This window comes from Streptomyces sp. cg40, assembly GCF_050320165.1.
In the GTDB taxonomy this organism is placed as follows: Bacteria; Actinomycetota; Actinomycetes; order Streptomycetales; family Streptomycetaceae; genus Streptomyces; species Streptomyces hokutonensis.
On sequence record NZ_CP190128.1, the window covers coordinates 4290544 to 4347077 of the forward strand.

A 56534-nucleotide genomic window follows, 5' to 3' on the forward strand; every position below is an offset into this window, starting at 1 on the left:
AGGTCTGGGATCTGCTGATGCTGTGGCTGGCGATGCTGCACGGCGCCAACGGCCTGCGCACGGTCATCAACGACTACGCGGAGCGCGCGAACACCCGGCTGTGGCTCAAGGGCCTGCTCTACACCGCCACGGTGTTCACCATCCTGCTGGGCACGCTGGTGATCTTCACCTTCGACCCGAACATCCGCTAGGCCACCGGGCTGAGGGACTGAGGAATTCTGATGAAGATCCACAAATACGACACCGTCATCGTCGGCGCGGGCGGCGCCGGTATGCGCGCCGCGATCGAGTCGACGAAGCGCAGCCGCACCGCGGTCCTGACGAAGCTCTACCCCACCCGCTCCCACACGGGCGCCGCGCAGGGCGGTATGGCCGCCGCGCTCGCCAACGTGGAGGAGGACAACTGGGAGTGGCACACCTTCGACACGATCAAGGGCGGTGACTACCTGGTCGACCAGGACGCCGCCGAGATCCTGGCGAAGGAGGCCATCGACTCGGTCCTCGACCTGGAGAAGATGGGCCTGCCGTTCAACCGCACGCCGGACGGCACGATCGACCAGCGCCGCTTCGGCGGTCACAGCCGCAACCACGGCGAGGCCCCGGTCCGCCGGTCCTGCTACGCGGCCGACCGCACGGGCCACATGATCCTCCAGACGCTGTACCAGAACTGCGTGAAGGAGGGCGTGGAGTTCTTCAACGAGTTCTACGTCCTCGACCAGCTGATCGCCGACGTCGACGGCGTGAAGACCTCGGTCGGCGTGGTCGCGTACGAGCTGGCGACCGGCGAGATCCACGTCTTCCAGGCGAAGGCCGTGATCTACGCGTCCGGCGGCTGCGGCAAGTTCTTCAAGGTGACGTCGAACGCGCACACGCTGACGGGCGACGGCCAGGCCGCCGTGTACCGCCGGGGTCTGCCGCTGGAGGACATGGAGTTCTTCCAGTTCCACCCGACCGGCATCTGGCGCATGGGCATCCTGCTGACGGAGGGCGCCCGCGGTGAGGGCGGCATCCTCCGCAACAAGGACGGCGAGCGCTTCATGGAGAAGTACGCGCCGGTGATGAAGGACCTGGCGAGCCGGGACGTGGTCTCCCGCTCCATCTACACGGAGATCCGGGAGGGCCGCGGCTGCGGCCCCGAGGGCGACCACGTGTACCTCGACCTGACGCACCTCCCGCCGGAGCAGCTGGACGCGAAGCTGCCCGACATCACGGAGTTCGCGCGCACGTACCTCGGTATCGAGCCGTACACGGACCCGATCCCGATCCAGCCCACCGCGCACTACGCGATGGGCGGCATCCCGACGAACGTCGAGGGTGAGGTCCTCACGGACAACACCACGGTGGTCCCGGGCCTGTACGCGGCCGGCGAGGTCGCCTGCGTGTCCGTCCACGGCGCCAACCGCCTCGGCACCAACTCGCTCCTGGACATCAACGTGTTCGGGCGCCGGGCGGGCATCGCGGCGGCGGAGTACAGCCAGAAGGCGTCCTACGTCGAGCTGCCGGAGAACCCCGCGCAGCAGGTCATCGACCAGGTCGAGCACCTCCGTGCCTCCACCGGCACCGAGCGCGTGGCGGTCATCCGCCGCGAGCTCCAGGAGACCATGGACGCGAACGTCATGGTGTTCCGCACCGAGCAGACCATCAAGACGGCGGTCGAGAAGATCGCGGAGCTGCGCGAGCGCTACCGGAACGTCTCGATCCAGGACAAGGGCCGCAGGTTCAACACGGATCTCCTCGAGGCCATCGAACTCGGCAACCTCCTGGACCTCGCCGAGGTCATGGCGGTCTCCGCCCTCGCCCGCAAGGAGTCCCGCGGCGGTCACTACCGCGAGGACTACCCCAACCGCGACGACGTCAACTTCATGCGCCACACCATGGCGTACCGCGAGGTCGGCGACGACGGCACCGAGTCCATCCGTCTCGACTACAAGCCGGTCGTCCAGACCCGCTACCAGCCGATGGAGCGTAAGTACTGATGGCAACCCCTGTTCTGGACAAGGAAGAAGCGGCCGGCCAGCCCGAGCCCGGCTTCGCCGACTCCCCCTACATCACGGTCACCTTCCGGGTCCGCCGCTTCAACTCCGAGGTCTCGGCGGAAGCGGTCTGGGAAGACTTCCAGCTGGAGATCGACCCCAAGGAGCGCGTCCTCGACGGTCTCCACAAGATCAAGTGGGACATCGACGGCACGCTGACGTTCCGCCGCTCGTGCGCGCACGGCATCTGCGGTTCGGACGCGATGCGGATCAACGGCAAGAACCGTCTCGCCTGCAAGACCCTGATCAAGGACCTCAACCCCGAGAAGCCGATCACGGTCGAGCCGATCAAGGGTCTGACGGTCCTGAAGGACCTGGTCGTCGACATGGACCCGTTCTTCCAGGCGTACCGCGACGTCATGCCCTTCCTGATCACGAAGGACACGAACGAGCCGACCCGGGAACGCCTCCAGTCGGCGGAGGACCGCGAGCGCTTCGACGACACCACGAAGTGCATCCTCTGCGCGGCCTGCACGTCGTCCTGCCCGGTCTTCTGGAACGACGGCCAGTACTTCGGCCCGGCCGCCATCGTCAACGCCCACCGCTTCATCTTCGACAGCCGTGACGAGGCGGGCGAGCAGCGCCTGGAGATCCTCAACGACCGCGACGGCGTGTGGCGTTGCCGCACCACCTTCAACTGCACGGACGCCTGCCCCCGAGGCATCGAGGTCACGAAGGCAATCCAGGAAGTGAAGCGGGCACTGATCACTCGGCGCTTCTGAGGTTCCTTCCGCTACGGCCATGAGGGCCCCGTTCCCAGGTGGGAACGGGGCCCTCGGTCGTACCCGTCCCCAGGGCCCCTGGGAACGGCCGGGTCAAGGGTCTTCCCCAGCCCCCTCCCTGGCGACGCCGTCCCCGGCGCGCTGCCAACGTTGCGGTTCCAGGCCCTGGTTCGGGGGTCTGGAACAGGTCGCGTCGGCTCACTGCCGGGAGGGGCTGGTCTCATGCAGCCGTACGAAGAGGAATACGGAAGGCGTTACCGGGAGGAGGAGGAAGAGGAGTTCGGTGCCGAGGGACGCCGCGAGGAGCGGGTGGCCGAGTCGCTGGAGAGCCCCTTCGACGAGGAGGAGGAAGTCCAGCTGGCCACCGAGCTGTTGGGGGTCACCTCCGAGGAGGAGCTGGAGGAGTTCCTGGGCAAATGGCTGAGGGCGGCCGCGCGGAAGGCCAACGGCTTCCTGGGGTCCGCGGCCGGCAAGGCGGTCGGCGGCATCCTCAAGAACGTCGCCAAGCAGGCGCTGCCCGCCATCGGGGGCGCCCTCGGGACGGCGATCGGCGGCCCCGGCATCGGCACCGCGATCGGTGCCAAGGCGGGCGACTGGGCGAGCAATCTGTTCGAGGTCGAGGGCGAGGGCATCGACCACGAGGAGTACGAGTTCGAGACCGCCCGGCGCTTCGTCGCGCTGAGCGGTGCCGCCGCGCGGAACGCCGCGTTCGGCTCGCGCCGGATCGCTCCGCGGGCCCTGGCCCAGCGGGCCGTCCACTCGGCGGCCCGCCGCTACGCCCCGGGAGTGGCCCGGCGCTTCAGGACCTTCGCCGTGCCGGCGGACTGGTTCTGGCCGGGATCACCCGTATCCGGGCTCGTCGAGGAGCCGGCCTCGGCTCCGGCCGCCCCCGCCGCCAAGGAGGAGTGGGGCGCGTCCCCGGAGCTGGAGGAGTGGCGGCACGGCGAGGAGCGCCGCGAGGAACAGCGCGGGGCGTGGGGCAACCGCGAGGAACGGCGCGAGGAGCGGCGCGAGTTCGGTGAGGAGCGGCGCGAGGCCAGGCGCGAGTTCGGTGAGGAGCGCGGCTGGGAGCACGCCGAGGAGGAAGAGGAGGAGGAGTGGGGCCGCGCAGAGGAAGAGCGGCGCGCCCGGGAGGAGGGCTGGGGGCACGAGGAGCGGACGCACCACAACGGCCACCACGAAAGCCATCACAACCGCCATCACAACGGCCACCGTGAGGGCCATCACGAGGGCCATCACGAGGGCCACCACGAGGGCCACCACAACGGCCGTGCCCGGTCGGGGCGTTGGGTCCGCCAGGGTCGCAAGATCGTCATCATGGGGGCCTGACCGTCATGGACCTGCGGCCGGCAGCCACCGCGCTGCTCGAAGGCGAGGCCCGCGCTCTGCTGACCCGTCTGAACCGGGTCAGGCCGTTCGCGCTGCACGAGACCATGGTGCCTGCCGCCGCACCGTCCGCCGCCGCCCAGAGCGCGATCGAGCGCTTCCTCATGGAGGGGCGGAGCAGGCTCCGGCATCGGGTCGGCGCGTATCTGGAGTGGCTGGAGGGGCCGGGCGGCGACCGGGACCCCGAGTGGCAGCAGCACCAATTCTCGTTGCTGCGCTGGGAGTTCAACTCCGTACTGAGCCACTTCGACGTCTTCTCGGAAGCCGTCACCCAGCGCAGCGAGCACGACGTCGGGGTGCAGCTCGCCGGGCTGGACGTCGCGGCGGTCGACGCGCTCGTCACGCCGGGCACCCCGCTCGCCGACCCGCCGCCCATCATCTGCTACCTCGCCCGCGGTCCGGGCGGCGCGATCCGCCGGGTGCACACCCGCATCCCCGGCGGCGGGCGCAGCCCGGTCTCGCTGATCCGGATCCCCCGCGAACGCATGGTCGGGTACGGCATCGGCTCGTCCCTGGTCCACGAGGTCGGCCACCAGGCGGTCGCCCAGCTCGGGCTCCTCGGCTCGCTGCGGCCCGTCCTCTACGACATCGAGCGGCACGCGCGTACGGCGGCCGAGCGGTCGGCGTTCCGCTACTGGGGGCTGACCCTCTCCGAGGTGCTCGCGGATCTCTTCGCCGTGGGGAAGCTCGGCATCGGCGGCACCCTGGGATTGATGGCCGTGGTGAGCCTGCCGCGCCGGCTGGTGCTCGCGCCGGCTCTCGACGACCCGCATCCGTTCCCGTACATCAGGGTCCGGCTCAGCTGCGCCATGGGCGACGCCCTGTACCCGCATCCGCAGTGGCGGCAGCTGAGCGCGCTGTGGGCCGCGCTCTACCCGCCGCACCGCGCCCCGCGGGAACTGCGCGAGGTGACCGAGATCCTCGAACGGTCCATGCCCCGCTTCGTCCGCCTGCTGGTGGGCCACCGCCCGCCCTCACTGAGCGGCGCCCGGCTGGCCGACCTGATGCCCCGCTCCAGCCGTACGCCCGCGCTGCTGCTGTCCCACTACCGGCGCTGGACACGACAGCCCGAGCTGCTGCGCACGGCCCGGCCCACGCTGGTCCTCGCGGTCCTCGGCCAGGCCAGGGCCGCATCCCTGATCACACCGGAGGAGGAGAGCCGCCTGCTGGGGGAGCTGATCACCCACTGGGCACTCTCCAACACCCTTGAGGCCCTGGACGGGGCCGCGGAACACCGACACCCCATAGCCGCACACACCGCGGAGCTCTCCGCGTACGACAGCCGTTGAGGAGGCCGTCATGGCCACGATCGAAGTACGGCCCCACAACATCCAACAGGGCGGACGTGTCTCACTGTTCGCCGCACCGGACCAGCCGGCCCCGCCCGGGACCACCATCACCTGGCAAGTCCTCGGCTTCGGCGATCTGCCGAGCGACCCGCAGGATCCCGCCCGCGCCGTCTGGGACGTCCCCGACGACCAACGGCCCGGCGGGTACACCGCCCGGGTGACGTTCCACCTCCCGAACGCGGCGAACGACGTGGCCGATGCCGATCTCACCGTGCAGGTGCGGCCGATCGCCGCCGGCGACAGCATCAACGTCCAGCTGCGCAGGGCGGGTTCGGACCCGACCGACGACCAGGCCCTGTGGACGGCGATCCGCCGCTCCACCGACCGGATCTCGTTCAACGAGTACAGCGCCTTCATCGATCCGATCATGTCCGGCAGCGGCCTGCCCGACCCCAGCGAGCCGCGCAAGAAGATCGGGCCGCGCGCCCTGGCGTACCCGGGCGTGGACGCGTACCGGCTGCTGAAGGTCGCCACCGAGGTGTTCCTCATCGTGCGGTGCGGGGTCCGCGTCGACAGCGCCGACCTGACGTCCCCCTTCGACGGCGTCGACCTGGAGGAGGAGCGGCGCCGCTACGGCGAGTCGGGCGACGTGGACGGCGACGCCTTCGCGCGGGCCATCCAGCAGCGCTGGCTGCGCTACATCTCGGCGCACTCGCCGGGTGAACGCCGCCCGGACGAACAGGACTTGGCGCTGCTCCCCTACCTCGGGGTGATCCGGCTGAAGCTGGGCGAGCTGGCGATCACGGAGGCGGACCAGTTCGGTGTGGAGGCCTTCGGCATCCTGCGCGACAAGCTGACCTTCCCCTGCTTCCTCGAACTGATCTGGTCGTACTGGCACGAGGAGGGCATGCTCGTCCGCTCGGCCGACGCGATCTCCGCGCGTTTCCAGAACGTGCACGGCCCCGGCGACTACGACCCGCTGGCCCATGTCGACATCGATCCGCTGCGCGCCCTCAGCCAGTTGATGTGGGGCTATGTGCAGGACGAGCAGAACCGGCTGTCGCCGCTGCGCCGGGCCTACGAGTACGACCACCAGTACGGGGTGACCCAACTGGCGCCGGGCGCACCGCCGATCAGGCCGGTGGACAGCCGGCCGCGGTTCCTGGAGGCCTTCCACACCCTGCTGAGCCTGACGTCCGTGTTCTTCCGCGAGGACGACGACACCACGATCATCGCGGACGGCTTCCCGGTCCTCAACGCGCTCAAGGACGTCCATCTGCTGCTGACCGAGGGACAGCACAACCAGTACGGCGACCTGTCCTGGACCGCGCGCCAGGAGATGCTGATGGAGGAGTGGCTGCTGGCCCGCCCGGAGATGCGCGAGTTCCTGCCCGGCCGCACGATGGTCGCCTATCCCGAGCAGTGGATGGACCGCGTCGACACCATGAAGCGGCTCCAGGGCTGGACCCCGGACACCGTCATCCACTTCCGCGACCTCGGCCGGTTCGGCGAGCAACTGCTCCTGTCGATCCGCTACGGCAACTGGAACGCGGTCAACGACCGTACCCAGGCGGCGAACTGGGCCCGCTACTGGCGCTCGGAGATCCAGGGCTACCTGCACTCGTACCGCTCGGTGACCGGCGTGGACCTCGGTCTGGAGCGCACGGACGGGCGCGTCGACGCCACGATGCCCGCCGTACACCTGCGCCGCAGGCTGCTGGAGCAGCAGGGCCGGCACGCCGTCGGCGCGGGCTCCGACCAGCGGGGCGGGCGGCAGTTGGGGCGGCCCGAGCCGAGGGAGGCCCTGGGCCGCGCCGAGCCCCGGGCCCAACTGCCCCGGGCCGCCGCCGCACCGAGGGAACTGCCCCGCGGCAGGCAGCCCGAGCGACGGCCCGCCGGGCTCCCGCCGGGGCGTTCCGCTGCGGCCCGGCGTGGCCGTCCGGAAGGGGAGTGAGGTCATGCCGACGACCTCGACCGCCGTCCGGAACGGGACGGAGCGCCCGCCCGCCGGGGACCCCGCGATCAACTGTCAACTCCCGCACCACGGCCCCGGTTTCCGGGCGACGGGCCGGTCCACGCACCGGTTCGGGCGGCCGGAGGCCGTCCGCGCCCTGGTGGCCGTCGCCGCCGCCTGGCACCGGGCCCACCCCCAGGGGCCCGTGCTCGACATCCGGGATCTCGGCCGCCGCGGCGGCGGCCCGCTGCCCGGGCGCACCTCGCACCGGCTCGGCCTCGAAGCGGACCTCTACCCGGTGAAGTCCGGCCGCCGTCAGGGCCCGACGCACTGGCGTCACGCCTCCTACTCACGGTCGCTCACCCAGGAACTCGTCGGCCTGCTGCGGAACAACGGCGTGCTGCCGGTCGAGGCGATCTTCTTCAACGACCCCGAGGTGCACGGCGTACAGCTCCTGGAGAACCACGACAACCATCTGCACGTGCGCTTCGCGCCGCCGTCGCGGCCGGCACCGAAGTCGGCGGCCGGCCACGGTAGTTACGCCCCTGACCTGGAGGTCACCGCACCCCCGCGGCTCGGTGTCCTGACCGCCCGGGGCAAGCCGCCCTACCAGTTCACCACCGAGGACGCCGAGTGGACCGCCCGCTTCGTCATCGGGGAGTCCGGCGGCCGGGACGACGCCGACAGTCACGCGGTCATCTGGGCGATGTTCAACCGGTACGCGCTGCTCACCCGCCCCTACTACCGGACGTTCAACGCCTTTCTGCGGGCCTATTCGACCCCGCTGCAACCGGTGCTGAAGAGCTGGGGCGCGAGCAGGCGGAACATGGACCGCGCCGGCTTCGTCCGCACCGGCGGCACCTTCGGACCGCCCGCCCCGCCCGGCATCCCGCGCGGTCAGCGCCGTGCCTACCTGGACCTCCAGCAACGGCCGTGGGCCCAACTGCCGTCCGCCGCAAGGACGGTGGCCCTGCGGGCTCTCGGCGGGGCGATCGCGAACCCGATCGGCAATGCCACGGAGTTCGGTTCGACGTACGTCTACTTCCATGACGCGAACCGCAGGTATCCGAACCCCGACGAGTGGCGGCGCTTCACCGAGCAGTACGCCGCGAGGATGGGGTGGAAGTGGATCGGGCCGGTGCCGGGCCTGGATCAGAACTCGAACACGTTCTTCGTCCAGCGCAGGCTGGCCGCGCTGCCCGTCCCGGCCGTACGCGTCCTTGCGGGGTGAGCCGCGGACTCCGGCCCGCCGGACCGCTCAACGGCACACGCGTTGAACCGTCATGACAGGGCGAGCACCATGGCCCGGAACACCGACGCAACTACGGGGGTAGACGTCGACATGCCGGTGAACACACTGCTGCACCATGCCCACCCAGCGGGCGAGGCCCGGGAACCGTCGTTCCACGGCCGGGAGCCGCAACTCGGGGAAATGGAGAACAGGTTGCGCGAGGCCCGCGCCGGGGCCTCGCGTCTGATCGTCGTCGAGGGACCGCCCGGCATCGGGAAGACCGCCCTGGTCCGCCGCTTCCTGCGCACGGCGGAGCGGGTACGCGTGCTGGAGGCCAGCGGCGCCGAGAACGAGACGGCCCTGGCCTACGGCGTCCTCGCCCAACTCCTCAGTCAGACCTCGGCGGTTGAGGAGGCGCCTGGGCCGCGGGACGAGCCCGGCGCGGTCGGCGCGCGGCTGCTCGACCTCGCCCGCCGGATCCCGGCGGACACCGTCGTCGTACTCGTCATCGACGACGCCCACTGGGCGGACGCGCCGTCGCTGGACGCGCTCACCTTCGTCCTGCGCCGGCTGCTGGCCGAGCCGGTCCTCACCGTGCTGGCCGTCCACGCGCCGGCCGATGCCCAACTCCCCAAGGGGCTGGGGAGGTTGCTGGCGGACGACCAGACCCTGCGCCTCGCGCTCGACGGCCTGACCGCCGAGCAGACCGGGGCGCTGTGCGACCGGCTGCTGCCCGCGGGCCTGCCGCCGCACGCCGTCGGCAGGCTGCACGCCCACACCCGCGGCAATCCGCTGCATCTACGCGCGCTGATCCGGGAGGTGGAGCCGGAGGTCCTGGCCGCTGCCGACTCCCCGCTGCCCGCGCCGCGTTCGTACCAGTTGCTGGTCCGGGACCGCCTCGCCCGCTGCGACGCTCCGGCGCGGGACCTGGTGGCCGCGGCCAGTGTGCTCGGGCCGCGCGCGCCGCTGCACCGGGTGGCGCAGCTGGCCGGGCTTGAGAACCCGCTGCCCGCCGTCGAACAGGCCGTCGGGCAGGGGCTGTTGGCGGAGTGTCCGGCGGGCGGCCCGCCCGAGCTGGCCTTTCCGGACCCGCTGGTCCAGGCCGCCGTCTACCACCAGTTGGGGCCGGCCCGGCGGGCCGCGCTGCACACCGGGGCGGTGCGGGCCAGCAGGGACGCCGCCAGCCGTACCTGGCACCAGCTGCTCGCGGGCCGCAGTCCGGACCCGGCGCTCGTCGCCGACCTCGCGACGGGTGCCCGCCGGCAGGCCGCCGCCGGTCACTGGTCGCGGGCCGCGTCGATGGCCGCGCACGCCTCCCGGCTGGCGAGCACCCGGCCGGAACGGGAGCGGCTGACCGTGGAGGCGGCGGACGCGCTGCTCTGCGACGGGCGGGTGGAGGAGGCCGCCGACCTGGTGCGCGCGCTGCCGGGCGACAGCACGCGGGCCGCCCATCGCTACGCGCACGGCCAACTCGCGTTCGCCCGGGGCGAGACGCCCAGCGCCCGGCTGCTCCTGGACGACGCGTGGCGGCACTGCGACCCCGCCCTGGACCCGGCGCTGGCCCGGCGCATCGCGGAACGGCTCTCCCTCGTCGGCCTCGTCCAGGGCGAGGCGGCGGCGGCCGTACGGTGGGCGCAGCGGGCCGGGGCGCTGCCGCCCGTGCCGTTCACGGGCGGCATGCTGCGGTACGCCCAACTGGCCGCCCTCGGCCTGACAGATGCCGTAGAAGAGGGCGTCGAACGGGCGGCCGGGCTGCCGGAGTCGGTGCTCGTCCAGTCCGGCGACGTGGACCTGCTGCTCGGCCGCAGCGCGCTCAGGCTCGGCTTCGACGACCTGGAGGGCAGTCGGGCGGACCTGCGCTCGGCCGCGCCCCTGTGCCGCAGCGGTCCCGCGCCGCTGCGCGCGACGGCCCAGCTCCTCCTGGGCGAGACCGAACTCCGCCTGGGGAACTGGGACTTGGCCCTGCGCGAACTCGAATCGGCGGCGCAGACCGCCGTCACCCGCGGTCTCGCCTGGCTGGAGCCGGTCGCCTGCGCGGACGCGGCGGGGGCGCTCGCGCTGCGGGGGCGGACCGAGCGCGCCGCCGAGTACCTCGCGAAGGCCATGGGCAGCGGCGGCTACGGCCACGGCGCCGCGGGCTTCGCCCATGTGGCAAGGGCGCGGGCCCAGTTGGCTGCGGCCAGGGGAGCACACGACGAGGTGGCGGGCGCGCTGCTGCCCCTGCTGGAGCGGGAGCCGGTGGCGCGGACGCTCGTGGCGCCGTGGCGCGATCTGCTGGTGGACGCGCTCACCGCGCTCGGCGAGCACCGGCAGGCCGAGCGGATCCTGGACGGCCTCGACGCGCCCTCCGCCCACCGGGGCCGGCACTCCCGGCTGGCGGCCGCGGCCCGCGCGCGCGGCACCCTGCTGGCGGCGCGCCGGTCGCCGGGTGCGGCGGAGCTGTCGTTCCGCACGGCGCTGGGCCACGCCGAACAGGTGCCGGACCCCTTCGGCCGGGCCCGCGTCCAGCTCGCCTACGGCGCGTTCCTGCGCCGCACGGGCAGGCGGACCGACGCGACCGGCCAACTGCGGCGGGCACTACGCACGTTCACGGACCTGGGCGCCGCCCCGAGCGCGGCCCTCTGCGAACGCGAACTGGCCGCCAGCGGCGGCGCGACCGCGTCCGACTCCCCCCTCACCCCACAGGAACTGGTGATCGCCCGCCTGGCCACGTCCGGCCTGACCAACCGCCAGATCGCCCGCCAACTCGTCCTCAGCGTCAAGACGGTCGAGTTCCACCTCAGCCACGCCTACACCAAGCTGGGCATCACGTCCCGCATGGGGCTGCCGGCCAAGCTGTCGGCTGTTCCCGCCACTCACCCCGATGCGTGACGCGGCAGAGCGGGGCACACCTGGGCCGCCAGGCCGACGACGACGCGCTCGATCATCGCCTTTCTTCCACAGCCCGGTTCGGGTTCGCGACGGATCGGTCAGCGACGGTCGAGCGCGTGGGCGAGTTCGTCGGCGGCCTCGCGCACCCGGGCCGAGCAGGCGGCGGCGTCCGGATCGTCGGCCCAGCGCCCGAGCGCGGTCCGGAAGACGGCGACGCCGACATGGGCCAGCAGGCCTGCCGTCGCCGGGGCGGCCCCGCGCTGCCGGAGTGCCGCGTCCAGGGCATCGGAGACGGCGGCGAACTTGGTGCGGCCGCGCTCCTGGAGTTCCGTGCTGCCGTCGACGATCGCCTGTCGCTGCGCGGCGTGCGGGGCGGTACGGGCCGCCACCACGTCGCCGACCCGCTCCAGGGCGTCGAGCAGGGCTTCGAACGGCGTGAGCTCGGCATCGGCCTTCAGCACGGCGTCGGCGAGCGCGGAAGGAAGCTGATCCGAGCCGGCGAAGAGCACGTCGCGCTTGTCGGCGAAGTAGCGGGAGAACGTGCGACGCGTCAGCCCGGCGCGCTCGGTGATCTGCGCGACGGTGACGTTCTCGTATCCGTGCTGCAGAAACAGCGCCAGCGCGGCCTTGCGCAGCCGGTCCTCCGCTCCCTGCTCCCAACGTGGCATGGCCGGGATTCTAACAGTGATGACTCACCGAGACATCAAGTGCTACGTTGATGTCCCAGTGAGTCATCAACCTCATCGGCTCGGGAATCCAGGAGGAGCACCATGACACTGACCGGTCAGCGCATCGTCGTCATCGGCGGCAGTTCCGGCATGGGACTGGCCACGGCCCACGCGGCCGCGGCAGCCGGCGCCGTGGTCACCATCGCCTCTAGCAGCAAGGAGCGCATCGACGCCGCGCTCGCCGAACTGCCGGACTCGTGCGACGCCGCCGCGCTCGACGTGCGCGACGAGGCGGCCGTCTCCGGCCTGTTCGCCCGCGTCGGCGAACTCGACCACGTGGTGTTCACGGCCGGCGACCGGGCCGATCGCCGCACGCTCGAAGAACTCCCGCTCGACGAGGCCCGCCGCATCTTCGACGTGCGGTTCTGGGGCGCGGTCGCCGTCGCCAAGCACGCGGCCCCGCGCATTCGCCCCGGCGGCTCGATCACCCTCACCTCGGGGACGGTCGGCGTCCGCCCGGTCCAGGGCGCCGCCCTCGCCGCCGCCGGATCCGCGGCCACCGAGGGCCTCGTCCGCGGCCTGGCCGTCGACCTCGCCCCCGTCCGCGTCAACGCCGTCCGCTCCGGCGCCGTCCGCACCCCGCTGTGGGACGCCGTTCCCGAACCCCAGCGCGCCGCGGTACTCGACGACTTCGCGCGGCGCGCCCTCACCAAAACGGTCGGCAAGCCGCAGCAGATCGCCACGGCTCACCTCTACCTGATGGAGAACCGGTTCACCACCGGCACCGTGCTCACCGTCGACGGCGGCCTGATACTGACCGGAAACTGACGGACAGTCAGCGGGACCCCGGACGCCGATCGATCGCCGTCAGGTCGATCTCGATGTCGAAGGGCACGGAGAGCTTGAGCCGGTCATGGAAGATGCCGGCGAGGGCGTAGGACTTGGTGGCGGGGTCGAGTTCGTAGGCGTAGACGACGGGGAGGCCCTTGTCCTCGTCCTGCTCGACCCGCCAGTAGTGGCGCACGCCTGCCGCCGCGTACTTGCGGGGCTTGGTCTCCCGGTCCCGCTCCACGGAATCGGCCGACACGACCTCGACGGCCAGGAGCACGTCCTCGGGCTTGTGCCAGGTCTGGTCGGGACCGAGATCCACTTCCGCGCGGAACACGAGAATGTCGGGCTCGGGTCGGTTCCTGCGATCCAGTTTGACGGTGAATTCCCGGTCGACATCCAGGTCGCCCGGCACCTGTTCCAACAAGCTGTGCTCAAGCAGGCGCATGCATCGCATGTGAAAACGCGTCCGCGGACGCGTGAAGACGAGACTCCCGTCGATCAGCTCCGTGTGCGGCGGGAGGCCCGGAATCCGCTCGAGGTCGTCCGCGGTCCAGCCCTCGGCGGGCGGGATCGGCCAGTGGTACGCCGGCTCGTCGTCCAGCCCGTCCTCGGATCCGGCGCTCATCAGTGCTCCCATGCGGCGGAGTCTCACGTGTCGACTCGGGCCACCCGGGCGGGATCAGGAGTGCTTCACCTCAACGAGTGATCACATGGTCAGCCTGCGGTCGCCTCCCGATGGCACCCGACTCCACCCACCTAATCTGACGGCATGTCAGATGAAGAGTCGTACGAACTGCTCGGCTTCGACAATCTCCTCCTCCCCGTAGGGGATCTCGCAGAGGCGGTCCCCTTCTACGAGCGTGCCGGATTCACGGTCGGGTTCCGGCTCGACGAGGCCGGGATCGCGATCCTGAAGGTCGGCGGGGAGACACCGGGGGTGCTGCTGCGGGTGGAGGACGGACTGGGGCACAGGCCACCGCCCTGGCCCGCGCCCCGCGTATGGCTGGAGGTCCCGGACGCACGGAGGGCCGCACAGCACCTCACCGGCGCCGGCGTCGCACTGCTCGACGCGCCCTTCTCCGTGGCCACGGGGTGGACCGTCGAGATCGCCGACCCCTGGGGCAACGTCATCGGGTTCACGGACTACACGAAGCGGCCGGAGCTGGCGCGGCGGGTGTGACGCAGCTCCCAGCGCAAGTGAGTTGAACGCGTTCAAAAACATCCCTACAGTCTCTCCTGTCAGCGTTTTTGAACGCGTTCAAGGAGGGGGAGGCGCATGGACCGCACGGTCGTCGCCTACGTCATCTATCTGATCGTCAGCATCGGACTCACCGTCTGGGTGGCACGCACGCTCAGCCGCAACGGGCGGATCTTCCTCTCCGACGTCCTACGGGGGAACGAAAAACTCGCGGAGGCCGTGAACCACCTCCTCGTAGTGGGCTTCTACCTGGTGAACCTCGGGTTCGTCGCCCTCTACCTCAGCGGCGACGGCACGATCGAGGACACCCGGGGCATCTTCGAGGCCCTGTCGACCAAGGTGGGCGTGGTGCTGCTGGTGCTCGGGGTGATGCACCTGGGCAACGTGTACGTGCTCAACAAGATCCGGCGGCGCGGGGTCATGGAGCGGGAGCAGGTGCCGCCCGTCGCGCCGCAGGGGTGGGTTCCGCCGACGGCCGGGGCGTGACGGGGGTGGCCCCGGCCCTCGGCGGGACCCAGGACCGGGACGCCTCACACGTCCCGGTCCACGGGCTCACCGTCCTCTACGACGCCGACTGCTCCCTGTGCACCTTCCTGCGCGACTGGCTCGTACGGCAGTCGCAACTGGTGCCCCTGGAGCTGGTACCGGCGTCCTCCGAAGAGGCGCGGCGGCGCTTCCCCGGGCTCGACCACCGGGCCACCCTCGACGAGATCACCGTCGTCGGCGACTCCGGGCAGGTCTACCAGGGTGCCGCCGCCTGGATCGTCACCCTGTGGGCGCTGCGCGAACAGCGGCCCCTGGCGCACCGGTTGAGCACCCCTGCCGGCGCCCGGCTCGCCAAGGGGGCCGTGCTGGCCGCCGCGAAGTGGCGCGGGGCGCAGTGGGGCCCCGGGCGGTGGGGCGGTGGCGTGTACCGGCAGAGCGACGGGTGGACGTACGACCCGAGCCGCGGGTGGTCGTACACCGGGCCGGGCTGCGTCGGCGGTTCCTGCCCCACTGGATAGGCTCTGTCCCCGTGCCCGCGAACAACGACGGCCCCGACGACGGCGCCACCCCCAGCAAGTCCGAGCAGACCCGCGCGCTCATCCTGGAGACGGCCATGCGGCTGTTCCAGGAGCACGGCTACGACAAGACGACGATGCGGGCCATCGCCAAGGAAGCGGGCGTCTCCGTAGGCAACGCCTACTACTACTTCGCCGGCAAGGAGCACCTGATCCAGGGCTTCTACGACCGGATCGCCGAGGAGCACCGGCTCGCGGTCCGCGAGGTGCTGGACCGGGAGACCGATCTGGAGGCACGGCTCGCGGGCGTGCTCCGGGTGTGGCTCGACATCGCGACGCCCTACCACGAGTTCGCGGTGCAGTTCTTCAAGAACGCCGCCGACCCGGACAGTCCGCTCAGCCCGTTCTCCCCGGAGAGCGAGCACGCGCGCGTGCAGGCCATCGACGTCCACAAGGAGGTGCTGTTCGGCGCGAAGACCAAGGTGGCGCCGGAACTGCGGGACGTGCTCCCTGAGTTGATGTGGCTCTCGCAGATGGGCCTGGTGCTGTACTGGGTGTTCGACCGGACCGAGGGGCGCGAGCGCAGCTACCGGCTCGCCGAGCGCGGCGCCCGGCTCACCGCGCGCGGTGTGTCCTTGGCCCGCTTCCGGGTGCTGCGGCCGCTCGTCCTGGAGGTGCACGAGCTGTTCACGGACTTCCTGCCGGGCATGACCCACGCGCTGCCGGACCCGGCGAAGAAGAAGCAGGGAGAGAAGCGCGGGGCGTCCGCCGCCGGTCCCGCCGACGACGAACGCCCCTGAGTGCTCCGGTCAGTTGACGGCGTCGACCTCGCCCTCGGCCAGTTCGACGTCGTAGACCAGCGGATCGTCCGTCACGGTCACCTGCCGGGCGGTCGAGCCGTACGACGGTGCCGTCGTCGCCAGGAGGTAGGTCCCCGGGCCCGGCACCGAGACGATGTACGAGCCGTCCGCCAGGGACTCGACGCGGTCCAGTTCGCGTCCACCGGTCGTCCGCAGCGTGACGGCGGCGCCCTCCACGGGCTCCCCGTCGGTCGTCCGGACGAAGCCGTGGACGGCCGAGGACGGGCCGTCGGGGACGGTCGGCGCGGGCTCCTCGGCGGGTTCCACCGCGAGGTGCGGAAGGCTCTTGTCGAGCCAGGCCGGGAGCCACCAGTTGGAGTTGCCGAGCAGGTGCATCGCGGCCGGGACCAGGGCCGTACGCAGGATGAAGGCGTCGAGGGCGACCGCGGCGGCCAGGCCGACGCCCGCCGTCGCCGCGCCCGTGTTGCCGCTCAGGACGAAGGCCAGGAAGACACAGACCATGATGAGGGCGGCGGAGTTGATGACGCGGCTGGTCTCCGCGAGGCCGACGCGGACCGCGCGGGCGTTGTCCTTGGTGTGGACCCACTCCTCGTGCATACGGCTCACCAGGAACACCTGGTAGTCCATGGAGAGGCCGAACAGCAGGGACAGCATGATGACCGGCAGGAAGGCGTTGATCGGGCCCTCCTTGCCGAGCCCGAGCATGTCCAGGCCCCAGCCCCACTGGAAGATCGCCACCAGGACACCGAAGGAGGCCGCCGCCGCGATGAGGTTCATCAGGGCGGCCGTCAGCGGGACCACGAGCGAGCGGAACGCGAGCAGGAGCAGCAGGAAGCTCAGGCCGATGATCGTCGCGACGAAGAGCGGGAGCCGGTCGCCGGTGACGGACGCGAAGTCCTTGGAGATCGCCGTCACCCCGCCGACGTGACCGGTCGCGCCGGCCTCGGGGATCACCTTGTCCCGCAGGGTGTCGATCAGGTCGTCGGTCTCCACGGACTGCGGTGAGGTCTTCGGGACGACCTGGATGACCGTCACCCCGCCCGTGGGCGGCAGCGCGGCGACCCGGGCCACGTCCTTCGTGGCCTCGATGTCCTTGACCAGGGTGGCGGTATCACCGCTCGAAGTGACCACCTGGAGGGGGCCGTTGAAGCCGGGGCCGAAACCGTCGGCCAGGAGGTCGTAGGCCTTCCTGGTGGTCGTCGAGGCGTTGTCGTTGCCCTGGTCGGTGGCGCCGAGGCGCAGCGACAGCACGGGGAGGGCGAGGACGGCCATGACGACGAGGGCGAAGGCGGCGATCCGGCGCGGGCGCTTCTGCACGGCGGCCGACCAGCGGACCGCGAGGTTGTCGGTGCGCTCCGGCTCCGGCCCGCTCTCCAGCTTGCGGCGCTGCTTGCGGCTGAGCACGCGCGGGCCCAGGAAGCCGAGCAGCGCGGGCAGCAGGGTCGTGGCCGCGAGGACGCTGAGGACGACCGTGAGCGAGGTGCCGATGACGACGCCGTCCAGGAAGCGCAGCTGCGTCACCAGCATGCCGGCGAGCGCGATGCACACCGTGCCGCCCGCGAACAGCACCGCGCGGCCCGAGGTGTTGAGGGCGACGACCGCCGACTCCTCGGGATCCATGCCCCGTTGGAGGCCGCGCCGGTGCCGGGTGACGATGAAGAGGGCGTAGTCGATGCCGACGCCGAGGCCGATCAGGGTGGCCAGCAGGGGCGCCAGGTCGGGGATGTCGGTGGTGTGGCTGAGGAGCTGGGTGGAGAACAGGCCGGTGCCGACGCCGAAGATCGCGATGCCGATCGGCAGCAGGGCGGCGTAGAACGAGCCGAAGGCCAGGAACAGGACGATCGCCGCCGCGAGGATGCCGACACCCTCGGCTATGCCGCCCGGCGGTTCCTCGACCCGCTGGACGGCCTGGCCGCCCAGCTCGACGTGGAGGCCGTCGCGCCGCGCGGCCTGCGCGGTGTCGACGACCTTCTGGACGAGGTCCTTGGGGACCGCGTTCGCCTGCTCGGCGAAGGTGATCTGCGCGTAGGCGATCGTCCCGTCGGAGCTGATCTGGGCCGCGCCCCGGGCGCCGGAGTAGGGGCCGGTGACCTCGCCGACGCCCTTCATGCCCGCGATCCTGTCCAGGGCGGGTTGGATGCGGGTCTGTACGGACCGGTCCTTGACCGAGCCCGAGTCGACCTTCCACACCACCGTGTCGGTGTCGCCCGAGCTGTTCGGGAACGCCTTCTGCATCAGGTCGTACGCGCTCTTGGAGTCCGTGTCCGGGAGGGAGAAGACGTTCGCGTAGTCCGTCCCCGCCGTCGTCGCCGAGAAGCCCAGGCCGAACAGTGCCCCCACCCACAGCAACAGGACCACCAGCCGGTGCCGATAGCACCACCGTGCCAATGTCGCCACGCTCAACACTCCTTATGCAAAACCGAGTTGACTCGGTCGATCGGTCGGATGGTCCCCCAGGTCCTGGGCTACACAATTGGCGGTGGCACGCGCGCGTGGACACGTCCTGGCCATGACTCTCAAGGAACTCCAAAGACCGGACGGCCCCGATGTCAGTGGTGCCGCCGATACTGGGGGCATGACGGCTCCAGGAACCGTGCTGGTGGTGGAGGACGAACCGAGCATCGCCGACGTCCTCGCCATCGCGCTGCGCTACCACCGCTTCGAGGTCATGACCGCGGGCACCGTCCGCGAGGCGCTCGCGCTGGCCGAGCGCACCCGCCCGGACTGCGCGCTGCTCGACGTGATGCTCCCGGACGGCGACGGCCGCGCGCTGGGCCAGGAACTGCGCGCCCGCAGGCCCGACCTGGCGCTCGTCTTCCTCACCGCGCGGGACGCGCCGGCCGAGATCGTCGGCGCCCTCGGCTTCGGCGACGACTACATCACCAAGCCCTTCGACATCGACGTGGTCGTCGCCCGCATCACCGCCGTCCTGCGCCGCACCCGCCCCGCCGACGTCCTCCCCCAGCGCCCGCCGCTGCGCTACGGCGACCTGGAGCTGGACGAGACGACGTACTCGGTGCACCGCGCGGACCGCTCGGTCGAGCTGACCCCCACCGAGTACGCCCTGCTGCGCTTCCTGGTGCGCAACGGCGGCCGGATCGTGCCCAAGGAGCAACTGCTGCGCCATGTCTGGCAGTACGAGCACACCCCGCCGGAGTCGACCGTCGTCGAGACCTACATCAGCTATCTGCGGCGCAAGCTGGACACCCTGGGAGCGCCGGTCATCACCACCCGGCGGGGCGTCGGATACGGGCTCGCATGAGGATCCGGCTGCCGAACTGCGAGCGCGGCGCCCACTCGCTGCGCGCCAAGCTGACCCTGGCCAACCTCGCGCTGCTCTCCCTGGGCATCGTCATGGCCACCGCCGTCAGCCTGATGGGCATGCGGCACTACCTGCTCGCCCAGGTCGACGCGGAGCTCACCAAGTCCCGTGACTCGCTGAGCAGTTCGCAGCTCACCATGCGGCAGATCAACGTACTGAGCTCACTGGCCGGCATCGGCGACCGGCTGGTGCCCCAGCAGCAGCCCGGCTCCCCGAAGCCGGACACGGTGTTCGCGGCGGTCGACCGCCGGGGCAAGGTCCTCACCATCGCCGGGTACGCCCCTACGGCCGCCCAGCGGGCCCTCGCCGACGCCTTCGGGGACCCCGCCAATCTCACCAAGGACCGCACACCGCGCGACATCTCGCTGCGCGGCGACTCCTACCGGGCGACCGGGACCCGGCTCACCGACGGCACGTACATCCTGATCGCCGCCTCCACCGGCGGCCTCCACCACGGCATGGCCAAGGCCCTCAAGCTGGACCTCACCTTCGGCAGCCTGCTGCTGGTGCTGCTCGCCACGCTCACCATGGTCAGCGTGCGGCGGCGGCTGCGGCCCCTGGAGGACATGGTGGAGACCTCGACGGCGATCGCCGAGGGCGACCTGACCCGGCGCGTGCCCTCCAGCCACCACCCGACCCAGGAGGTCGAGCAGCTGCGGCTCGCCCTCAACTCCATGCTCCACCAGGTGGAGTCGGCGTACCGCACGCGCGAGCGCACGGCCGCCCAGCTCCGCCGCTTCGTCGCCGACGCCTCGCACGAGCTGCGCACCCCGCTGTCGGCGATACGCGGTTACCTCCAGCTCTACGACAAGGGCATGCTGACCGAGCCCGACGAGCGCAGACGCGCCTGGGACCGGATGAACGCGGAGGCCGACCGCATGGGCCGCCTCGTCGACGAACTCCTCACCCTGGCCCGCCTGGACCAGAGTCCCGAACTGCGCTTCAGGAACGTCGACCTGAGCCGCCTGGTGCGCGACGCCGCCGAGGACCTGCGGGTGCAGCAGCCGGAGCGGCCGGTCACGGTCGGCGCCGACGGCTCCCTGCTGGTGCGCGCCGACGAGTCGGGCCTGCGCCAGATACTCGGCAACCTGGTGACCAACGTCCGCACCCACACGCCCGCCGACGTGCCCGTACGGCTCGGTCTGGAGCGCGAGGACGGAGTCGTCCGGCTGTGTGTCGCGGACGAGGGCCCGGGGCTGGAACAGGACGACGCGGCGCGGATGTTCGACCGCTTCTTCCGGGCGGGCGGCGGTGCGGGCAGCGGCCTCGGGCTGGCGATCGTGCAGGGCGTCGTCCAGGCGCACGGCGGGGACGTCGCGGTGCGGACGGCCCCGGGCGAGGGACTCGCGGTGACGGTGACCCTGCCGACGCGGGCACCGGTGCCGTCGTAGGACACCGGAGACGTCAGGGAGTGTCGTGGGCCTGCACGAGGGCCCACACCGTCTTGCCGTGCGCGCCGCGGCTCCACACGCCCCAGGCCGCCGCGATGCCCTCCACGAGGTGCAGGCCGCGGCCCGCCTCCGCCGCGTCCGTGACGACCCGCAGCCGCGGTTCGACCCGGCCCTCGTCCGACACCTCGATGAGGCAGGAGCCGTCCGCGAGGGCCGTCACCGCGACCTCGAACTCCCGCTCCAGGAGCGGCCCGTGGCGTACGACGTTGGTGGCCAGCTCGGACACCAGGAGCACCGCGTCCAGGAGCGCGGGATCGTCACCGGCGTGCCCCCAGTCGGCCAGATGGTCCCGGACCCGGCGCCGGGCGAGCCCCACCGAGGCCGGGTGCCGGGGCAGCCGGAACGAGTTGCGTCTGACCACGTCGGCTCCTCACCCCGCGCACGCCTTCGTCACATGGTGCTGCGTGCGAGGGCCGCCCGGTGTCACTCGGGCGAAGCCGGGCCGGGCGGGTGGGCTCAGATCCAGTCCAGCGCCCACAGCCGGAACACGCCGGTGCCGTCCGTGAGATAGGAGATGCCGCCGATGTCCTCGCTGCTCACGACGTACTCCTTGCGCTGCCACAGCGGGATCAGCGGCACGTCCTCGGCGACGTCCGTCTGGACGTCGCGGAAGTCGTCGTCGACGCGGCTGCGGTCGGCGAACTTCTGGCTGTTGAGGATGAGCTGGTCGACGAGCTTGTTGCTGTAGCCGGTGTTCATGGTGGAGCCGGTGCCGACGAGCGAGGAGCCGAAGGTGTCCGGGTCGGGGTAGTCGGCGACCCAGCCGACCGCCCACGCGTCCAGCTTGCCGGTGGCCCAGCGCTTCTGGAAGTCGGTCCACTCGTAGCCCTTGACGTCCACCTTGAACAGGCCGCCCGCCTCCAGCTGCTTCTTCAGCTCGGCGGCCTCCTCGGCGCCGGAGCCGTGCCCGATGCCGTAGCCGTAGGTGAAGCGCACCGGGACGGAGACGCCCGCCTCTTCGAGGAGTGCCTTCGCCTTGCTGACGCTCTCGGTGGGGTAGGCGTCGAAGAAGGACGTCGTGTGGCCGACGATGCCGGCCGGGATCAGCGAGTACAGCGGGTCGACCGTGCCGTCGTACACCGTGGCGGCCAGCTCGTCGCGGTTGACCAGCCAGGCCATCGCCCGCCGGACGAGGACGTCGTGCAGGGGCGTGCCCTTACGGGTGTTGAGATACAGGTTGCGGGTCTCGGAGCTGTCGGCCTCCGACACCCGCTGGTTCGGGTCGCTGGCGGAGAGCCCGGAGAGCATCTTCGGCGGCAGCTGCCGGGTGGCGACCTGGACCTGCTTCGCCTTGTACGCCTTCTGCAGCGCGTCCGAGTCGGCGTAGTACCGCAGCTCGATCGGGCTCCCCGTGCTCTTGACCGCACCCTTGTAGTGGCTGTTGGGCTTCAGGACGGCCTGCTTGCCCTTCGTATACGACGACAGGGTGTACGGCCCGGTGCCGTCGGCCTGGAACCCGTTGCGCGGGGCGTCCTTCGGGTACTTGCTGCTGTCGACGATCGCACCGGCGCCGGTGGCCACCTTGAACGGGAACGTGGCGTCCGGCGACGACAGATGGAAGGTGACGGTCATCCCGGAGGCGGTGACCGAGCCGAGCGTGGAGAGCAGGGACGACGGGCCGACGTCCGAGTTGATCTTCTTGACCCGGTCGAAGGAGTACTTCACGTCCGCGGCGGTCATCGTGCGCCCGCTGGGGAAGGTGAGTCCGTCGCGCACCACACAGCGGTACGTCGTCAGCCCGGCGCCCACGAAACCGCAGCTCTTGGCCGCGTCCGGGACGGGCTTCGTGCCGCCCGAGTCGAACGTCATCAGCGACTGGAAGACATTGCTGTACAACGCCCAGGAACCCGCGTCGTACGCGGCGGCCGGGTCGAGCGAGGTGACGGCGTCCGTCGTCCCCACCGTGATCGTCCTGTTCTTGTTCCCGTCCGACGGCAGCAACTGCCAGCCGCCCACTCCCACGGCCGCCAGAACCAGCAGAGTCGCGAGAATCCGTATGCGAACCGACCGCATCGGTGTGCCCTCCCCAGAACCCTCCCGGGTTCCTGCGCATATGCCACTCCCCTAGTGGCGCGGATCACCTAACCACAGGAGTTTCATCCGGGGGAAGAGGGTTCTGGCGAGATGAGAAAGAACTTACCGACGGGTGTTAATCGCCCGTTTCACGGGCGCTTCCCAGCCAGTCCGCAGACCTGCCCCGACACAACAACCAGGCCTGCCGCAAAGCCACTTCACCCCGCTGGGCTACCCTCACGCTTCGCCTCCGCCCGCTACGGCACGGACGAAGTGACAGCCGCCGGGATCGTGGCCGCCGTGAAGGCTTCCTTCTGTTCGTAGCCGACCGACTCCGCGGCCCTGGCCCGCCGACTAGGCCTGCTTCGACGCCAGTTCGACGATCGTGATGTCGGACGGGGCTCCCACCCTGGTGGGCGGCCCCCAGGCGCCCGCGCCCCGGCTGACGTACAACTCGGTGTCCCCGTAGCGCTCCAGGCCCGCGACCGTCGGATTGGCCGCCGCCGCGATGAAGTTGCCGGGCCAGAGCTGACCGCCGTGCGTGTGCCCGGAGAGCTGGAGGTCGACGTCGTGCTTCACGGCCTCGTGGATCTGCACGGGCTGGTGCGCGAGCAGCACGCACGCGCGCGTGGCGTCACGATCCCCGAGCGCCTTCCCGAAGTCGGGCCCCTGGCGCTCGCTCTCGCCCTGGATGTCGTTGACCCCGGCGAGGTCGAAGCCGGGGAGTTCGGTACGGGCGTTCTCCAGGGTGTGGATGCCGAGCCTGCGGACCTCTTCCAGCCACTGTTCGGCGCCGGAGAAGTACTCGTGGTTTCCCGTGACGAAGAACGACCCGTGCCGCGCCGTCAGTTGAGCGAGCGGAGCCGCCGCGGGCCCCAGGTTCTTGACGCTCCCGTCCACCAGGTCGCCCACCACCGCGATCAGATCGGGCTGCGTCGAGTTGATCGTGTCGACGACCTTCTGCGCGAACCCTCGCCCCAGGACCGGCCCCAGGTGGATGTCACTGACGACCGCGATCCTGAACCCGTGCACGGACCGCGGCAGTTTGGCCAGCGGCACGGTCACCCGCTTCACACCCGGCCCGCGCAGCACGCCGTAGGTGCCGTATCCGACGGTCCCCACGGCGGCAGCGGCAGCCGCGCCCCCGACGACCCGGGAGACGAAGAGACGGCGGGAGGGGGCAGCGAGGGGCTGCGGTGAGGGTTCCTCGTCTACGGCTTCTACGACCGTCCCGGCCCGCCCGCGCCGTTCGAGGAACCGGCGCAGCAGCGGCCGTAAGACCTCTCCCGCGAGGACGGCCAGCAGCAGGTAGATCGCCAGGGCCATCCACAGGAAGCCGGGCCAGCCCAGGACGCGCTGGAGCCAGAAGGGGGCGCCGCCGCGCTCGGCGGCGAGGGCCGCGATCATCAGGACCGGGCCGGTGATCAGTAGGACCGTGCCGGTGACGCGGGCGGGGCCCCACGCGCGCGTGGTGTCGCGGACCAGGCGGCGCCAGACGTACCAGTGCGCGCCGCCCAGGACGGCTGCCGCGACCAGGGCGACGAGCGCGATGACGGCGATGGCCACTTCTTTATGACGTCTCGCGCAGTGCGCGCAGTCCACGCAACCCGAGGCCCCCGATGACCGTCCCCAATACGAAGGACACGACGGCCAGGGTGAGGTGCACCCAGAAGTACGCCGTCGGGCGGCCGTCGTCGAAGGCCAGTCCGCTGCCGTCCGCGACGAGATTCTTGACGAAAGTGATCCAGATGACCCAGCTCCACACCCCGAAGGCGAGCAGGAACCAGGAGACGGGGCGGCTGAGCTTCATGAGTCCAGTATCGCCGTCGTCCTCCGGGGCCGGTGGCCGGGGTGGGGCCGGTGACGGGACTTCGGGTCCCGGGGCATGTACGTTCACGTGCGTGCCCGCTCCACTGAAGACCGTCAGGCGATCCCTGCTGGTCCTTTCCGCCGCCCTGTCGTCCCTCGCGCTCACCGCGCCGCTCGCCCTCGCGGCTCCGAGTCCGACCCCGAGTTCGTCGGCGAGTCCGAGTGCCGGTCCTACGGCCACTCCCCCGGCGAACATGTCGTCGGTGGGCGGTGCCCGGCTCGCGCAGGCGGGGACGCAGGTCAATCTGGCGGCCGGTGTCCCGGTGGCGCCGAAGGACCTGACCGCGCGGTCGTGGATCGTGTCCGACGCCGAGACCGGTGATGTGCTGGCCGCGCACAACGCGCACTGGCGGCTGCCTCCGGCGAGCACCCTGAAGATGCTGTTCGCGGACACCGTGCTGCCGAAGTTCCCGAAGACGACCGAGCACAAGGTGGTCGCGTCCGACCTGGCCGGCATGGGCGCCGGTTCCAGCCTGGTCGGGATAAAGGAGGGCGAGAGCTACACGGTCCACGACCTGTGGCTCGGTGTCTTCCTGCGCTCCGGCAACGACGCCGTGCACGTCCTGTCCCACATGAACGGCGGTGTCGCGCAGACCGTCGCCGACATGAACGCGCACGCCCAGGACCTCCAGGCGCTGGACACGCATGTGGTGACGCCGGACGGCTACGACGAGGCGGGGCAGGTCTCGTCGGCGTACGACCTGACGCTGTTCGCGCGCTCCGGGCTCCAGAAGAAGGACTTCCGCGAGTACTGCTCGACGGTGAGCGCGAAGTTCCCGGGCGAGACCACGAAGGTGAAGGGCAAGTCGGTCCGCGGGACCTTCGACATCCGCAACACCAACCGGCTGCTGAGCGGCGACTCGGACGTCTCGGTGTACCCGGGCATCGCGGGCGTCAAGAACGGAAACACCACCAACGCGGGCGCCACCTTCACCGGGGTCGCCGAACGCGGCGGCAAGGTGCTGCTGGTGACGGTCATGAACCCGGAGAAGGACGAGCACAACGAGGTCTACAAGGAGGCCGCGAAGATCCTCGACTGGGGCTTCCAGGCGGCCGGCAAGGTGCAGCCGGTGGGTGAGCTGGTCGCGCCGAAGAACGCGGCGCAGGCGAGCGCCCAGCCGGGTGCCACGGCCAGCGGAGAGGCGGGCGGCGACACGGCGGGCACGAAGCCGGCCGCGTCCTCCACGCCCGTGGCCGCCGAGGAGGACGGTTCGAGCGGGGTGGGGATCGCGCTCGCGATCGTCGGCGGGCTGCTGGTGCTGCTGGCCGGTGGTGTCTTCCTGGTCAACCGGCGCTGGCCGCTGCCGGATCTGGTCCGTCGTCGCCCGCGTCCCTGACCTTGGGGTTCTCGGTGTCGTCGGCCGGGTCGTAGTCGTCGTCCTCGTCCGGTCTGCTCGGGGTCGCCGTCCAGGCGGCGCAGAACAGGACGAGTTTCGAGGTGAAGTTCATCCACAGCAGGAGCGCCACAGGGACGCCGAACGCGCCGTACATGCTCTTCGCGGCCACGCCCTGGATGTAGCCGCTGAGCAGCAGCTTCAGCAGTTCGAAGCCGATCGCGCCGATCAGCGCGGCCACGGTGAGGCGGCGGCGCGGGGGCTCGACGCCGGGCAGCAGGGTCAGGACGTACAGCAGGAGCAGGAAGTCGGCGAGTACGGCGACGGCGAACGCGGCGATCCGCAGCAGGATCCCGCCCCAGCCGCCCTGGGCGATGCCCAGTTGGTCGTTGATCCAGTCGACCAGCGCCGAGGCGACGGTGGAGACGGCGATCGTCGCGAGGACGGCGCCGCCCAGACCGATCAGCACCCCGGTGTCGATGAGTTTGCGCAGCAGCGGGTTCTCGTCGCGGTCGGGAAGCTCCCACACCGCGCGCAGGCACTCCCGCATCGAGCCGACCCAGCCGATGCCGGTGAACAGCAGGACGGCACCGGCGATCAGCCCGACGGTGCCCGCGTTGTTCACCAGGGAGCCGATGTTGAGCTGGTCGGAGATGCCGGGGACCTGCTCGGCGATCTTGTCCTGGAGTTCGTGCTGCTGGTCGGTGCTGAGGGTGGCGGCGGCGATCGCGGCGGCCACGGTCAGCAGCGGGAACAGCGCGATGAAGCTGATGAAGGTCATGGCGGCGGCGAGCTGCGACCACTTCACCCGGTCGAGGCGCTCGTACGACCGCCACGCGTGCGTGGCGGTCAGGCGCGCCACCAGCGGCCCGACGACGGGGAGCTTCTTCAGCCAGTCCATGATCCGATTCTGCCCCCGTCCACTGACACCGATGTGCGGGTACCCCGCAAACACGCGCGCGTGGCGCCCCATTGAACGGCATCCGATTAATCGCCCATTTCAGGGAGGGCGCCGACGCCGCACGACCAACCGCCCATAACCGGGCGATACGGTCACGGCTATGCGTCCTCCACAGTCCCTCCTCGTGCTCGGCGGTACGTCCCGGATCGCACTGGCCACCGCCCGCAGACTCATCGCCCGCCGCACCCGCACGGTGTGGCTCGCGGGCCGCCCCTCGCCCGCCCTGGAGAGTGCCGCTTCCCAACTGCGCGCCCTGGGGGCCGAGGTGCACACCGTCGCCTTCGACGCGCTCGACCCCGACTCCCACGAGACCGTGCTCGGCAAGGTCTTCGCGGAGGGCGACATCGACCTGGTGCTGCTCGCCTTCGGCACGCTCGGCGACCAGGCCCGCGACGAACGCGATCCGGCCGCCGCGGTGCGAGTCGCGCACACCAACTACACCGGCGCCGTCTCGTCCGGCCTGATCAGCGCCCGCGCCCTCCAGGCCCAGGGGCACGGCTCGCTGGTGGTGCTCTCCTCGGTGGCAGGCGAACGGGCCCGCCGCTCGAACTTCATCTACGGCTCCGCCAAGGCCGGCCTCGACACCTTCGCGCAGGGCCTGGGCGACGCGCTGCACGGCACGGGCGTGCACGTCATGGTCGTACGCCCCGGTCTCGTACGCTCACGGACGATGACCGACCCGAGGGCGGCCTCGCTCACGACCACCCCCGAAGCCGTCGCCACAGCCATCGAACTCGGCCTGCGCCGAGGCTCGGAGACGGTGTGGGTGCCGGGAACGCTGCGCGTGGTGACGTCGGCGCTGCGGCATCTGCCGCGGGGGCTGTTCAGACGACTGGCGGTCTGATGTCACTCGTCTGATGTCACTCAGTGGCTGGGGATCGTTCCACGATCCGTGTGGGCCGCCTGGGGCGGTACGACGGCACCTCCGAAGGTGAACTCGCGGAGCTTGCGCCAGACGTCGTCCGCGCCCTGTTCGTAGAGCGCGAAGCCGGTGCAGGGCCACTCCGCGCGGTAGTCGGCGAGCGCTTCGAAGGCGCGGTCCATCGACTCGTCGTCGATGCCGTGGGCCACGGTGACGTGCGGGTGGTACGGGAAGTGCAGCTCGCGCGCCATCGGCCCGGAGGCGGCGCGGATCTGCTTCTGCAGCCAGGTGCAGGCGGAGCCGCCCTCGACCACCTGGACGTAGACGACCGGGGACAGCGGCCGGAACGTACCGGTGCCGGACAGCCGCATCGGGAAGGGGCGCCCGGCGGCGGCCACCGAGACGAGATGGTTCTCGACCTCGGCGAGCTGTGAGGCGTCCACCTCGGTGGGCGGCAACAGCGTGACGTGCGTGGGGATGCCGTGCGCAGCGGCGTCGCCGAAGCCCGCGCGCCGCTCCTGGAGCAGGCTGCCGTGAGGCTCCGGGACCGCGATCGACACACCGATCGTTACGGTCCCCACGTCGTCTCCTGTCGTCCTGTCGGTGGTCGTGATGGTGCTGTCCGGTGGTCCCGATATCGAGCGGGGCGGCCACGCGCGCGGCCACCCGGCTATCGACTGTACGGCCACACCTGAGTTGTGGGCAGGCGCAACCGTAGTGATGTGCAGCGCTCTGTCCAGTGGTACGCGGTCGGTGCTCGGGTGCGGTCGTGCGCCTCAGTGCTTGGCGGGCAGGAAACCGACCCGGTCGTACGCCTGGGCGAGGGTCTCGGCGGCGACGGCCCGCGCCTTCTCCGCGCCCTTCGCCAGGATCGCGTCGAGCGTCTCCGGGTCGTCCAGATACTGCTGCGTGCGCTCCCGGAACGGCGTCACGAACTCGACCATGACCTCGGCGAGGTCCGTCTTGAGCGCGCCGTACATCTTGCCCTCGTACTCCTGCTCCAGCTCGGCGATCGACCTGCCGGTGAGGGTCGACTGGATGGTGAGGAGGTTGCTGACGCCCGGCTTGTTCTCGGCGTCGTAGCGGATCACGGTCTCCGTGTCGGTGACCGCGCTCTTGACCTTCTTCGCGGTCGCCTTCGGGTCGTCGAGGAGGTTGATCAGGCCCTTCGGGGTGGACGCCGACTTGCTCATCTTGATCGACGGGTCCTGGAGGTCGTAGATCTTCGCCGTCTCCTTCAGGATGTACGGCTTCGGGATCGTGAAGGTCTCGCCGAAGCGGCCGTTGAAGCGCTCGGCGAGGTCGCGGGTGAGCTCGACGTGCTGGCGCTGGTCCTCGCCGACCGGGACCTCGTTCGCCTGGTAGAGCAGGATGTCCGCGACCTGGAGGATCGGGTACGTGAACAGGCCGACGGACGCGCGGTCCGAGCCCTGCTTGGCTGACTTGTCCTTGAACTGCGTCATGCGGGCGGCCTCGCCGAAGCCGGTCAGGCAGTTCATGACCCAGGCGAGCTGGGCGTGCTCGGGGACATGGCTCTGGACGAAGAGCGTGCACCGGTCCGGGTCCAGGCCGGCGGCCAGCAGCTGGGCCGTGGCCAGCCGGGTGTTGGCGCGCAGGTCCGCCGGGTCCTGCGGGACCGTGATCGCGTGCAGGTCCACGACCATGTAGAACGCGTCGTGGGACTCCTGGAGGGCCACCCACTGGCGCACGGCGCCGAGGTAGTTGCCGAGGTGGAACGAGCCTGCGGTGGGCTGGATTCCGGAGAGCACGCGAGGACTGTCAGAGGCCATGTTCACCATTCTCTCAGGTCCCGGGACCCGGTCAGGAACCGGCCGGAACCGCGTGGGAGCCAGGCGGGAGCCAGGTCGGAAGAGCTGCGGCACGGATGGGAACCGATCGGCCTCGGGCGGTGTACCAGATATGTGAAGACGCGGGAGGGGGGCCGCATCGTCGATGAGGTCGCGGTGATCGCACGCGTACGCGCCGGAGAGCCGGAGGCGTACGCGGAGCTGGTGCGGGCCCACACGGGCATCGCGCTCAGGGCGGCCGCGGCACTCGGGGCGGGTGCGGACGCGGAGGACGTGGTGCAGCAGGCCTTCGTCAAGGCGTACTGCGCGCTGGGCAGGTTCCGGGACGGCTCGGCGTTCAAGCCGTGGCTGCTGTCGATCGTCGCCAACGAGACGAGGAACACCGTGCGTACGGCGGCACGCCAGCGCACGCTCGCCGGCCGGGAGGCAGCGTTCGCCGAGGCCGAGCCGCTGATACCGGAATCGGCGGATCCGGCGGTCGCCACGCTCGAGACGGAGCGCCGTACGGCCCTGTTGTCCGCCCTGGAGCAGCTGAGCGAGGAGCACCGCCTGGTCGTGACCTACCGCTATCTCCTGGAGATGGACGAGCCGGAGACGGCCCAGGCCCTGGGCTGGCCGCGCGGGACGGTGAAGTCCCGGCTGAGCCGCGCGCTGAGGAAACTCGGGCGGCTGCTGCCGGATTTCGAGCCTCGGGAAGGAGGTGACGAGTGTGAGTGACGGACGGGAGTCCCACGAGGGTGAGGGCACCGGCGCCGCCTCCCGGTTGCCGGAGGAGTTGCGGGCGCTGGGGCGTTCGCTGGACGCGCGGGGAGGTGGCGAGGGCCGGGCCGCCGGGCCCGAGTCGATGGTCGAGCGGGTGCTGGCGCAGATACTGGCCGAGCAGCTCCCGGTCCCCGTCCGGGAGGCCGGGCCGGGCGGGGTCCGGGCGCGGCTGCGCGCTGTGCGGCACTGGGCTCGGCTGCGCCGGCGCGCGCTGACGGCGGCCCTGTGCGGTCTGCTGACGGTGCTCGTGCTCACACCTCCGGTGCGGGCGGCGGTCTTCGACTGGTTCGGCTTCGGCGGGGTCGAGGTGCGGTACGACCCGTCCGCGGTGCCCTCGGCCGGTGCCGTGGTGCCCGGGTGCGGCCGGTCGGTGACCTTGGCACAGGCCCGACGGCAGGCGGGGTTCGAGCCGCTGGTGCCGGACGCGCTGGGCGTTCCGGACGCGGTGACGGTGACCGGCGAACCGCACGGGCGCTTTCTGGTCAGCCTGTGCTGGCGGCAGGACGGGCACACGGTCCGGGTCGACGAGTATCCGGCGCGGTTGGACATCGGCTTCGCCAAGACGGTGAGCCGACCACCGGAGTGGCTGTCGCTGGACGCGTCCGTCTCGCCGGACGGCGTACAGGACCCGGCGCTGTGGTTCGCGCGGCCACATCTGCTGAGTTTCTGGCTGGTGGACGCGGACGGGGACCGCTATACGCGGGCGGAGCGGACGGCCGGTCCGACGCTGCTGTGGACGCATCCGGCCGGCGGAGTTCCCGGAGGTGACCTGACGTTCCGTCTGGAGGGGGTGGCGTCGAAGCAGCGGGCTGTGGAGATCGCCAAGTCGGTCGACTAGGGCGAGGAGGGGGCGTGATGGAACGCGGGAGCTTGCGGGGCGCTTGTCTCATGGGGGCGTTGGTAGTGATGGCTCTGGCCGGGGCGGCTCAGGTCCAGGCTGTCGGGGTGGATCAGGTGCGGGTACAGGATCCGCGCCGGGACATCCCGGATCTGGCGCTGGTCGTGGCGGGTGACACGGGCCGGACGGAGGCATGGCATTCCGGGGAGCCGTCGTTCGCGCGCCTTTGGACGCTGTTGCAGCCGACGTACACGGGGACGGAGCGGGTACCGCAGGAGTGGGAGGCGGGCCGGTATCCGGCGGTGCGGATCACCGTGGTGTGGGGGCTGACCGGGGTCGGGGGCTGGCCTCGGACGAGTCGGGCTCCGGGTGGTGATGTGGCGGTGGAGCGGGAGGACCAGTTGTTCGTCGCCGGGGACGGCACACCGTGGGTGCGGACGGACCCGGCGCCGGAGGTGGCGGACGACGACATCCGCTGGCATCGGGCGCCGCTTCCGGTCTTCACGCGGATGGTGCGGGCGGGGCTGCTCGGTGAGGTCAGGGGCGATACCGGAGCCGGCGTCGCGAAGGATGCGCCCGGTCCTGCCGAGCGGTTCGGGTGGACAGCCGCGGGTCTCGCCGTCGGCGTCGGCGGCACGCTGCTCATACGCCGCGCGGCGGCCCGGCGTGGGGCCGGACCGCCGCGCGAGGAACCACGACAGGAACTCATCGACCTGTGAGAGTCACCGATCTTTGACAACTCGACAGAGGGTGCGGGCCGGCTGTCAGCCGAGGTCGATCTCCGGGTACAGGGGGAAGCCGGACACCAGGTCCGTGGCCCTGCGGGAGATCTCGTCGGAGACCTTCTCGTCCAGGACGTGGGACGCCTTGCTCGGCGCGCCCGACTTGGTCGTGCCGGGCTCGGCGGTGGTGAGGACGCGGTCGATGAGGGCGGCGACCTCGTCCATCTCGGCGGTGCCCAGGCCGCGGGTGGTCAGGGCGGGGGTGCCGATACGGATGCCGGAGGTGTACCAGGCGCCGTTCGGGTCGGCGGGGATCGCGTTGCGGTTGGTGACGATGCCCGAGTCGAGCAGCGCGGACTCGGCCTGGCGGCCGGTGAGGCCGTACGAGGTCTCGACGTCGATCAGGTTGAGGTGGTTGTCGGTGCCGCCGGTGACGAGGGTGGCGCCCCGGCGCATCAGGCCGTCCGCCAGCGCCCGGGAGTTGTCGACGATCCGCTGGGCGTAGTCCTGGAAGGAGGGCTGCCGCGCCTCGGCGAGGGCGACGGCCTTGGCGGCCATGACGTGCGGGAGCGGGCCGCCGAGGACCATCGGGCAGCCGCGGTCGACCTGGTCCTTGAGGGAGTCGTCGCACAGGACCATGCCGCCGCGCGGGCCGCGCAGCGACTTGTGGGTGGTGGTGGTGACGATCTGGGCGTGCGGGACCGGGTCGAAGTCGCCGGTCAGGACCTTGCCCGCGACCAGGCCGGCGAAGTGCGCCATGTCGACCATGAGGGTCGCGCCGACCTCGTCGGCGATCTCGCGCATGATGCGGAAGTTCACCAGGCGGGGGTAGGCGGAGTAGCCGGCGACGATGATCAGCGGCTTGAAGTCGCGGGCCGAGGCGCGCAGGGCGTCGTAGTCGATGAGGCCGGTCGCCGGGTCGGTGCCGTAGGAGCGCTGGTCGAACATCTTGCCGGAGATGTTCGGGCGGAAGCCGTGGGTGAGGTGGCCGCCGGCGTCCAGGGACATGCCGAGCATGCGCTGGTTGCCGAAGGCCTGGCGGAGTTCGGCCCAGTCGGCGTCGGAGAGGTCGTTGACCTGGCGGACGCCCGCCTTCGCGAGGGCGGGGACCTCGACGCGGTCGGCGAGGACCGACCAGAAGGCGACGAGGTTGGCGTCGATGCCGGAGTGCGGCTGGACGTAGGCGTGGCGGGCGCCGAAGAGTTCGCGCGCGTGCTCGGCGGCGAGGGACTCGACGGTGTCGACGTTGCGGCAGCCGGCGTAGAAGCGGCGGCCGATGGTGCCCTCGGCGTACTTGTCGCTGAACCAGTTGCCCATCGCGAGCAGGGTGGCCGGGGAAGCGTAGTTCTCGGAGGCGATCAGCTTGAGCATCTCGCGCTGGTCGGCGACTTCCTGGCCGATGGCGTCGGCGACGCGCGGCTCGACGGCGCGGATCACGTCGAGGGCGGCGCGATAGGCGGTGGACTCGTTCGAAAGGGGCGCGGAATTGTCGGGCATGGGGACCTCCGGACGTGGCGTTCGGCGTTCACGGTACGGCCCAGGCGCACGGCACACATTGCAGCTCGGGCCGCTCCCCGATGGTCGGTCCCATCCCAGCGCGCCAGTCACGGCCCGCCGGTCAGCCTACCGGGCGGGCCGGACGGTGCGGCTCCCGCGTCCACCATGCGGGCGAGGATAGGAAAGGGGAACCCTCACCCCCGGGAGACGCCGTGACCAGTACGGAAGCCCTCATCGCCGCCGCCGAGGCACACACCCCGCACACCTATCACCCGCTGCCCGTGGTGGTCGCCGGCGCAGAGGGCGCGTGGATGACGGACGTGGAGGGGCGGCGCTTTCTGGATCTGCTCGCCGGGTACTCGGCGCTGAACTTCGGGCACGGCAACCCGCGGCTGATCGCGGCGGCGAAGGCGCAGTTGGACCGGGTGACGCTGACGTCGCGGGCGTTCCACCACGACCGGTTCGGCGCGTTCTGCGAGCAGTTGGCCAAGCTGTGCGGCATGGAGCTGGTGCTGCCGATGAACACGGGCGCGGAGGCGGTGGAGACCGCGCTGAAGACGGCCCGGAAGTGGGGATACCGGGTCAAGGGAGTGCCCGACGGGAGGGCGAAGATCGTGGTGGCGGGCAACAACTTCCACGGCCGTACGACGACGATCGTCGGCTTCTCGACCGACCTGGAGGCGCGGGCGGACTTCGGGCCGTACACCCCGGGCTTCGAGATCGTGCCGTACGGGGATCTCACCGCGATGCGGGCGGCGGTCAGCGAGAACACGGTGGCCGTTCTGCTGGAGCCGATCCAGGGCGAGGCGGGGGTGCTGGTGCCGCCGGCCGGATATCTGCCGGGGGTACGGGAGTTGACGCGGGAGCGGAACGTGCTGTTCGTCGCCGACGAGATCCAGTCGGGGCTCGGGCGGACGGGACGGACGTTCGCCTGCGAGCACGAAGGGATCGTGCCCGACATGTATGTGCTGGGGAAGGCGCTGGGCGGCGGGGTGGTGCCGGTGTCGGCGGTGGTGTCGAGCGCGGAGGTGCTGGGGGTGTTCCGGCCCGGGGAGCACGGGTCGACGTTCGGTGGGAATCCGCTGGCGTGCGCGGTGGCGCTGGAGGTGATCGCGATGCTGCGGACGGGCGAGTACCAGGCGCGGGCGGCGCAGCTCGGGGAGCATCTGCACGGGGAACTGCGGAAGTTGAAGGACACCGGGCGGGTGACGGCGGTGCGCGGGCGGGGGCTGTGGGCCGGGGTCGACATCGCTCCGGCGGTCGGGACGGGCCGGGAGGTCTCGGAGCGGCTGATGGAGCGGGGCGTCCTGGTGAAGGACACCCACGGGTCGACGATCCGGATCGCGCCGCCGCTGACGATCGGCGAGGAGGACCTGGACTGGGGACTGGCCCGGCTGCGGGCGGTGTTGGGGGCCTAGAGATCGGTGAGAGGGCCGGCACGGGAGGCCGGTGGCGATCTCCCCTCCCCTAGAGTCCCTTTGTGCTCTTTGGAATGGTGTGCGCGCTCGGCGCGGCGATCTGCTTCGGTACGGCGACTGTCCTGCAGGCGGTCGCCGCGCGGGCGGCGACGACGGGTGGGGGCGGGGACGCGGCGCTGTTGCTGCGGGCGCTGCGGCAGTGGCGGTACATGGCGGGGCTCGGGCTGGACGGGCTGGGGTTCGTGTTCCAGATCGCGGCGCTGCGGTCCCTGCCCATCTACGCGGTCGGGGCGGCTCTGGCGTCGAGCCTCGCGGTGACGGCGGTGGTGGCCGCGCGGCTGCTGAAGGTGCGGCTCAGCGGGGTGGAGTGGGCGGCCGTCGGGGTGGTGTGCGCGGGGCTCGCGATGCTGGGGCTGGCGTCCGGGGCGGAGGGCGACCGGGCCGGGTCCACGGCGTTGAAGTGGGCGATGTTGGGCACGGCCGGTGCGGTGCTGCTGCTCGGGCTGGTCGGTGGGCGGCTGCCGGAGCGGGGGCGGGCGTTGACGCTCGGGCTCGGCGCCGGGTTCGGGTTCGGGGTCGTCGAGGTGGCGGTCCGGCTGATCGACTCGCTCTCACCGTCGACACTGGTCGGCAATCCGGCGACGTACGCCCTGCTGGTAGGTGGTGGCGCCGCGTTCCTGTTGCTGACGACGGCTCTGCAGCGGGGGTCGGTGACGACGGCCACGGCGGGCTTGGTGATCGGGGAGACGATCGGGCCGGCGGCGGTGGGGGTGGTGTGGCTCGGGGACCGGACGCGGGACGGGTTGGAGTGGTTGGCGGTGTTGGGGTTTCTGGTGGCGGTGGCCGGAGCGTTGGCGCTGGCGCGGTTCGGTGAACCTGCCCCCGGCGGTGAAGCGGGTGATGGTGCGGGTGAGTTGGGGTGAACGTCCCTGGGGGCCGCGCCCCCAGCCCCCGCTTCGGCCCTCAAGGGACCTTGTCCTCGAACACCGGACAGGCTGACTCTTGGTTGCCCGTATTGGACGGGTGCCGGACGGACTTATTCTTGTCGGCCTGCGACCTCAGACGCCGGCACGAAAGAACATCGTTCCTGGGCACCAGCCCAGTAGAACCTCACCCCGGCCGCCGGACCGCTGGATGGCGTCGGCCCGCGCGTGAAAGGCGGAACACCCGTCGGATGTGAGCGACCCGGATGTGAGCGACCTGCGCCCCGGTCGCCGACTCGACGCAAGGGTCGGCAGCCGCACCCCGACGCCCGTTCGCCCCTTGGCCAAGACGCCCCATCTCGCCCTGTCGCCCCCGTCTCGCCCCTGACCAGAGCTCGATCCGCGCACACGGCGTCCAGCTCGGCCGATCGCACAGGCAGACCCTTGCCCAGGGACGATGCCCGTCCAGCACACCATCGGCGCCAGTGCTCTGCCACGCCTTCGGCCCTCCTTGCCCCTTGGTCGCCGTCAGCCGACCACCGGCCGTCTCGGCGCTCCCTTGCCTCACGCCTGTTCCCGCCCCACCCCGCCACGCCCCACTCCACCCCGCCATGCCCCGCCCCACCCTCAGTCCATCGCGTCCACGATCCCGTCCCACAGACGCACCCTCGCCTCCAGCGCCGCTGTCGCCGTCTCCACCGCCTCCTCCCAGCGGGCGTCGTCCGTGCCGCAGAGGTCGGCGACCATCTGCATGGCCATGGGGGTGTGTTCCTCGCCGTCGACCTCGATGTGGCGGGCGAGGTAGTCGCAGAACAGCGGGAAGCGTTCCGTGCCCTCCTTCTTGATCACCTGGTCGAACATGTCCGGAATCAGGTCCTCGCGGGAGAAGGCGAAGGCCGCGGCGCGGCAGTGCAGTGGGCGGTCCTCGATGATGCCGAAGGTGGTGCGGACGAACTCGGAGGCGGGGCCAGGGACTTGGGCGCCGCGCAGTGCCGCCGGCACGCCATGGCCCTCGATCAGCAGGGCGAGAAACGCGTCGATCCGGGTCGTATCGGCAGCCGCCTCGGTCATGCCGGCGCGATACAGCTCGAAGTGACTCGTGAAACCACCGTTGAGTTCGTCGCTCTCCTCGACCAGCACGATGTCGTTGATGAGCCGTCGGCCGACCTCCGACCCGCGCGGCACCCAAGGGACGTCGACACAGGTGAGTTCACGTTGCAGGGACTTCAGCAAGGACATGAAGTCCCATACCGCGAAGACATGGTGTGCCATGAACGTCGCCATGTTCTCGCGACTGTCGATGCGCTGGTAAATCGGGTGCGCGGTCACTTCTTTCCGCGCCTGTTCGATCACCGAATGAGCCTTGTCGATTCCCTCGTGCCGCATATCCCAGTCGTACCTGGACATGATTCTCCTTCGATCGGGAGAGCGATCGTGCAGCAATTCAAGTCGAGCCCGCAAGCGCTTCCCGAGATTTAGGAAAAGTTACCCGGAGTACGTCTCGACAGAATGCGCAAAGGCGACCGAAAGGATGATAAAGGGTAACGATACGGGCAATCGAAAAACTTCGTTGAAGATTTGAACGTGCTGTGAAGAAGCTGCGTATCTGTCGTCGTGAGCAACAATCCCGTCACCGTCACCGTGGCCTATCACGTGGCGTCGGGCCGTGAACCCGACTTCCATTCGTGGGGGTGGTCGATGCTGAACGCGAGCGCTCAGCAGCCGGGCTTCATGGGAGGTGGCGTCCTTGTCGACCGAGAGGCGGAGTGGCATGTCGTCTATCGCTTCGCCAGCGAAGGGACAGCCCTGGCCTGGGAGGATTCCTCCGCCAGGGCCCAATGGGACGTCCGGGCCGCGGACTTCGCCCGGCAGACGGGACGCCGGAGCGTCCAGGGCTCCAAGGTGTGGTTCGACTCACAGACCGCCGCACCGAAGACACTCACTCCGCCGGCGAAATGGAAGCTGTGGTTCGTGAACATGAGCGCGGTCTTTCCGCCGGTGCTCCTGTTCAATCTGATCATTCTTCCTTATCTTGGCGGCCTCAATCCGCTCGTCCGTACATTTCTGTTGTGCCTCTGTGTGACGGCTCTCGTCACCTGGATTCTCATGCCAAGGCTCCAGCGTTTCCTCAAGAAATGGCTGTACCCACCGCTCCAGGCATTTCGTGGACGGCATAAAAGACGGACTGCATAGGTCCGCCGCGAACCAAGGGAGGTGGGCGGGTGAAGACCCTGCTCATCGACAATTACGACTCGTACACGTACAACCTGTTCCAGCTGATCGCTGAGGTCAACGGCGAGGAACCGGTCGTGATCCGCAATGACGCGCCGGACGGAATTCCGGATCTGGCGGATTTCGACAATGTCGTGGTGTCGCCCGGGCCCGGGCACCCGGGCGAGCCACGTGACTTCGGCATCGCCACCGCCGTGCTCACCGACTCCCCGCTCCCCGTGCTCGGCGTCTGCCTGGGCCACCAGGGCATCGCCCTCGGCGAGGGCGCCCGGGTGACGGCCGCGCCACAACCCCGGCACGGGCATCTGTCCACGGTCCGGCACGACGGACGCGATCTGTTCCGCGGGCTGCCGCAGGACTTCACCGCCGTCCGCTACCACTCGCTGGCCGTGCCCGAGCCGCTGCCGGACACCCTGGAGGCCACCGCCTGGGCCGAGGACGGCGTCCTGATGGGGCTGCGGCACCGCGAACGGCCGCTGTGGGGAGTGCAGTTCCACCCGGAGTCCGTGCTGACCGAGTACGGCCACCGCATGCTCGTCAACTTCCGCAATCTCACCGCGGAACGGGCCGGCAGACCCCGCACGAAGAACACCGCCGTCACACCGGCCGTCGCCGCGATACCGCGTCCCCGGCAAGCGCCCCGCCCCACCTACCGGCTGCACACCCGGCGCATGGCCGGCGCGGTCGACACGGAGGCCGCCTTCGCCTGGATGTACGGAGCGTCGCGCCGGGCCTTCTGGCTGGACAGCGCCCTGGTCGAGGAGGGCCTCGCACGGTTCTCGTTCTTCGGCGACGACAGCGGTCCGCTCGCGGAGTTCGTGCGCTACGACGTCGGGACGGGCACCTGTGAGATCGAGCGGTCGGGGCGGCCCACCCGCAAGGTCACCGCGAGCGTCTTCGACTATCTGAAACGGCAGTTGGCGACCCGTCATGTCGACGCGGGAGACCTGCCCTTCGACTTCACCGGTGGATACGTCGGCTACTTCGGGTACGAGACCAAAGCCGACTGCGGCTCACCGAACCGGCACTCGTCCGAAATACCGGACGCCTGCTGGCTGTTCGCGGACCGGCTGATCGCGGTGGACCATCTCAAGGGGTTCACCTACGCGGTCTGTCTCGCCGAGGACACCCCGTCGGCCACGTGGGAGGCCGCCGACTGGCTGGAGAGCGCGCTGACCCAGCTCAGCTTCGTCACCACCGGGACCGGAGCCCCGCCACTGCCCACCCGGGCCGAGTCCGACCTCGTCGCCGCCGAGCCGTGGCTGGTGCGGGACCGGGCGACGTATCTCGCGGACATCGAGTCCTGTCAGCGGGAGTTGCGGGCGGGCACCAGCTACGAGATCTGCCTCACGAACGCGGCCCGTTTACCCGCGCCGCCGGACCCCTTCGCCTTCTACCGTGAGCTGCGCCGGGTCAACCCGGCCCCGTACGCGGCCTTCCTGCGGCTGGGCGACGTGGACGTGGCCGGTTCGTCCCCCGAGCGGTTCCTGCGGATCACCCGCGACGGCGTCGCCGAGGCACGCCCCATCAAGGGCACCGCGCCCCGCGGCCGGGGACCGGAGGAGGACACGAGGCTGCGGGACGCGCTCGCCATGGACGCCAAGACGCGCGCCGAGAACCTGATGATCGTCGATCTGCTCCGCAACGACCTGGGCCAGGTCTGCCGGACCGGGTCGGTGCGCGTGACCCGGCTGATGGCCACCGAGACGTACGCGACCGTGCATCAGCTGGTCTCCACCGTCGAGGGCCGGCTGCGGGAGGACACCGACGCGGTGGAGTGCGTGCGGGCCTGCTTTCCCGGCGGTTCGATGACCGGGGCGCCGAAGCTGCGCACCCTGGAGATCATCGACCGGCTGGAGACCGGGGCCCGCGGCGTGTACTCCGGCGCCCTCGGCTATCTCGGGTGCAGCGGAGGAGCTGATCTCAACATCGTCATCCGTACGGCCGTTCTCGCCGACGGGCTGATGCACCTGGGCGCCGGGGGCGCGATCGTCCTCGACTCCGATCCGGCCGACGAGTACGACGAGATGCTGCTGAAGACCGCGGCCCAGATGCGGGCCCTGCACCAGTACACCGGAAACCGGATCCGCGGGCAGGGCGACCATACGGCGGCCCGGGCCGCCCTGCGCGCCGAGCGTGTCCGCGGCGGGCACACCGCCACCGAGGAGCCCGTGCGATGACGACTCCGCAGACCTTGCTCCCGCCGGCCGACGCCGAGGCCCCCGGCAACCTCGCCGCCCAGCTCGCCGGGCTGACCGAGCGGCGCGGCTGGGACGGGCGCGCCGCCTTCCACCAAGGGCACCGGACCTGGACCCACGGCGAGGTGCACGCGCTCGCCGCCCGGGCCGCCACCGTGCTCACCGGTCACGGCGTACGTCCCGGTGACCGGGTGCTGCTGGCACTGCCCGACGGAATCGCCTGGGTGACGGCGTTTCTCGCGACCGCCCGGCTCGGGGCCGTCGCGGTACTGGTCAATCCGGAACTCCCCGCACCCGACCAGGAGTTCATGGCCGCGGATGCCGAGGCCGTGCTCTGTGTGACCGGACCGGGCCTGGAGAACCGTTTCCCCGACCGGCCCCGTCTCGGAGCCGATCAACTGCTCGCGCTCACCGCCACCGCCGGGCCGGCCCCCGCCCACCCGGTCGACGCGCACGCGCCGCTGTACGTCCAGTACACCTCCGGCACCACGGGCACTCCCAAGGGCGCCGTGCACACGCACGGCGACCCGAAGGCCTATCACGAGCTCATCGGACGACGGCTGCTGCGGATCACCGAGGACGACGTCACGCTGTCGGTGTCCAAGCTGTACTTCGCCTACGGCTTCGGCAACGCCTTCGTCTTCCCGCTCTTCTCCGGCTCCTCCGCCGTCCTGGTGGACCGGCGCCCGAACCCGGCGGCCGTCGACGAGCTGGTGGCCCGGCACCGGGTGACCCTGCTCTACTCCGTGCCGTCCGCGTACGCCGCGCTGGTGGCCGACCGGGGCAGCGGGCACGAGACCTGTTTCGCCTCGGTGCGTGCCGCGGTGTCGGCGGGCGAGGGCCTTCCGGAGCAACTCGGCGCGCGCACAGCCGAGTTGCTCGGCGCGCCGGTGCTGGAGCAGATCGGCTCCACCGAGGCAGGTCACGCCTTCTGCGCCAACAGTTTCGGGCACAACCACCCGGGCACCGTCGGCCGCCCCGTGCCCGGCTTCGAGGTGGAGCTGCGCGACGGCGCGGGCCGCCCGGTGCCCGACGGCGCCGAGGGCGAGCTGTGGGTGCGCGGCCCGACGGTGACCCCGGGCTATCTGCACCGGCCCGAGGAGACCGAACGCACCCTGGTCGGCGGCTGGTTGGCCACCCACGACCGGGCGGTCCGCGAGCCGGACGGCGCCTTCCGGCATCTGGGCCGCGCCGACGACATGGAGATGGTCGGCGGCATCACCGTCTCCCCGCTGGAGGTGGAGGCCGTACTGCGCGCCCACCCGGCGGTGAAGGAGGTCGCGGTCGCGGCCGTCACCGACGGGACCGGGGCCGGCCGCCTGCGCGCCTTCGTCGTCCCGGTCACCCGGGCCCCCGAACACCTCCAGGACGACCTGCTCCGGCTGGCCCGCGAGCGGCTCGCCGCCTTCAAGGTGCCGCGCAGCGTGAGTCTCGTCCCATCCCTCCCCCGCACCTCCACCGGCAAGCTCCGCCGCCACCTGGTCCGCCAGGGCGCCTGGTGACCACGACAGAAAGGAACGGCCAGATGCGCGAGCAGCACTCCCCGCTCACCGACCGCGGCTTCTACCTGGGCCCGCTCTTCCGGCGCGCGGCCGAGCGCCACGGAGCCGTCCACGTCACCCTGGACCGCCCCCTGGACACCCATCTCGCACGGGGCGTCGACCTCACCTACACCGATCTCGCGGACATCGTCGAAGACCTGTCGGGCCGGCTGTGGGAAGCGGGCGTACGGCCCTCCGAGCGGGTGGTCGTCCACAAGACCGACAACGTCGACATCGTGCTGCTGACCTGCGCGGTCTCCCGGATCGGCGCGGTGCCGGTGCTGCTCTCCCCCGCACTGGCCGGACCGGTCGTGGCCCAGTTGGTCGCAACGCTGCGCCGTCCGTGGCTGATCACCGACCGGGCCAAGCTGGAGGGACCGCTCCGGGAGACGGAACTCCCGGTGCGCGGTGTCCTGTCCGTGGACGAGGCACCGGGGGCCGAGCCGCTCACGAAGTACGCGGGTGCCGAGCGGCCCGAGGCCGTACGCCTGCACCCCCGCGAGCCCGCCCTGATCACGCACAGCTCGGGCACCACCGGCCTGCCCAAGCTCGCCGTGCACTGCGCGAACACCATGTGGAACCGGCTGATCCCGCAGCAGGCGATGGGCTGGCCCACGCGCGGGGAGACGGCCGCGCTGCACATGTCGTTCGTGCACTCGCGCTTCTACCACCTGCTCGGCGTGCTGCTGCGCTTCGGCAGCCCGCTGGTGCTCATCACCGACCCGGACCCGGCGGCGGTGGCACCGCTGCTGGCCCGGCACCGCCCCGGCATCGTCGAGACCCACCCCAACACCTTCGTCCTGTGGGAGGAGTTGGCCGACGCCCCCGGCGCACCGCTGTCGCGGGTGCGGTCCTACGGCTCGACGTTCGACGCGATCCACCCGCGCACGGTACGGCGGCTGCTGGACGCCTCGACCCGGCGCGCCCCCTGGCTGCTCCAGCTCTACGGGCAGAGCGAGACGGGACCGGTCGCCTTCCAGTGGTTCACCCGGCGCAGCGCGGCGCGGGCCGACGGGCGACGGGTCGGCATCGGGATACCGGGCTTCACCCGCGTCCGGGTCACCGGCGCCGACGGCCGGCCCGCGGCACCCGGGACACCCGGCCGGATCGAGGCCCGCACCCGGGGCCGCATCCTCACCTACCTCGGCATGCAGGACCGCTACGACCGCCAACTCCACGACGGCTGGTGGGAGATGGGCGACATGGGCTACCGCAGCCGACTGGGCGCGCTGTACCTGATCGACCGTGAGATCGACCGGATCGACTCCGTGCACAGCAATCTCGAGGTCGAGGACGTCCTGATGGACCGGCTGGAGGAACTGCGCGAGGTGGTCATCGTGCCCGGCGCGGACCGGGAGCCCGTGCCGGTGGTATGCGTGCGCGGCGAGCAGCCCCTGGACCCCGAGCGCTGGCGGAAGGCCACGGCGGACCTGCCGGCGATGGCCGAACCCCGGCAGTGGCGGTTCGAGGAGCTGCCGATGACCGCGACCTGGAAGGTGAAGCGGGTCGAGATCACCCGGATGCTGACGGCGGGCGTGCGCGCGTGAACCCGGTCGTGGTGGTCGGCGCGGGACCGGTGGGCCTTTCGGCGGCTCTCGCGCTCCGAGCGCGCGAACTGCCGGTCGTGGTCCTGGAGTCGGACGCGAAGGACCGCGAACGCCCGGGCAGCCGGGCCCTGTTCGTGCACCGGGAGACCCTCGCGCTGCTCGACGGCATGCGGCCGGGGCTCGCCGCCGAGATCACCTCCTATGGACGGACCTGGCAGACGCGCCGCACCCTGTACCGGGGCCGCGAGGTGTACTCCCGCACCTTCCCGCCCCCGTCCGGTCCACCGCCCTTCACCAGCCTGCGCCAGGTGGACACCGAGCGCTTCCTGCGGGCCGCCTGCGAGCGGGCCGGGGTGGAGTTCGCCTGGGACGCGCGTGTGACGGACGTCCGCACGACACCGACGGGCGTCTCGCTGAGCTGCGCGGACGGACGGGAGCGGGAGTGCTCCTACGCGGTCGCCGCCGACGGCGCCCGCTCCACCGTCCGGGGCTCGCTGGGCATCGCCATGGAGGGAACCCGGGGCGAGGGCTTCCATGTCGTCGTCGACGTGGCCGACGTCCCCGGCGCCGAACTGCCGCTGGAGCGCGTCTTCCACTACGAGCATCCCGGCGTCGGCGGACGCAGCGTGATGCGGGTGCCGTTCACCGGGGGCTTCCAGATCGACCTCCAGTGCCGGGACGACGACGCGCAGGAGGAGTTCGGAACCGAGGAGGCCGTACGGGAATGGCTCCCGGCGGTCGTGGGCGAGGGGTACGCCGAGCGGGTCCTGTGGGTGTCGACGTACCGCTTCCTGCGCAAGGTGGCCGCCACGTTCACCGACCGCCACCGGCGGGTGCTGCTCGTCGGCGAGGCGGCGCATCTCTTCCCGCCGTTCGGGGCGCGCGGGATGAACAGCGGGATCGCCGACGCGGCGGCAGCGGCGGAGGCGATCGCCACCGGGGCGGTCGAACCCTTCTCCGAGGTACGACGCTCCGCCGCGCTGTTCAACAGCGCGGCGGCCGGAGCCGCCCTGGACCACCTTCGTCCCCGGCGCCGGATCGTCAAGGTGAAGCAGCGCACGGCCGCGGCGCTCGCGCCCGTACTGCCGTGGTGCGGGTCGTGGCTGGAGCACGCGCCGTACGGACCGCGGCACGGGGCACCGGCCGTCGCGGGCCGCAAGTACTGAGAACAGAAAGGGCGGTTATGACTCAATCCGTCATCGTGGAAGGCCTGTCGGCGTGGTCGCCGGGCCAGGGTCTGACTCCTGCCGGGGCGTCCGGGGGGCGGCTGCTCGTCGCGGACTCCTGGCTGGTGCGGAACGGCAGGGTGCGTGACCTGGAACGGCATCAGGAGCGGTTCCTGCACGCCTGCGGCGAGGCCGGCGGGCCGCCGCTGAGCCGGCTGCTCCAGTTCTGGCGGGACATGATCGCAGCGCTGCCACGCACCGGCGACTGGTTCCCCCGTGTCGAACTCACCGCCGGTTCGCTGGAGTTGCGGTTCCTGCTGCGGCCCGCGCCACCGCTCGGGTCCGGTGTGCGGGTCTGGGCGGCGGGACAGCACGATCCCCGGATCGTCCCCCGCCGCAAGGGTCCCGACCTCGACGCCCTCGGTGAGGTCCGCAAGCGGGCGTCGGAGGAGGGCGCCGAGGAGGCGGTGCTCGTCACGCCCTCCGGGGTCGTCCTGGAGGCGGCCACCGCGAGCGTGCTGTGGTGGGAGCACGACACGCTGTGCCTGCCCTCACCACAGCTGCCGGTCCTGCCCGGAGTGACCGCCGCCCTCATCCAGGAACGCGCCCTGCGCACCGGCATCCGCGTCGCCCACCCCGAGCGGAGGGTGGCCGAGCTGGATGGCCGCGAGGTGTGGCTGGTGAACGCGCTGCACGGCATCCGACCGGTCACGGCCTGGATGGGCGGGCTGCTCCGGACGGCACCGGCCGAGCGGGCGCCGGAATGGCAGCGGTGGCTGGAGAACACCGCGGAGGCACTGCCGGAGAAATAGCGAACCGCGGCGAGCGACAAAGAAGGAAAAAGGACGGGCATCGGCCATTACCGCCGATGCCCGTATTCGCCATTCCCTTTACCGCGCCGTTTACCGTGTTCCCTTTACCGCACAGCCCCTATTGGGCAGGCTGATAACCCCCCGGCACCATCCGTGTCGCGATCGCGATCCGGTTGTACGCGTTGATGACGGTCGTCGCCCAGATCAGTGCAGCGACCTGTCCGTCGTCGAAGACCGCCGCCGCCTCGGCGTAGACCGCGTCCGGCACATGTCCGTCGTGGACCAGGGTCACGGCCTCGGCCAACGCCAGTGCGGCGCGCTCGCGTTCGGTGAAGAAGGGGGTCTCCCGCCAGGCGCTCAGGGCGTAGAGGCGCTGCTCGGTCTCACCGGCGGCACGCGCGTCCTTGGTGTGCATGTCGAGGCAGAAGGCGCAGCCGTTGAGCTGCGAGGCGCGAATCCTGATCAGTTCCAGGATTTCCGGTTCGACCTTGGCGTCCTGGGCCGCGGTCACGGCGGCGCCATGCAGGGATCCCATCGCGGCGGACACGTCAGGGGTTATTTTCTTCAGGCCCACACGGGTTATCGCATCACTTTTGCTCATGGCCCCGACTCTATCCGCATTCACTGTATCCAGGAATGGGAAACGGTGCGATTACCCGGTGTCCGGGAGACGCGCCTGCCCGAATTGGCCCACCATCATGCCTTCGAATTGGACCATGCTCGTGGGCCGTCGCTTGCCTAGGGTCGAGGCATGACCACTGACGAAACCACCCGATACGCCTCCGAACACAGCCCCCGCCTGGACTGGGCCGCGCACGCCCCCGAGGTCTACAAGGCGATGGTCCGCCTCGACGCGGCGGCCCGCCGGGGGCTCGACCCCAAGCTGCTGGAGCTGGTGAAGATCCGCGCCTCGCAGCTCAACCACTGCGCGTTCTGCCTCGACATGCACACCAAGGACGCGCTGGCGGCGGGCGAGAGCGTGGAGCGGATCATCCAGCTCGGGGCGTGGGAGGAGTCGCGGCACTTCTACACCGAGAAGGAGCTCGCGGCGATCGAGCTGACCGAGGCGATCACGGTCCTCACGGACGGTTTCGTGCCGGACGAGGTCTACGACCGGGCCGCCGGACAGTTCGAGGAGGCCGAACTGACCCAGCTGATCGCCGCGATCACGGTGATCAACGCGTGGAACCGGTTCGGGGTCAGTGCGCGGATGGTGCCGGGGCACTACAAGGCGGGACAGCACAAGTGACCGTGCGGACACGGGGGTCGGTCGGCAGCGGGGTCGAGCTGTTCCGGAGTCTGCATCTGCGGCGGCTGCCCGGTGATCCGCTCGTGCTGCCCGGGCCCTGGGACGCGGTGAGTGCGCGGGTGTTCGCCGACGCCGGGTTCCCGGCGCTGGCCACGCCCAGTGCCGGGGTCGCCGCCTCGCTGGGGTACGAGGACGGGGCGACTCCGGCGGACGAGATGTTCGCGGCGGTCGCGCGGATCGTGCGGGCCGTGGACGTGCCGGTGTCGGCGGACGTCGAGGGCGGATACGGGCTCGCGCCCAAGGAGTTGGTGGAGCGGCTGCTGGAGGCCGGGGCGGTGGGCTGCAACCTGGAGGACTCCGAGAGGGGTGTGCTCAAGGACCCACGGCGGCACGCCGACTGGCTGGCCGAGGTACGGGCCGAGGCGGCGGACCGGTTGTTCGTCAACGCACGGGTCGACACCTTCGAGTACGGCGACGGAGACCCCGAACGGGCCATCGAGCGGGCCGCGTTGTATGTCGCGGCGGGTGCGGACTGCGTCTATCCGATCGCGGCGCCCACCGCTGTGCTGCCGCTGCTGCGGTCGGGTGTCCAGGGGCCGGTCAACGTGTTCGCGCGGGCGGACGGCGAGGGCCCCACGCCCACCGAACTCGGTGAACTCGGGGCCACGCGCGTCACGTTCGGGCCGGGGCTTCAGCGGTGGACGGCACGCGCGTTGCAGGGGATGGCCGCCGAGCTGAAGCGCTGAGCCGTCAGCCGTCAGCCGTCAGGACAGCCACGCCTTCCAGGTGCCGGGGTGGCTGTCCACCCACTTCTTCGCCGCGTCGGCCGGAGACAGCTTCTGGTCGGCGATCATCAGGGAGACCTCGTTCTGGTCCTCGGTCGTCCACTTGAACCTCTTCAGGAAGGCCGCCGCCCTGCCGCCGCTCCGCGCGAAGTCCGTGTTGAGGTACTTCTGGAGTGGGGTGTGGGGGTAGGCGCAGGCGACCTTGGCCGCGTCGGCGTCGCAGCCCTCCTTGTAGGCGGGGAGTTTCACCTCTGTCATCGGAATCTTCTTGAAGAGCCACTGGGGTGCGTACCAGTAGGTGAGGAAGGGCTTCCTCTCCTTGGCGAACTGCTTCATCTGGGTGATCTGCGCGGCCTCCGAACCGGCGAACACCACCTGGTAGTCGAGCTTCAGGTTGGTCACCAGGGCCTTGTCGTTGGTGACGTAGGAGGGCGAACCGTCCATCAGCTGGCCCTTGTCGCCGCTCTCGGCGGTGCGGAACAGCGCGGAGTACTTGTCGAGGTTCTTCCAGTCGGTGATGTCGGGGTGCTGCTTGACCAGGTAGGTCGGGACGTACCAGCCGATGTGCCCGGTGACCCCGAGGCCGCCGGCGCGGGTGATCGTCTTCTTGTCGTCGACGTAGCGCTTCTCCTGGTCGGGGTGGCCCCAGTCCTCCAGGATCGCGTCGACCCGGCCCTGGCTGAGCGCGTCCCACGCGGGGACCTCGTCGACCTGGACGGTGTCGACGCGGTAGCCGAGCTTGTGCTCCAACAGGTACTGCGCGACGGCCACGTTGGCCTGCGCGCCCACCCAGGACTGGACCGAGAGGGTCACCGTCCTGGCACCCTGCGCGTTGGCGAAGGGCGAGGCCTGCTTGGTCATGTCGGCGGCGCCGCAACCGGTGAGCAGCACCAGCGACGCCATGGCAGCGGTCGTACGGACTCGCATGTCAGGCTCCCTTCCTGGTGCGGCGTTCGGTCGGCTGGGTCACGCGGTCGAGCATCAGGCCGAGGCAGACGATCGCGGCGCCCGCGACCAGGCCGGTCGCCAGGTCGCCCTGGGCCAGGCCGAACACGGCGTCGTAGCCGAGCGCGCCACCGCCGACCAGGCCGCCGATGATGACGACGGCGAGAACGAGGACGACCCCCTGGTTGACGGCGAGGAGCAACGCCGGGCGGGCGAGCGGGAGTTGGATCTGCCGCAGCTGCTGGGCGCTGGTCGCGCCGAGCGAGCGGGCCGACTCCAGGGCGGCCGGGTCGACCTGGCGCAGGCCCTGGGTGGTGATGCGGACGACGGCGGGAAGGGCGTAGACGACGGCCGCCGCGACGGCGGGGGCGCGGCCCACGCCGAACAGGGCGACGACCGGGATCAGGTACACGAACTGCGGCATGGTCTGGCAGACGTCGAGGACGGGGCGCAGGGCGCGTTCGAAGCGGTCGCTGCGGGCTGCGGCGATGCCGGTCGCGAAGCCGAGGACGAGGGTGACGGCCACGGCGGCCAGGACCTGCGACAGCGTGTCGAGCGACGGCTTCCACACCCCGAGGACACCGGTCGCGGCCATGGCGAGGACCGCCGTGAGCGCGGTGCGCCAGGTGCCGATCACCCAGGCGAGCGCGGCGACGATCAGGAGGACCGCCCACCAGGGCAGCCATTGCAGGCCGTCGCGTACGGGGTCCAGGACCCAGGTGGTGAAGTGGCCGGCCCAGTCGGCGGTGCCGCCGAGGTACGGGACGCCGGAGTAGAGGTGGGCGGTCATCCAGTCGACGACGCGGTTCACCGGTTCGGCGATGTCGAGGGACCAGCCGGAGGGCCAGTCGAGGGCTCCGGCGAGACGAGCGGCCAGTGCTACGGCGACGGTGGCGCCGAGCGCGTACAGCCACGGGCGGAGACCCGGTCCCTGCTCCCCCATACGCTCGCCCGCCGCCGCCGTGACCCGGTCGAGTACGACGGCCAGCAGCACGATCGGGATGCCTGCGGCCAGGGCCGCGCCGACGTCCACGGACGCGAGTGCCTGGTAGACGCGGTCGCCGAGGCCTCCGGCGCCGATGACGGAGGCGATGACGGCCATGGAGAGGGCCATCATGATCGTCTGGTTGAGGCCGAGGAGCAGCTGTTTGCGGGCCAGCGGGATGCGGGCGGTCACCAGGCGTTGGCGTCCGGTGGCGCCCAGGGACTCGACGGCCTCCAGGACCTCCGGGTCGGCGTCGCGCAGGCCCAGCGCGGTGAGGCGGGCCATGGGCGGGGCGGCGTAGACGACGGTGGCGAGGACGGCGGCGGGGACGCCGATGCCGAAGACGAGGACGACGGGGAGGAGGTAGGCGAAGGCCGGGAGCACCTGCATGGTGTCCAGGACCGGGCGCAGCGCGCGGTCCGCCCGCTCGGAGAGGCCGCCGGCCAGGCCGAGGAGCGCGCCCACGACGACCGAGGTGAGCACCGCGACCACCATGAGCGCGAGCGTCTGCATGGTTGGCACCCACATACCGAGCAGCCCGCAGACGAGGAAGGCGACACCGGTCCCGACCGCGAGCCGGACGCCCGCCACCCGCCAGGCGACGAGCGCGCCGAGCGCGGTGACGCCCGCCCAGCCGGCCGCGAGGAGCACCAGGTAGACGGCGCGGACGGACAGGACGACGGCGTTGCTGATGTAGCCGAAGAAGTAGAGGAACAGCGGGGAGCTGTCGCGGTTGTCGATGATCCAGTCGTTGGCCCGGCCCAGCGGTCCGGACAGGTCGACGGTGAGGGCGCCGGGCCAACTGCCGCTGGACCAGTGGGCGTCGGCGAGCGGCACGAGGACCGCCGCGGCGAGCGCGAGCAGCAGCAGCTTGTGCGCCGCCCGGTGCCGGAGGACGCCGGGCAGGGCGAGGCGCGGGGCGGGTGCGGTGACCGTGGCCATCAGACCGCCTCCCTGCCGCTATCGGCGAGCTCCGCCCCCGCCACGACGTCCAGCAGCCGTGCCTGGTCGACCACGCCCAGACAGCGGCCGTCCTCCACGACACACGCGGGCCGGCCGCTGCGGGACACGACCTTGATCGCCTCGGCGACGACCGCGTCGGCCGCGAGCGCGCCGGGGTGCTCCGCTCCCCCGCAGTCCCCGGGCCGCATCGCCGTACGGACCGTCATGACGTCGGCGCGCGGTACGTCCCGTACGAACTCGCGGACGTAGTCGTCGGCCGGGGAGCCCACGATCTCCTCGGGGGTGCCGAGTTGGACGATCCGGCCGTCGCGCATCAGGGCGATGCGGTCGCCGAGCTTCAGCGCCTCGTTGAGGTCGTGGGTGATGAAGACCATCGTGCGGCCCTCCTCGTGGTGCAGCCGGACGACCTCCTCCTGCATGTCCCGCCGGATCAGCGGGTCGAGCGCGCTGAACGGCTCGTCGAACAGGAGGACTTGGGGATCCACCGCCAACGCCCGGGCCAGGCCCACGCGTTGACGCTGACCGCCGGAGAGCTGAGCGGGTCGGCGCTGCTCCATCCCCTCCAGGCCCACCTTGTCGACGACCTCGGCGGCCCGGCGGCGGCGCTCTGCCTTGCCGATGCCCTGGATCTCCAGGCCGTAGGCGACGTTGTCGAGGACCGTGCGGTGCGGGAGGAGGCCGAAGTGCTGGAAGACCATCGCGGCGCGGTGGCGGCGGAGTTCGCGCAGCCGGTTGCGGTCCATGGCGCGGACGTCCTCGCCGTCGATGGCGATCGTGCCCGCGGTCGGTTCGATGAGGCGGGTGAGGCAGCGGACCAGGGTGGACTTGCCGGAGCCGGACAGGCCCATCACCACGAAGACCTCGCCCTTGCGCACGTCGAAGGAAACGTCACGGACGGCGGCGGTGCAGCCGGTGCGGGTGCGGAGTTCGGCGGTGTCGAGGGCGGCGAGTTCGGGGTCGGCGGGGATCTGGCCGGCCTTCGGACCGAAGACCTTCCACAGGCCCTCCACGGAGAAGACGGGACTGTTCACGGCAGTTGAGGTACTCATCACGCACCGCCCCCGATCAGGTCGACGGCCCGTTCGCCGACCATGAGCACCCCGATCATCGGGTTCACGGCGGGCATCGTCGGGAAGACGGAGGCGTCGGCGATACGGATGCCGGCCAGGCCGCGGATGCGCAACTCCGGGTCCACCACGGCCAGTTCGTCGGTCTCGGCGCCCATGCGGCAGGTGCCCGCCGGGTGGTAGACGGTGTGGGCGACCTTGCGGGCGTACTCGCTCAGTTCGGCGTCGCCGAGGATCTCCGGGCCGGGGGCGACTTCCCGCTTGAGCCAGCCGGCGAGGGGTTCGGTGCGGGCGATCTCGCGGGCGATGCGGATTCCGTCGACGAGGGTGCGGGCGTCGTAGTCGTCCTCGTCGGTGAAGTAGCGGAAGTCCAGGGCGGGTTTGACCGAGGGGTCGGCGCTGGTCAGGTACAGGCGGCCCCGGCTCTTCGGCTTGGGGATGTTCGGGGTCATGGAGACGCCGAACTCCGGGCGTTCGTAGCCGAGTCGCTCGGGGTTGTCGGTGAAGGGGACCTGGTAGAAGTGGAACATCAGGTCGGGGCCCGGGTGTTGGGGATCGCGGCGGACGAACAGGCCCGCGTCGGAGTCCATCGCGGAGTTCTCCGGGATCGGCCCGTCGGTCTCCCAGACGATCACCGACTCCGGGTGGTCGAGGAGGTTCTCGCCGACGCCCGGAAGGTCGACCGCGACCGGGATGCCGAGTGCTTCGAGATCCTTGCGCGGGCCGATTCCCGAATGCAGCAGCAGGCGCGGGGAGTCGACGGCCCCGGCGCAGAGGACGACCTCGCGGCGGGCGCGGACGAGGAGTTCCTCGCCGTCCTCGGTGCGGACGTGCACACCCTCGGCGCGGGTGCCGTTCAGCTCCAGCCGGTGGGCCCAAGTCTCAAGGAAGAGCGTCAGGTTGGGGCGCTCGTCCATCACCGGGTGGAGATACGCCACGGACGCGCTGGACCGCTTGTTGTCCTCGGGGTGGTAGGCGAGGTCGAAGAAGCCGACGCCGTCCGTGAAGGGGGCCCTGTTGAAGCCCTCGATGCGCGGGACGCCGAGCGCCTCCTGGGCCGCGTCGACGAAGTCGCGGGCGATGGCGTTCCGGTCCTTCTCGTCGACGGGGACGATGTTGTTGAGGAGGCGGGCGTAGTACGCCTCCATCGAGATCGCGCCCCAGCCCTTGGCGCCGGCAGCCTCCCACTCGTCCCAGTCGGACGGCAGCGGCTTGAAGGCGATGAGGGTGTTGTGCGAGGAGCAGCCGCCGAGGACGCGGGCGCGGCTGTGGCGGATGTGGGAGTTGCCGCGCGGCTGCTCGGTGGTGGGGTAGTCGTAGTCCAGTTCGCCGCCGAGGAGGCCCATCCAGCGGCGCAGGGTCAGTACGTCCTCGCGGCCGACGTCGCTGGGGCCGCCCTCGATGACGGCGACGGTGACGTCGGGGTTCTCGGTGAGGCGGGAGGCGATGACGGAGCCGGCCGTTCCGCCGCCGATGACGACGTAGTCGTATACGTGGGGGGTCTCAGGCATGGAGCAACTCCGGTTGGGGGTGGTGTTGTCGGGTGCGGGTGCGTTGTGGCTGGTCGCGCCCACGCGGCGGAGCCGCATGTCGGCACAGACCCGCGCCCCTTGGGTGGGCCGCAGATCCCGGCGTCAGCCGGTGAACCAACGCACCGGCCCCGGCGCCAGGTTCTGGTACACGTGCTTGGCCTCGCGGTACTCGGCGAGTCCGGAGGGGCCCAGTTCCCGGCCCACGCCGCTCTTGCCGAAGCCGCCCCACTCCGCCTGGGGGAGATAGGGGTGGAAGTCGTTGATCCAGACGGTGCCGTGCCGGAGCCGGCCGGCGACGCGGCGGGCGCGGCCCGCGTCCGTGGTCCAGACGGCGCCCGCGAGGCCGTACTCGGTGTCGTTGGCGAGCGCGACCGCCTCGTCCTCGGTGCGGAACGTCTCGACGGTGAGGACCGGGCCGAAGACCTCCTCGCGTACGACGGTCATCTCGCGGTGGCACTGGTCGAGGACGGTCGGCTCGTAGAAGTAGCCCGTGGCGGGGAGGGTCGCGGACGGCTCGGGGCGCCTGCCGCCGGAGCGGAGCACCGCGCCCTCGGCGAGGGCACCGGCGACGTACGACTCGGTCCTGGCGCGCTGTTGTTCGGAGACGAGGGGGCCGCACTCGACGCCGTCCTCGGTGCCGCGGCCGAGGCGGATCTTCGCGGCGCGGCGGGCGAGTTCGGCGACGAAGCGTTCGCGGACGGTCTCCTCGACGATGAGCCGGGAGCCCGCCGAGCAGACCTGGCCGCTGTGGATGAAGGCGGCGTTGAGGGCCTGGTCGACGGCGGTGTCGAAGCCCTCCTCGGTGGCGCAGGCGTCGGCGAAGACGACGTTGGGGTTCTTGCCGCCGAGTTCGAGGGCGACCTTCTTCACGGTCACGGCGGCGGCCTGGGCGACCTTCGTGCCGCTGACGAGGCCGCCGGTGAACGAGACGAGGTCGACGTCGGGGTGCTCGGCGAGCCGGGCGCCGACCGTGTGGCCGGGGCCGGTGACGATGTTGGCGACACCGGCCGGGAGCCCGGCCTCGACCAGCAGCTCGATGAGGGCGATCGTCGTGAGCGGGGTGATCTCGCTGGGCTTGACGACGAAGGTGTTGCCGGCCGCGAGGGCGGGCGCGATCTTCCAACTCGCCTGGAGGAGGGGGTAGTTCCAGGGCGTGATCAGCGCGCAGACACCGACGGGCTCGTGCACGACGACGCTGTGGACGTCGGGCGTGCCCGCGTCGACGACCCGGCCGGGGGCCTCGGCGGCGACGAGGTCGGCGAAGTAGCGGAAGGCGTCGGCGACACAGTCGATGTCGACCCGGCCCTCCTCCACGGTCTTGCCCGCGTCCCGGCTCTCCAGCAGACCGAGCCGCTCGCGGTCGCGCAGCAGCAGGTCGGCGACGCGGCGCAGCAGGGCGGCACGCTCGGCGACGGGCGTGCGCGGCCAGGCGCCCTCACCGCGAACCCCCGCACTGCCGCGCCCGTCGCCCCCGTCGCTGCCGTCGAAGGCGGCGCGGGCGGCGGCGACGGCTATGTCGGTGTCCTTCTCGTCGCCCTCCGCGACCACGGCGAACGGCAGCGCGTCCGCGGGGTCGATGATCTCGCGGGTGGCACCGGAGGCCGCTTCCAGCCACTCCCCGCCCGCGTGAATGGTCTTCCCCGCCTGCTGTTCCGTCTTCTCCGCCATGATCGGTACTGCCTTCCGTTCCTGTTCAGCGCCCGAGCGTCACCCAACTGTCACTCCCGGGGACTGCGAGCGCCTGCCCGGACGGTCCGTATGCATGCGCGATGCCTGGCCGAAAGTGGGCCGAGTCACTGAACAAGGGCACAAAAGCCGCACCACCGTGGACTCCGGCCACTCCTTTGACTAAAGTCAAAGAAGTATGGAGCCAGTAACGGAATCCGCACCGGAAGTACGGCCGGAGGACATCGCCGCCCTCCGCCGCTTCAACCGCTACTTCACCCGCCGTATCGGCGCCCTCGACGACCACTACCTCGGCCAGGACCGCCCGCTCGGCGAGGCCCGGCTGCTCTTCGAGATCGGTGACGGTGTCTCGCTGCGGGAGCTGCGCGCCCGGCTCGCCCTGGACGCGGGCTATCTGAGCCGGATGGCGAAGGCCCTGGAGGCGCAGGGCCTGGTCCGGCTGACCGTGCCCCCGCACGACACCCGGCTGCGGCTGATCGAACTGACCCCGGCCGGACGGATCGAGGTCGAGGAGCAGCACCGCCGCGCCGACGCGCTCGCCTCCGGCCTCCTCACCACCCTCACCGCATCCCAACGCACCGAACTCACCCACGCGTTGGCGACCACCCAGCGCCTCCTCCGGCTGGCCGCCATCACGGTCGCCCTGGTCGACGGCGCCGCCGAGGACGCCCGCGCCTGCCTCGACGCCTACGCCGCCGACATCGACGCCCGCTTCCCCGAGGGCTTCGACAAGACCGATCTCGTACGGCCGGAGGAGGTGACCGGGGAGGCAGGCGCGTTCTTCGTCGCGTACGAGGAGGGACGGCCGGTCGCGTGCGGAGCGCTACGGACCCTGGAGCCCGGGGTCGGCGAGATCCGGCACGTCTGGGTCCACCCCGACGCCCGCCGCCTGGGCCTCGCCCGCCGCATCCTGACCGAACTCGAACTCGCCGCCGCGGCGCACGACTTCGCCGTCGTACGACTCGACACGCACGCGACGCTCACCGAGGCGCAGGCGATGTACCGGGCGTGCGGCTACACGGAGATCCCGGCCTACGTCGACCACGTCTACGCGTCCCACTGGTTCGAGAAGCGACTGCCCGGCGCCCGCTGACCCACACACCTCGCGTACCGGTCCACCAATGCCCACACGCACTATCGCGTCCGGCGGGAAACGCGTAATATCGCGTTGCGTCCGAACATCAACTCCCCTCACGCATCACCCAGTTGAGGAGCCCCCGTGCCCACCGCCCTCCTGAACCCCGTCCTCGACCTGGTGACCCTCCGCGCCACCCTCACCGCCGCCGAGCCGATCACCGCCCGGATGCGCCGGCTGCGCGTCGAGGGCAACACCCTCGCCGGACTCGACGTCCGCCCCGGCCAGCAGGTACGCGTCCTGGTCGGCGGCCTGACCCTGCGCACGTACTCGGTGTGGCGCTACGACCCGTCCGGCGCCGTCGAGTTGTGCGTGCTGGACCACTCCGAGGGGGGACCCGGGGCCCGTTGGGGGAAGGGCGTCGGCGTCGGCGAGCAGGTGCGGCTGCGGAAGCCCGAGGGGACCTTCACCCTCCGGCCCGACGCCTCCCACCACCTCTTCGTCGGCGAGGAGACGGCGTCCGTCGCCTTCGGCGCGATGCTGGCCGCGCTGCCCGAGGGGGCGCGGATCTCCGGGGCCGTAGAAACGGAATCGGACGCGGACCGGCTGCCGCTGACCCACTCCGACCGTCTCGACTGGCTTACCAGGGGCGGGACTTCACTCCCGGACGCGGTGCGGGACCTCGCCCCCGGGCCGGGCGGGATCGCCTACGTCGCCGGGGAGGCCCGGACCGTGCAGGCCGTACGGCAGGTGCTCGTACGGGAGTTGGGCTGGGACCGGCGGTCCGTCCTCACCAAGCCGTTCTGGGCGCCGGGGAAGCGGGGGCTGGAGTAGTCAGCAACTCGCGCCGGCCGGGCAGAAGGAACCGATCGCGGTGGTGAGCGGGGCGCGGACCAGCGCGGGATCGAGGGACTCGGGGCCACTGGACCGGATCGCGTAGAGCGAGCCGTCGGCCGCCGTGAAACG

General features: G+C 71.2%; 51 protein-coding genes and 1 riboswitch (2 of these 52 only partly in view). Of the genes, 32 read left to right on the plus strand and 19 right to left on the minus strand.

The features are described 5' to 3' along the window. From ACQHII_RS18875 to ACQHII_RS18910, 8 genes are all read left to right on the plus strand, one after another. Window positions 1-191: the 3' end of a succinate dehydrogenase hydrophobic membrane anchor subunit gene (locus tag ACQHII_RS18875; protein WP_427920395.1), read on the plus strand. 289 nt of this gene lie to the left of the window's left edge; the window shows 191 of its 480 coding nt (coding positions 290-480); its start codon lies beyond the left edge, outside the window; it ends in the stop codon at window positions 189-191. Between the two features lie 30 nt (window positions 192-221). Then, window positions 222-1976, plus strand: a complete 1755-nt coding sequence (sdhA, locus tag ACQHII_RS18880; protein ID WP_427920396.1) for a succinate dehydrogenase flavoprotein subunit — start codon at window positions 222-224, stop codon at window positions 1974-1976. Continuing rightward, window positions 1976-2755: a succinate dehydrogenase iron-sulfur subunit gene (locus tag ACQHII_RS18885; protein ID WP_262056085.1), complete on the plus strand. Its 780-nt coding sequence runs from the start codon at window positions 1976-1978 to the stop codon at window positions 2753-2755. Before sdhA ends, ACQHII_RS18885 begins: the two co-directional genes overlap by 1 nt. A gap of 222 nt (window positions 2756-2977) precedes the next feature. Next, window positions 2978-4084 (plus strand): hypothetical protein, encoded by a 1107-nt coding sequence (locus ACQHII_RS18890; RefSeq protein ID WP_427920397.1) that lies wholly within the window; start codon window positions 2978-2980, stop codon window positions 4082-4084. Window positions 4085-4089: 5 nt separating this feature from the next. Beyond that, window positions 4090-5430, plus strand: coding sequence for a hypothetical protein (locus tag ACQHII_RS18895; RefSeq protein WP_427920398.1), 1341 nt, complete (start codon window positions 4090-4092; stop codon window positions 5428-5430). A gap of 10 nt (window positions 5431-5440) precedes the next feature. Continuing rightward, complete coding sequence (locus ACQHII_RS18900) at window positions 5441-7384, plus strand: hypothetical protein (RefSeq protein WP_427920399.1); 1944 nt, start codon at window positions 5441-5443, stop codon at window positions 7382-7384. 4 nt (window positions 7385-7388) lie between these two features. Further along, the gene (locus ACQHII_RS18905; protein WP_427920400.1) at window positions 7389-8615 is read left to right on the plus strand and encodes a penicillin-insensitive murein endopeptidase; all 1227 of its coding nucleotides are present in this window, start codon (window positions 7389-7391) and stop codon (window positions 8613-8615) included. A 111-nt stretch (window positions 8616-8726) separates the two neighbouring features. Beyond that, window positions 8727-11486 carry an AAA family ATPase gene (locus tag ACQHII_RS18910; protein ID WP_427920401.1) on the plus strand — a complete coding sequence of 920 codons (2760 nt, stop codon included), beginning with the start codon at window positions 8727-8729 and terminating at the stop codon, window positions 11484-11486. A gap of 98 nt (window positions 11487-11584) precedes the next feature. Here ACQHII_RS18910 and ACQHII_RS18915 read toward each other — a convergent pair whose 3' ends face one another. Further along, window positions 11585-12154, minus strand: coding sequence for a TetR family transcriptional regulator (locus ACQHII_RS18915; RefSeq protein WP_427920402.1), 570 nt, complete (start codon window positions 12152-12154; stop codon window positions 11585-11587). A gap of 102 nt (window positions 12155-12256) precedes the next feature. Between ACQHII_RS18915 and ACQHII_RS18920 the strand changes: the two genes are divergently transcribed. Then, window positions 12257-12982 (plus strand): SDR family oxidoreductase, encoded by a 726-nt coding sequence (locus ACQHII_RS18920; protein WP_427920403.1) that lies wholly within the window; start codon window positions 12257-12259, stop codon window positions 12980-12982. A gap of 7 nt (window positions 12983-12989) precedes the next feature. On the opposite strand, the gene ACQHII_RS18925 is transcribed toward ACQHII_RS18920, so the two are convergent. Continuing rightward, window positions 12990-13610 carry a Uma2 family endonuclease gene (locus ACQHII_RS18925; protein WP_427920404.1) on the minus strand — a complete coding sequence of 207 codons (621 nt, stop codon included), beginning with the start codon at window positions 13608-13610 and terminating at the stop codon, window positions 12990-12992. Window positions 13611-13754: 144 nt separating this feature from the next. Between ACQHII_RS18925 and ACQHII_RS18930 the strand changes: the two genes are divergently transcribed. The 4 genes from ACQHII_RS18930 (at window position 13755) to ACQHII_RS18945 (ending at window position 15984) form a co-directional block, all read left to right on the plus strand. After that, complete coding sequence (locus tag ACQHII_RS18930; protein ID WP_427920405.1) at window positions 13755-14165, plus strand: VOC family protein; 411 nt, start codon at window positions 13755-13757, stop codon at window positions 14163-14165. A 96-nt stretch (window positions 14166-14261) separates the two neighbouring features. Then, window positions 14262-14669 carry a hypothetical protein gene (locus ACQHII_RS18935; protein WP_427920406.1) on the plus strand — a complete coding sequence of 136 codons (408 nt, stop codon included), beginning with the start codon at window positions 14262-14264 and terminating at the stop codon, window positions 14667-14669. Beyond that, complete coding sequence (locus ACQHII_RS18940) at window positions 14666-15187, plus strand: thiol-disulfide oxidoreductase DCC family protein (protein WP_427920407.1); 522 nt, start codon at window positions 14666-14668, stop codon at window positions 15185-15187. Before ACQHII_RS18935 ends, ACQHII_RS18940 begins: the two co-directional genes overlap by 4 nt. Before the next feature lie 11 nt (window positions 15188-15198). Then, window positions 15199-15984, plus strand: coding sequence for a TetR family transcriptional regulator (locus ACQHII_RS18945; RefSeq protein WP_427920408.1), 786 nt, complete (start codon window positions 15199-15201; stop codon window positions 15982-15984). Window positions 15985-15993: 9 nt separating this feature from the next. On the opposite strand, the gene ACQHII_RS18950 is transcribed toward ACQHII_RS18945, so the two are convergent. Beyond that, window positions 15994-18393, minus strand: coding sequence for an MMPL family transporter (locus ACQHII_RS18950; protein ID WP_427925352.1), 2400 nt, complete (start codon window positions 18391-18393; stop codon window positions 15994-15996). Window positions 18394-18580: 187 nt separating this feature from the next. On the opposite strand from ACQHII_RS18950, the gene ACQHII_RS18955 reads away from it, so the two are divergent. Further along, window positions 18581-19267: a response regulator transcription factor gene (locus ACQHII_RS18955; protein WP_200716065.1), complete on the plus strand. Its 687-nt coding sequence runs from the start codon at window positions 18581-18583 to the stop codon at window positions 19265-19267. Next, window positions 19264-20718: a sensor histidine kinase gene (locus tag ACQHII_RS18960; RefSeq protein ID WP_427920409.1), complete on the plus strand. Its 1455-nt coding sequence runs from the start codon at window positions 19264-19266 to the stop codon at window positions 20716-20718. Before ACQHII_RS18955 ends, ACQHII_RS18960 begins: the two co-directional genes overlap by 4 nt. 13 nt (window positions 20719-20731) lie before the next feature. On the opposite strand, the gene ACQHII_RS18965 is transcribed toward ACQHII_RS18960, so the two are convergent. From ACQHII_RS18965 to ACQHII_RS18980, 4 genes are all read right to left on the minus strand, one after another. Continuing rightward, the gene (locus ACQHII_RS18965) at window positions 20732-21139 is read right to left on the minus strand and encodes an ATP-binding protein (RefSeq protein WP_427920410.1); all 408 of its coding nucleotides are present in this window, start codon (window positions 21137-21139) and stop codon (window positions 20732-20734) included. A 95-nt stretch (window positions 21140-21234) separates the two neighbouring features. Continuing rightward, complete coding sequence (locus ACQHII_RS18970) at window positions 21235-22791, minus strand: ABC transporter substrate-binding protein (protein ID WP_427920411.1); 1557 nt, start codon at window positions 22789-22791, stop codon at window positions 21235-21237. A gap of 354 nt (window positions 22792-23145) precedes the next feature. Further along, a complete protein-coding gene (locus ACQHII_RS18975; RefSeq protein ID WP_427920412.1) occupies window positions 23146-24357 on the minus strand; it encodes a metallophosphoesterase in 1212 nt (403 codons plus the stop codon). 4 nt (window positions 24358-24361) lie between these two features. After that, window positions 24362-24601 carry an SCO4848 family membrane protein gene (locus ACQHII_RS18980; RefSeq protein WP_026178254.1) on the minus strand — a complete coding sequence of 80 codons (240 nt, stop codon included), beginning with the start codon at window positions 24599-24601 and terminating at the stop codon, window positions 24362-24364. 91 nt (window positions 24602-24692) lie between these two features. Here ACQHII_RS18980 and ACQHII_RS18985 point away from each other — a divergent pair, with 91 nt between their 5' ends. Beyond that, window positions 24693-25997 (plus strand): D-alanyl-D-alanine carboxypeptidase family protein, encoded by a 1305-nt coding sequence (locus tag ACQHII_RS18985; RefSeq protein WP_427920413.1) that lies wholly within the window; start codon window positions 24693-24695, stop codon window positions 25995-25997. Here the strand turns inward: ACQHII_RS18985 and ACQHII_RS18990 are convergent. After that, window positions 25945-26895, minus strand: coding sequence for a YihY/virulence factor BrkB family protein (locus ACQHII_RS18990; RefSeq protein WP_427920414.1), 951 nt, complete (start codon window positions 26893-26895; stop codon window positions 25945-25947). The genes ACQHII_RS18985 and ACQHII_RS18990 overlap by 53 nt on opposite strands. Before the next feature lie 160 nt (window positions 26896-27055). Here ACQHII_RS18990 and ACQHII_RS18995 point away from each other — a divergent pair, with 160 nt between their 5' ends. After that, the gene (locus ACQHII_RS18995; RefSeq protein ID WP_427920415.1) at window positions 27056-27799 is read left to right on the plus strand and encodes a decaprenylphospho-beta-D-erythro-pentofuranosid-2-ulose 2-reductase; all 744 of its coding nucleotides are present in this window, start codon (window positions 27056-27058) and stop codon (window positions 27797-27799) included. A 20-nt stretch (window positions 27800-27819) separates the two neighbouring features. On the opposite strand, the gene ACQHII_RS19000 is transcribed toward ACQHII_RS18995, so the two are convergent. Further along, window positions 27820-28398, minus strand: a complete 579-nt coding sequence (locus ACQHII_RS19000; RefSeq protein WP_427920416.1) for a 2'-5' RNA ligase family protein — start codon at window positions 28396-28398, stop codon at window positions 27820-27822. A gap of 195 nt (window positions 28399-28593) precedes the next feature. Beyond that, window positions 28594-29607, minus strand: coding sequence for a tryptophan--tRNA ligase (gene trpS, locus ACQHII_RS19005; protein WP_043259296.1), 1014 nt, complete (start codon window positions 29605-29607; stop codon window positions 28594-28596). Between the two features lie 174 nt (window positions 29608-29781). Here trpS and ACQHII_RS19010 point away from each other — a divergent pair, with 174 nt between their 5' ends. From ACQHII_RS19010 to ACQHII_RS19020, 3 genes are read left to right on the plus strand one after another with little or no spacing between them, the layout of a single operon-like run. After that, the gene (locus ACQHII_RS19010) at window positions 29782-30342 is read left to right on the plus strand and encodes an RNA polymerase sigma factor (RefSeq protein ID WP_427920417.1); all 561 of its coding nucleotides are present in this window, start codon (window positions 29782-29784) and stop codon (window positions 30340-30342) included. Then, window positions 30326-31225 carry a hypothetical protein gene (locus tag ACQHII_RS19015; RefSeq protein WP_427920418.1) on the plus strand — a complete coding sequence of 300 codons (900 nt, stop codon included), beginning with the start codon at window positions 30326-30328 and terminating at the stop codon, window positions 31223-31225. The genes ACQHII_RS19010 and ACQHII_RS19015 overlap by 17 nt, the downstream gene beginning before the upstream one ends. Before the next feature lie 17 nt (window positions 31226-31242). Beyond that, window positions 31243-31944: a hypothetical protein gene (locus ACQHII_RS19020; RefSeq protein ID WP_427920419.1), complete on the plus strand. Its 702-nt coding sequence runs from the start codon at window positions 31243-31245 to the stop codon at window positions 31942-31944. Between the two features lie 45 nt (window positions 31945-31989). Here ACQHII_RS19020 and ACQHII_RS19025 read toward each other — a convergent pair whose 3' ends face one another. Beyond that, window positions 31990-33444, minus strand: a complete 1455-nt coding sequence (locus ACQHII_RS19025; protein WP_427920420.1) for a glycine hydroxymethyltransferase — start codon at window positions 33442-33444, stop codon at window positions 31990-31992. Between the two features lie 31 nt (window positions 33445-33475). Continuing rightward, window positions 33476-33565: riboswitch (ZMP/ZTP riboswitch) on the minus strand. A 91-nt stretch (window positions 33566-33656) separates the two neighbouring features. Between ACQHII_RS19025 and rocD the strand changes: the two genes are divergently transcribed. After that, window positions 33657-34862, plus strand: a complete 1206-nt coding sequence (rocD, locus tag ACQHII_RS19030) for an ornithine--oxo-acid transaminase (protein ID WP_427920421.1) — start codon at window positions 33657-33659, stop codon at window positions 34860-34862. A 74-nt stretch (window positions 34863-34936) separates the two neighbouring features. Then, complete coding sequence (locus tag ACQHII_RS19035; protein WP_427925353.1) at window positions 34937-35785, plus strand: hypothetical protein; 849 nt, start codon at window positions 34937-34939, stop codon at window positions 35783-35785. A 627-nt stretch (window positions 35786-36412) separates the two neighbouring features. On the opposite strand, the gene ACQHII_RS19040 is transcribed toward ACQHII_RS19035, so the two are convergent. Beyond that, the gene (locus ACQHII_RS19040) at window positions 36413-37192 is read right to left on the minus strand and encodes a DUF3050 domain-containing protein (protein WP_427920422.1); all 780 of its coding nucleotides are present in this window, start codon (window positions 37190-37192) and stop codon (window positions 36413-36415) included. A gap of 207 nt (window positions 37193-37399) precedes the next feature. Here ACQHII_RS19040 and ACQHII_RS19045 point away from each other — a divergent pair, with 207 nt between their 5' ends. Genes ACQHII_RS19045 through ACQHII_RS19070 form a run of 6 tightly spaced genes read left to right on the plus strand, consistent with a single transcriptional unit; the run spans window position 37400 to window position 45281 of the window. Beyond that, on the plus strand, window positions 37400-37978 hold the full coding sequence (locus ACQHII_RS19045; protein WP_427920423.1) for a hypothetical protein: 579 nt from the start codon (window positions 37400-37402) through the stop codon (window positions 37976-37978). 29 nt (window positions 37979-38007) lie between these two features. Continuing rightward, window positions 38008-40197, plus strand: a complete 2190-nt coding sequence (gene pabB / locus ACQHII_RS19050) for an aminodeoxychorismate synthase component I (RefSeq protein WP_427920424.1) — start codon at window positions 38008-38010, stop codon at window positions 40195-40197. Then, window positions 40194-41717 (plus strand): benzoate-CoA ligase family protein, encoded by a 1524-nt coding sequence (locus tag ACQHII_RS19055; RefSeq protein ID WP_427920425.1) that lies wholly within the window; start codon window positions 40194-40196, stop codon window positions 41715-41717. Before pabB ends, ACQHII_RS19055 begins: the two co-directional genes overlap by 4 nt. Window positions 41718-41740: 23 nt before the next feature. After that, a complete protein-coding gene (locus tag ACQHII_RS19060; RefSeq protein ID WP_427920426.1) occupies window positions 41741-43303 on the plus strand; it encodes a class I adenylate-forming enzyme family protein in 1563 nt (520 codons plus the stop codon). Beyond that, complete coding sequence (locus ACQHII_RS19065) at window positions 43300-44469, plus strand: FAD-dependent monooxygenase (RefSeq protein ID WP_427920427.1); 1170 nt, start codon at window positions 43300-43302, stop codon at window positions 44467-44469. The genes ACQHII_RS19060 and ACQHII_RS19065 overlap by 4 nt, the downstream gene beginning before the upstream one ends. A gap of 17 nt (window positions 44470-44486) precedes the next feature. Next, a complete protein-coding gene (locus tag ACQHII_RS19070; RefSeq protein ID WP_427920428.1) occupies window positions 44487-45281 on the plus strand; it encodes an aminotransferase class IV in 795 nt (264 codons plus the stop codon). A 118-nt stretch (window positions 45282-45399) separates the two neighbouring features. Here the strand turns inward: ACQHII_RS19070 and ACQHII_RS19075 are convergent, their stop codons facing one another. Then, the gene (locus ACQHII_RS19075) at window positions 45400-45882 is read right to left on the minus strand and encodes a carboxymuconolactone decarboxylase family protein (protein WP_427920429.1); all 483 of its coding nucleotides are present in this window, start codon (window positions 45880-45882) and stop codon (window positions 45400-45402) included. Between the two features lie 150 nt (window positions 45883-46032). On the opposite strand from ACQHII_RS19075, the gene ACQHII_RS19080 reads away from it, so the two are divergent. Then, complete coding sequence (locus ACQHII_RS19080) at window positions 46033-46530, plus strand: carboxymuconolactone decarboxylase family protein (RefSeq protein ID WP_427920430.1); 498 nt, start codon at window positions 46033-46035, stop codon at window positions 46528-46530. Next, window positions 46527-47276 carry an isocitrate lyase/PEP mutase family protein gene (locus tag ACQHII_RS19085; RefSeq protein WP_427920431.1) on the plus strand — a complete coding sequence of 250 codons (750 nt, stop codon included), beginning with the start codon at window positions 46527-46529 and terminating at the stop codon, window positions 47274-47276. The genes ACQHII_RS19080 and ACQHII_RS19085 overlap by 4 nt, the downstream gene beginning before the upstream one ends. Before the next feature lie 18 nt (window positions 47277-47294). Here ACQHII_RS19085 and ACQHII_RS19090 read toward each other — a convergent pair whose 3' ends face one another. From ACQHII_RS19090 to ACQHII_RS19110, 5 genes are all read right to left on the minus strand, one after another. Continuing rightward, complete coding sequence (locus ACQHII_RS19090) at window positions 47295-48242, minus strand: ABC transporter substrate-binding protein (RefSeq protein WP_427920432.1); 948 nt, start codon at window positions 48240-48242, stop codon at window positions 47295-47297. Window position 48243: 1 nt separating this feature from the next. Next, window positions 48244-50187 carry an ABC transporter permease gene (locus tag ACQHII_RS19095; protein ID WP_427920433.1) on the minus strand — a complete coding sequence of 648 codons (1944 nt, stop codon included), beginning with the start codon at window positions 50185-50187 and terminating at the stop codon, window positions 48244-48246. Beyond that, complete coding sequence (locus ACQHII_RS19100) at window positions 50187-51257, minus strand: quaternary amine ABC transporter ATP-binding protein (RefSeq protein WP_427920434.1); 1071 nt, start codon at window positions 51255-51257, stop codon at window positions 50187-50189. The genes ACQHII_RS19095 and ACQHII_RS19100 overlap by 1 nt, the downstream gene beginning before the upstream one ends. Further along, window positions 51257-52786, minus strand: coding sequence for a GMC family oxidoreductase (locus ACQHII_RS19105; protein WP_427920435.1), 1530 nt, complete (start codon window positions 52784-52786; stop codon window positions 51257-51259). Before ACQHII_RS19105 ends, ACQHII_RS19100 begins: the two co-directional genes overlap by 1 nt. Before the next feature lie 123 nt (window positions 52787-52909). Then, on the minus strand, window positions 52910-54475 hold the full coding sequence (locus ACQHII_RS19110) for an aldehyde dehydrogenase family protein (protein ID WP_427920436.1): 1566 nt from the start codon (window positions 54473-54475) through the stop codon (window positions 52910-52912). A 196-nt stretch (window positions 54476-54671) separates the two neighbouring features. Here ACQHII_RS19110 and ACQHII_RS19115 point away from each other — a divergent pair, with 196 nt between their 5' ends. Together ACQHII_RS19115 and ACQHII_RS19120 are read left to right on the plus strand one after the other, a co-directional pair. Further along, the gene (locus ACQHII_RS19115; protein WP_427920437.1) at window positions 54672-55586 is read left to right on the plus strand and encodes a bifunctional helix-turn-helix transcriptional regulator/GNAT family N-acetyltransferase; all 915 of its coding nucleotides are present in this window, start codon (window positions 54672-54674) and stop codon (window positions 55584-55586) included. Between the two features lie 126 nt (window positions 55587-55712). Beyond that, a complete protein-coding gene (locus tag ACQHII_RS19120; RefSeq protein ID WP_427920438.1) occupies window positions 55713-56402 on the plus strand; it encodes a siderophore-interacting protein in 690 nt (229 codons plus the stop codon). Here ACQHII_RS19120 and ACQHII_RS19125 read toward each other — a convergent pair whose 3' ends face one another. Further along, window positions 56403-56534, minus strand: the 3' portion of a protein-coding gene (locus ACQHII_RS19125) for a hypothetical protein (protein WP_427920439.1). The gene runs 687 nt beyond the window's last position; the window shows 132 of its 819 coding nt (coding positions 688-819); its start codon lies beyond the right edge, outside the window; its stop codon occupies window positions 56403-56405.

What these genes read in the sequence shown, in the direction of transcription:
- sdhA (WP_427920396.1), top strand. Translation starts at nt 222, where the DNA reads ATGAAGATCCACAAATACGACACCGTCATCGTCGGCGCGGGCGGCGCC.
- ACQHII_RS18885 (WP_262056085.1), top strand. Translation starts at nt 1,976, where the DNA reads ATGGCAACCCCTGTTCTGGACAAGGAAGAAGCGGCCGGCCAGCCCGAG.
- ACQHII_RS18890 (WP_427920397.1), top strand. Translation starts at nt 2,978, where the DNA reads ATGCAGCCGTACGAAGAGGAATACGGAAGGCGTTACCGGGAGGAGGAG.
- ACQHII_RS18895 (WP_427920398.1), top strand. Translation starts at nt 4,090, where the DNA reads ATGGACCTGCGGCCGGCAGCCACCGCGCTGCTCGAAGGCGAGGCCCGC.
- ACQHII_RS18900 (WP_427920399.1), top strand. Translation starts at nt 5,441, where the DNA reads ATGGCCACGATCGAAGTACGGCCCCACAACATCCAACAGGGCGGACGT.
- ACQHII_RS18905 (WP_427920400.1), top strand. Translation starts at nt 7,389, where the DNA reads ATGCCGACGACCTCGACCGCCGTCCGGAACGGGACGGAGCGCCCGCCC.
- ACQHII_RS18910 (WP_427920401.1), top strand. Translation starts at nt 8,727, where the DNA reads ATGCCGGTGAACACACTGCTGCACCATGCCCACCCAGCGGGCGAGGCC.
- ACQHII_RS18915 (WP_427920402.1), bottom strand. Translation starts at nt 12,154, where the DNA reads ATGCCACGTTGGGAGCAGGGAGCGGAGGACCGGCTGCGCAAGGCCGCG.
- ACQHII_RS18920 (WP_427920403.1), top strand. Translation starts at nt 12,257, where the DNA reads ATGACACTGACCGGTCAGCGCATCGTCGTCATCGGCGGCAGTTCCGGC.
- ACQHII_RS18925 (WP_427920404.1), bottom strand. Translation starts at nt 13,610, where the DNA reads ATGAGCGCCGGATCCGAGGACGGGCTGGACGACGAGCCGGCGTACCAC.
- ACQHII_RS18930 (WP_427920405.1), top strand. Translation starts at nt 13,755, where the DNA reads ATGTCAGATGAAGAGTCGTACGAACTGCTCGGCTTCGACAATCTCCTC.
- ACQHII_RS18935 (WP_427920406.1), top strand. Translation starts at nt 14,262, where the DNA reads ATGGACCGCACGGTCGTCGCCTACGTCATCTATCTGATCGTCAGCATC.
- ACQHII_RS18955 (WP_200716065.1), top strand. Translation starts at nt 18,581, where the DNA reads ATGACGGCTCCAGGAACCGTGCTGGTGGTGGAGGACGAACCGAGCATC.
- ACQHII_RS18960 (WP_427920409.1), top strand. Translation starts at nt 19,264, where the DNA reads ATGAGGATCCGGCTGCCGAACTGCGAGCGCGGCGCCCACTCGCTGCGC.
- ACQHII_RS18970 (WP_427920411.1), bottom strand. Translation starts at nt 22,791, where the DNA reads ATGCGGTCGGTTCGCATACGGATTCTCGCGACTCTGCTGGTTCTGGCG.
- ACQHII_RS18980 (WP_026178254.1), bottom strand. Translation starts at nt 24,601, where the DNA reads ATGAAGCTCAGCCGCCCCGTCTCCTGGTTCCTGCTCGCCTTCGGGGTG.
- ACQHII_RS18990 (WP_427920414.1), bottom strand. Translation starts at nt 26,895, where the DNA reads ATGGACTGGCTGAAGAAGCTCCCCGTCGTCGGGCCGCTGGTGGCGCGC.
- ACQHII_RS18995 (WP_427920415.1), top strand. Translation starts at nt 27,056, where the DNA reads ATGCGTCCTCCACAGTCCCTCCTCGTGCTCGGCGGTACGTCCCGGATC.
- trpS (WP_043259296.1), bottom strand. Translation starts at nt 29,607, where the DNA reads ATGGCCTCTGACAGTCCTCGCGTGCTCTCCGGAATCCAGCCCACCGCA.
- ACQHII_RS19020 (WP_427920419.1), top strand. Translation starts at nt 31,243, where the DNA reads ATGGAACGCGGGAGCTTGCGGGGCGCTTGTCTCATGGGGGCGTTGGTA.
- ACQHII_RS19025 (WP_427920420.1), bottom strand. Translation starts at nt 33,444, where the DNA reads ATGCCCGACAATTCCGCGCCCCTTTCGAACGAGTCCACCGCCTATCGC.
- ACQHII_RS19035 (WP_427925353.1), top strand. Translation starts at nt 34,937, where the DNA reads ATGGTGTGCGCGCTCGGCGCGGCGATCTGCTTCGGTACGGCGACTGTC.
- ACQHII_RS19040 (WP_427920422.1), bottom strand. Translation starts at nt 37,192, where the DNA reads ATGTCCAGGTACGACTGGGATATGCGGCACGAGGGAATCGACAAGGCT.
- ACQHII_RS19055 (WP_427920425.1), top strand. Translation starts at nt 40,194, where the DNA reads ATGACGACTCCGCAGACCTTGCTCCCGCCGGCCGACGCCGAGGCCCCC.
- ACQHII_RS19060 (WP_427920426.1), top strand. Translation starts at nt 41,741, where the DNA reads ATGCGCGAGCAGCACTCCCCGCTCACCGACCGCGGCTTCTACCTGGGC.
- ACQHII_RS19070 (WP_427920428.1), top strand. Translation starts at nt 44,487, where the DNA reads ATGACTCAATCCGTCATCGTGGAAGGCCTGTCGGCGTGGTCGCCGGGC.
- ACQHII_RS19075 (WP_427920429.1), bottom strand. Translation starts at nt 45,882, where the DNA reads ATGAGCAAAAGTGATGCGATAACCCGTGTGGGCCTGAAGAAAATAACC.
- ACQHII_RS19080 (WP_427920430.1), top strand. Translation starts at nt 46,033, where the DNA reads ATGACCACTGACGAAACCACCCGATACGCCTCCGAACACAGCCCCCGC.
- ACQHII_RS19090 (WP_427920432.1), bottom strand. Translation starts at nt 48,242, where the DNA reads ATGCGAGTCCGTACGACCGCTGCCATGGCGTCGCTGGTGCTGCTCACC.
- ACQHII_RS19095 (WP_427920433.1), bottom strand. Translation starts at nt 50,187, where the DNA reads ATGGCCACGGTCACCGCACCCGCCCCGCGCCTCGCCCTGCCCGGCGTC.
- ACQHII_RS19100 (WP_427920434.1), bottom strand. Translation starts at nt 51,257, where the DNA reads ATGAGTACCTCAACTGCCGTGAACAGTCCCGTCTTCTCCGTGGAGGGC.
- ACQHII_RS19105 (WP_427920435.1), bottom strand. Translation starts at nt 52,786, where the DNA reads ATGCCTGAGACCCCCCACGTATACGACTACGTCGTCATCGGCGGCGGA.
- ACQHII_RS19110 (WP_427920436.1), bottom strand. Translation starts at nt 54,475, where the DNA reads ATGGCGGAGAAGACGGAACAGCAGGCGGGGAAGACCATTCACGCGGGC.
- ACQHII_RS19115 (WP_427920437.1), top strand. Translation starts at nt 54,672, where the DNA reads ATGGAGCCAGTAACGGAATCCGCACCGGAAGTACGGCCGGAGGACATC.